Genomic DNA, 57,671 nt, shown 5'->3' with positions numbered 1-57,671 from the left:
AAAAAATGTTCGAGCGTTAACGTTAAATCATAATGATGAGGAAACTGCCGGATCAAAGCGATCAAACGCGACTTATTCAATATAGCCTGTTTAATATTAGTCAACACCATCGCTTGGGTACGTTTCGAGAGTTCGATTCGACACCCCAAAGGGGCGTGTGGGAAGCCTTGTTTAATTTCATCACTGATGGCGTGGTTGGTTTTTCCCACCAATGATCTAAATTTATGTGAAAAATCGTATTCAGGCCGTGAGTTACCGACAAAATCGAGCACAGTACAACATTGCTTTTCATCGGCTAAGCGTAAACCACGCCCAAGTTGCTGCAGAAAAATAGTCAGGCTTTCGGTTGGTCTTAAAAACAATAGCGTATCAACTTGTTTAATATCCACACCTTCATTGAAAATATCAACGACACACAAGATATTCACTTGGCCACTTTCTAGCATTTGTTTTTTCAACTGACGATCTTGCGAGTTATCACTCGTCAGTACATCGCTATTAATGCCTTTCAATAAAAATTGTTGGCACATGTAATTAGCATGTTCTTTACTCACACAAAAGGCTAACGCTTTGATATTGCTTATATCCGTGACAATTTCGTCCATGCTTTGAACAATTTTATCCACTCGCTGTTGATTGTGAGTATAAAGATTTGTTAACTGGGAAATATCATAACGACCGCGGCTCCAATTAATGCTTCTCAAGTCGGTATCATCATCAATGGCAAAGTATTGAAATGGACACAAATGTCGATGGTTTATCGCTTCTGGCAAACGAATTTCAGCCGCGATGACACCACCAAAATCCTGCACAATATCACTACCATCGAGCCTCTCAGGTGTTGCGGTTAACCCTAATAGAATATGAGGTTCAAAATAGTTAATAAACCCTCGATAACTGGTTGCGGAAATATGATGAGCTTCATCAATCACAATGTAGTCATAATAATCTTTCGCTAAACGTAAATCTTCCAATTGATTATTAAGGCTTTGTACTGATGCAAACAATTGACGATAGTGCGTAGGCTTTTCACCATTACCCAATAACTCACCAAAAGATGAGTTACGTAGCACCGCACGAAAAGAGGCTTGCGCCTGTCTTAATATTTCATCTCGGTGAGCGACAAATAAAAAAGTTGCATCAGGCTTTTGCTTGATAAAGCGTGCAAAGTCAAAAGCCGAAATTAACGTTTTCCCAGTCCCCGTTGCTGCGACCACAAGGTTTCGAAAGCGTTGATGTAACTCCCTCTCAACCGAGAGTTGTTCTAATATTTCTTTTTGGTGGGCATAAGGTTGTATATCAAAGAAATAAGCCGTTTGATTCGTTGAGCCCACTTTCGCTACATTTAATGCATTAACTAACTTTTGCTTACTTTCTACTTCACCATCAAAATACTCAAATTCATCCGATTGCCAATAGGTTTCAAATGTACTTAACGATTTATTAATGACATGCGGTATTTCTTGTGAAGTGATCTTTAAATTCCATTCCAAGCCACTAGTTAAGGCAGAAAAAGACAGGTTTGATGAACCGATATAACCGGTATGAAAACCAGTATCCCGCATAAACAAATAACTTTTGGCATGCAGCCTTTCACTGTTGGTGTTGTAACTCAGTTTAACTTCGGTATTCGGTAGGCTTGCTAAAAACTCAACCGCTTTCGCATCGGTCGCCCCCATATACGAGGTAGTAATAATTTTCAGCTCTCGACCACTACGCGTGAACTCTTCAAGCTCCTTACGAAAAACTCGGATACCGGTCCATTTAATAAAAGACACTAACCAATAAATTTTATCTGATGACAATATCTCTCGTTTTAATTCAGATTCAAGAGACAACCCGGCATTACTGCCACAAAATAATTCACTTTGGGTCAAGCCAGTCAAGGGGAATACATCTTGAGAATATTGCTTTAAATTGGCCGCAATTGGGTTATCTAATTCATAAAGAGAAGTGAGAATGCGACCTTGGCTATCAAGCAAGTTTTCATCAATGAACTCATCATCAGAAATTTTATCTTTTAACCACAGTAATAACTGGTTGGAAAATTCAATCTGCTGCTGAACTTGATTCTGACCAGAAGGAATCGTATTGATCGCGTATTGCAATATATGAGATAAAAAACGTGAAAGCCAAACAGACGCTTCACTGGCATCTAATTCTCGCTCCCCTACATAAAAACGATCACGATCTATTCTGCTTTCAATGAGCTGTGTAATTAACTGCTCATAAATTCCAACCTGTTGCATAACGATCCTTTTATTCTAGGTTAACGCGATCAATTTATTGGTGTGTGCTTATTCAGCAATTAGATTTTTTGCCAGTATCACCAAACATTAAGGTCTAGATATTATCATTCTATCGATAATGATATGTAGCCCGATAACTCTAAAACTAGACTGACACATTCACTCCTCCTTACAAAGATCCCCCTCACCAAAAACCAACTTCTGTTCAAAATTGAGAGCTATCTTTTATATCTTCATTTCTATTTGTACTACAATAGCACTATTGTTTTTAGTAAAATGACCAGTGCCTACATTTGTTACCGTTCATTCGCTAATAAAGCTAGGTATTATCAATCTATATTTGAGTAAGAGAGTAATTATGAGTAACCAAAAGTCTCTTGATGCGATCAGGAAAATAAAATTAGAGAACGATACCTCGGCAGGTAACTTAGTTGACATCATGCCAATTGAAGTACAAAAACGAGATTTTGACTTATCTTTTCTTGATAATTTGAGCGAAGCCCGCCCACGTCTTCTTATTCAAAGTAAAGATCTGGCTGCCTTTAAAGCCAAAGTAAAAGAAGATGAATCATTCTGTATGTTTGATGATTTCTTTAATAACTCAACCGCTAAATTCCTAGATACCGAACCTTACGATGAGCCTCAAGCTTACCCAGAAGAAACCGTCGGTAAAGCTTCTTTATGGCGTCCTTACTGGCGTCAGATGTATGTGGATTGCCAAATGGCGATGAACGCCACTCGTAACCTTTCGATTGCCGGTATCGTTAAAGAAGACGAAGAACTTATTGCCAAAGCGAAAGCATGGACATTAAAACTGGCCACTTATGATCCAGATGGTGTCACCTCTCGTGGTTATAACGATGAAGCGGCATTCCGTGTTATTGCGGCGATGGCTTGGGGTTATGACTGGCTACACGCCTACTTCACCGATGAAGAACGCCAAACGGTTCAAGATGCTTTAGTGGTACGTCTCGATGAGATCATGCACCACCTTAAAGTCACCGTTGATCTACTGAACAACCCACTAAACAGCCACGGGGTTCGTTCTATTTCTTCGGCGATCATCCCAACTTGTATCGCGCTCTACCATGATCACCCTAAAGCAGGTGAGTACATTGCCTACGCTCTAGAGTACTACGCGGTTCACTACCCACCATGGGGCGGTGAAGATGGTGGCTGGGCAGAAGGCCCAGATTACTGGAACACTCAAACGGCATTCCTAGGTGAAGCGTTTGATTTAATGAAGAGCTACACCGGCATTAATCTGTTTAACAAAACGTTTTACGAGAATACCGGCGACTTCCCGCTTTATTGCATGCCGGTTCACTCTAAGCGCGCAAGCTTCTGTGATCAGTCATCTATCGGTGATTTCCCGGGTTTAAAATTGGCTTACAACATTAAGCATTATGCTGGTGTGAACCAAAAGCCAGAATATGTTTGGTACTACAATCAATTAAAAGATCGTGATACAGAAGCGCATACTAAATTCTATAACTACGGTTGGTGGGATTTTGGTTATGACGATTTACGCTTCAATATTCTTTGGGATGCGCCACAAGAGCAAGCACCATCAAATGATCCTTTGCTGAAAGTCTTCCCTATTACTGGTTGGGCCGCGTTCCATAATAAAATGACGGAACGTGATGAGCATATTCATATGGTGTTCAAATGCAGCCCATTTGGCTCGATCAGTCATTCACATGCCGATCAAAATGCTTTCACCCTGCATGCCTTTGGTGAAACGCTGGCTTCGGTTACCGGTTACTACGGTGGCTTTGGTGTTGATATGCACACCAAATGGCGTCGTCATACTTTCTCTAAAAACCTGCCATTATTTGGTGGCAAAGGTCAGTATGGTGAAAACAAGAATACCGGCTTTGAAGCGCACCAAGATCGTTACTGTATTGAAGCCGGTGGAAACATCACCGATTACGATACCGAGTCTGATGTGAAATTTGTTGAAGGTGATGCCACTGCGTCGTATCAATACTTTGTGCCAGAGCTGGAGTCTTACAAACGTAAAATTTGGTTTGTGAGAGGCAAAGTGTTTGTGATGCAAGACAAAGCAAGCTTGAGCACAGAGCAAGATCTCACTTGGTTAATGCACACCACCTTCACCACTGAAGTAGCCGATAAAGGCTTTACGATTTTAGGTGAAAAGGCGCACCTTGATGTGTCATTCATTAATGACAGTGCAGACAATATTCTTTCCGTTAAGAATGTTGAAGGCTTTGGTGAAGTTGATCCGGCTGAGTTTGCCGATTTAGAAGTGCATCGCCATGTTGAAGTTGAATTCAAGTCAGCAAAAGAGCACAACATCCTAACCTTGCTGGTTCCCAATAAGAACAATGGCGAGCAAGTGACGGTTGCACATCAAATTAAAGGTAACACGTTAGAGCTAACGGTGGATGGCGAAGTCGTTACGATTTCACTGTAAACCAATCGCTTTCATTTGAGCATTGAGACCACTGCGCGATGCCGTGGTCTTTTTTTGTCTAAATCATGCTCCCCCAAATCAGCACCCAATACGCAAATAAGCATCCAGACATTTAGACGTCTAAATTTGACATTTATCGCTTTGCCCTTTACTCTGCGCGCCCTGTTGATTTTTTATATGGTGCAACATGTCAGAACCTTCTCACTCTTCTCAACACGCTTCGGCATTGGCTTTATTGCCGCTTGGTGTTTTTCTGGCTTTGTTCATTGGCGTTGGTGCCTACTTAACCTACCAAGGCGTCGATTTCGCTTTCTACCAATTACCAGCCCCCATTGCGACGTTACCCGCGATCATTGTGGCGATCATTTTAAGCAAAGAAAAACTCAACAAAGCGATTGAACAGTTTTTACGTGGCGTGGGGCATCCCGATATTATCGCCATGTGCATGATTTATTTATTAGCCGGCGCCTTTGCTGCGGTAGCCAAAGCCTCGGGTGGCGTTGATGCCACGGTTAATCTTGGCTTGTCGTTAATTCCAACCAGCATGATTTTGCCGGGTATTTTCTTAATTTCGGCATTCATTGCCACCGCAATGGGCACCTCAATGGGCACAATAGCCGCGGTAGCACCAGTTGCGATGGGCATTGCTCACTCAGCTGGAATGAGCCTGCCCTTAACCGCAGGCGTCGTTTTAAGTGGCGCAATGTTTGGCGATAACTTATCGATCATTTCCGACACCACCATTGCCGCCACGCGATCACAAGGCTGTGAGATGAAAGATAAGTTTCGCGAAAACATTAAAATTGCCTTACCTGCCGCTTTGATTGCTATGGTTATTTTTTCGTTCAGTAGTGCCGCAACTCAAACCCCAGAAACCGGCTCAATAGAGTGGTTAAAGGTATTGCCTTATATCACCATCTTAATTTTGGCCGTCTCCGGTTTGAATGTATTTGTGGTGTTGTCATTCGGGATTATTTTAGCCGGTATGGTTGGCATGTATTCATTGCCGGATTACTCCCTCACTCACTTGAGCAAAGATATTTATGCCGGTTTTGGCAACATGCAGGAAATCTTTTTACTCTCGATGCTGATTGGTGGCTTAAGTGAATTGATGCGCCAACAAGGCGGCTTAACCTTCTTAACGCAACAAGTGAGTAAAATCATTCATCGCTTTGGGAGTAAACACTCACCTCGCGCTAATTCCCGAGCCAGTGAATTGGGGGTTGCCGCATTGGTGACTCTCACCAACTTTTGTACCGCCAATAATACCGTTGCGATTATCGTTTCAGGCAGTGTCGCGCGTGAACTGTCACAAGAAAATGGTGTGAGCCCTCGACGTTCGGCGAGTATTTTAGATATTTTCTCGTGTGTGACTCAAGGCATCTTGCCGTATGGCGCTCAAGTGTTATTACTTGGTTCTGTGTTTGGCTTGTCCCCTTTAGCCATTGTCGCCAATTCTTACTATTGTTTTATTCTTGCAGTTTGCGCGGTGATCGCCGTGTTGGTCGGTAACCGTAAAGCGTCGCTTCACCAATAATCCATTCGCTAATCTGTTCTCTATTAGCACGTTTTTTCTAATTAAATGAATAATTAAATAAAACGTGCTGATTTCTCTGTTTTCAAATTTTTCTTTATTTATAGTTTTATCAGTTATTTGCATTCCGCTTGTTTTATCTTCCCTCAAAAATCCCGACCGTTCTCATTTGTTGCCTTGAATCAAACACAGTTTAGGGTGTATCTTTTAAAGCATAAAAGCCAATTACACTTTCAGAGTTCCCTTTCTTATCATCGAACTCGTTTACTTTTACCTCCACAGAGGATGCTTTCATGGCTATCAAAAAATATACTCACGCCGCAGGTGGTTGGGGGCCTTACTCAGTACCAGTAAACATTTATTAAAAAGTGAAAACGTCGCTAAAAACATTCGTAATTTACTGCGCACCAACCAAGATAAAGGCTTTGATTGCCCGGGTTGTGCATGGGGTGAAGACGGTGAAAAAGGGTTTTTCCATTTCTGTGAAAACGGAGCAAAAGCGGTTAATTGGGAAGGCACCAGCCGCCGAGTCGATGGCAAATTTTTCGCTGAACACCCTGTAAAATGGCTTCGCCAACAAAGTGATTATTATCTTGAGTATCAAGGTCGCCTTAATCAGCCGGTTCGCTATAACGCACACACTGATCACTATGAAGCCATTGAGTGGGATGACGCGTTCGCTTTGATCGCCAAGCACTTAAAGCAATTAGATTCCCCCAATCAAGCCGAATTTTACACATCAGGTCGAGCCAGTAATGAAGCGGCATTTTTGTATCAGTTATTTGCGCGCTCAGTCGGCACCAACAACTTTCCCGATTGCTCGAATATGTGCCATGAAGCAACCAGTGTCGCTTTAGCGCAATCTATTGGTATTGGTAAAGGCACCACGCGAATGGACGATTTTGCCAAGGCTGATGCCATCTTCTTATTTGGGCAAAACCCAGCTACTAATCACCCACGAATGATGGATACCTTGTACAAGGCCTCGCGTCGTGGTGCTTCGATTGTCTCTTTTAATAATCTAAAAGAACGTGGTCTAGAACGTTTCACCAATCCACAAAATAAAGTTGAGATGATCACCAATGGCTCAACGCCAATCAGCGGCCATTACTTCACTCCTAAATTAGGTGGTGATATGGCGGCCATCCGCGGCATGGTTAAAGCGCTATACGCAGTCGACAAGCAGCAGTTGGCTCAAGGTCAAGACTCTATTTTCGACCATGATTACATCGAAAAACACACTAACGGCATGCAAGCTTATTTAGAACAAGTCGATGCCACCAGCTGGGCCGAAATTGTCGAGCAATCAGGGCTTTCTCAACAACAATTAGAAACCGCAGCCGACACTTATCGCCAAGCTGAACGCGTCATTATTACTTGGGCGATGGGCATTACTCAGCACAAACATTCAGTTAAAACCATTCAAGAAATGGTGAACCTGCAATTATTGTTCGGTCAGATTGGTAAAGAAGGCGCTGGCGTGTGTCCGGTGCGTGGTCACAGTAATGTGCAAGGCGATCGCACCGTGGGGATTAACGAAAAACCATCTGCCGCTTTTATTGCCAAATTAGAAGAAGCCGTTGGATTTAAAGCCCCAACCGAGCCCGGCCATAATGTGGTGGAATCGATAAAATCCATGCTGGCCGGAGAAAGCAAAGTCTTCATTGGTTTAGGTGGTAACTTTGTCTCCGCAACCCCCGATACCAGACTCACCCAACAAGCTTTAGAAAGCTGCAATTTAACGGTCAGTATTGCTACGAAATTAAACCGCACTCATTTATCGCCGGGTAAAGATTCCTTGATTCTGCCCTGTCTTGGTCGCACTGATGTCGACTTACAAAAAGGCGGGCAACAATGCGTGACAGTTGAAGATTCATTTAGCATGGTACACGCCTCTTATGGCGCGGTTGAAAATGACAAGCACAATAACGATCAAGGCGAGATGCGATCTGAACCGGCGATCGTAGCAGGCATGGCTCAAGCAACCTTAGGATCCTCACCAGTTGATTGGTTATCCCTGATTGAAGATTACGATCGCATTCGATCATTAATCGAAAAAGTGATCCCAGGGTTTAGTGGCGTCAATGAGAAGATCAAGCAACCGGGCGGCTTCTACTTGGGCAACTCAGCGCGTGATAATAATTGGCAAACTCAAAGTGGCAAGGCGGAATTTAACGCTCATTCATTACCTGAACACTTACAACCGGCAACATTGCGTAAAATGAGCGACCAAGCCGTATTTGTGCTGCAAACCATGCGCTCTCATGATCAATACAACACCACAGTGTATGGTTTTGATGATCGTTATCGCGGCGTATTCGGTGAACGTAAAGTGCTATTTATGAATAAGAAAGACATTGAAGAGTCTGGCATGCAAGCCGGTGATCGTGTCGATATTCGTTCTTTGTATGCCGACCAGCATGAGCGTGAAATTTACGGTTTTAAGTTGGTGGAATACGACATTCCAGAAGGCAATATTGCAGCCTACTTCCCTGAAGCAAATCCTTTGGTCGCTTTGCATGACAGTGGAGATCTAAGCCATACGCCAGTATCCAAGGCAATTGTGGTGACGATAAAGCGCAGCGCAAAAACCACCGAAAATATTGATGTCGTCTCTTATTAGCGATTCATACATCGGTCAGTATTGCGTTAATAACAGCCAATAAATCAAGGCAGAGCGTACAGCGTTCTGCCTTTTTACTTTCCACGACTAGGCTTTATTACTCTTAGTTACTGATTCATATTACTGACGACTCAGGCTTCACAATCAATCGCTCAGGGTAAGTATACGCATCAGCGCGCCCGGGGCGGCAAAAACCCACCAAGGTTAAATTCGATTGTTGCGCCAATTCGACAGCCATACTGGTCGCCGCTGAAATCGCCAGTAGCACTTCAATTCCTGCACTCACCGTTTTTTGCACCATTTCAAAACTGGCTCGACTGGTCACTAAAATCGCGCCACCACTGAGCTTATTTCTCACTATGTGCCCAACCAGTTTATCCAAAGCAATATGACGGCCAATATCTTCACGTACTGCCAGCACCTCACCATGTGACGAAACGTACGCCGCAGCGTGAGTCGCCCCGGTGATTTGGTTCAACAATTGTCGCTGATTCAGCTGTTGTAAAATGCCATCTATTTTTTGCCAAGGAAGAATAGTGGTATGAGCAAGAGACGGTAAAGTGCGCACAACATGATCTAAACTTTCAGAGCCACAAATACCGCAGCCTGTTCGCCCAGCCATACTTCGACGCACTTGCTTTAAGCGCTCAATGCATCGATTTGAAAGCGTGATATGTAATTCCATGCCCTTAGCGGAGTTGACCAATGTAATGTCATGAATATCACGAGCATGATCAATAATGCCTTCCGATAAAGAAAAACCAATGGCTAAATCTTCTAAGTGCTTAGCTGTACACATTAATACCGTATGTGAAATACCGTTATACATCAAAGCAACCGCGGTTTCGGTAGCAAAGTTTTCTTGTTGTGGATCCGCACTTTCTGGTAATTCATCGTTATGACGAAACCGCATGACAGGAGACGTCACAATGACATCGTGCAGTGAAGAGGGAAAAATAGCGTTATTGGACGGTTCAGACATACGGTCATCTAACTTAGCGATACACGACATTAGTATACCCAAGTCACCTCAAGATGCGAGTTTCACTAACGCTGAAATAACACTCACAGGATTCAAATCAGGATCGGCTTATGCTACTCTTCGCTCCCCTTTTTTTATCCTTATGGTTTTAGTGCATATTGCAAATGTTCGCAATCCACTAAAATGCTAATGATGATACCCAACAAAAGTGAATAGATAATGGTCGGTAAAGGTACACTTTATATTGTTTCTGCTCCAAGCGGCGCAGGTAAATCGAGCTTGATTTCAGCAATGTTAGAAAAGAACCCTAACTACGCGATGAAAGTCTCTATCTCTCATACCACTCGAGATCAACGCCCTGGCGAAGAAGATGGAGTACATTATCACTTTGTTGAAAAACAACATTTTCTTGAACTCATGGATCAAAATGTATTTCTTGAGCATGCCGAAGTGTTTGGTAATTATTACGGGACTTCCCGCGTTTGGATTGAAGAAACGCTCAATAAAGGAATTGATGTTTTCCTCGATATTGATTGGCAAGGTGCACGCCAGATCCGCAAGCAAATGCCACAAGCGAAAGGCATCTTCATTTTACCGCCATCCAATGGTGAACTAGAGCGTCGTTTAAACACTCGAGGCCAAGACAGTGAAGAAGTCATTGCTGGCCGTATGAGCAAGGCAAAGTCGGAAATATCTCATTATGATGAATACGATTACCTCATTATCAATGATGACTTTGACGCTGCATTAATGGACTTCAAAGCCATTATTCGTGCTGAGCGCTTAAAACAAGATAAACAAGCGGTTAAATATAACGGCATGTTGAAAGCCTTACTGTCTGAATAGTCGACAGTTTTTCTTTCTTTTTACACAAATAATCGGGCAAGTGTCTTATTGCTAGAATCTCTAGCGTTAAGGCTGTATAATTTCCCGTCATTCTAAATAAAATTCACTAATTGGAGTCATCATGGCACGCGTAACTGTCCAAGACGCTGTTGAAAAAGTCGGTAACCGTTTCGACCTAGTCCTAATTGCGGCTCGCCGCGCTCGTCAAATGCAAACTGGCAACAAAGATGCATTGGTTCCTGAAGAAAATGATAAGCCAACGGTTATCGCTCTACGCGAAATCGAAGAAGGTTTAATCACTAAAGAAGTATTGGACGCACGTGAGCGCCAAGAACAACAAGAACAAGATGCGGCAGAACTAGCGGCAGTAAGCAGCATCGTTCACCACCGTTAATTTTTGATTCTGGGCGGATAACATTGTACTTATTTGAGAGTTTAAAGGCTGTAGCCCAAGAATATTTACCAGAGTCTCAACTTGAGACTCTGAGTGAAGCCTTTGTGGTTGCAAGAGATGCCCACGAAGGACAAAGCCGATCAAGTGGCGAACCTTATATCATTCACCCCGTTGCGGTTGCCCGTATTCTGGCGGAAATGCATTTAGATAACGAAACCTTAATGGCCGCGTTATTGCATGATGTAATTGAAGATACCGAGGTCACCAAAGAAGACCTAGCGAATCAATTTGGCGAAACCGTTGCTGAATTGGTCGATGGCGTGTCTAAACTTGATAAACTCAAATTCCGCGATCGTAAAGAAGCTCAAGCTGAAAACTTCCGCAAAATGATCTTAGCCATGGTGCAAGACATTCGCGTGATATTAATTAAGCTTGCCGACCGTACTCACAACATGCGCACTCTTGGCGCATTACGCCCAGACAAGCGTCGCCGTATCGCACGTGAGACGCTTGAGATTTTCTCCCCTCTTGCTCACCGCTTAGGTATACACAACATTAAAACTGAACTCGAAGAGCTTGGTTTTGAAGCCCTGTACCCGAATCGTTATCGTGTTCTCAAAGAAGTCGTGAAAGCGGCTCGTGGTAACCGTAAAGAAATGATTCAGCGAATTCACAGTGAAATTGAAGGCCGACTGCTCGATGTAGGTCTGAAAGTTCGAGTATTAGGTCGCGAGAAAAATCTTTATTCCATCTACAACAAGATGCGCTCTAAAGAGCAACGTTTCCATACCATTATGGATATCTATGCTTTTCGCGTAATCGTAGATACACCAGACACTTGTTACCGAGTGCTTGGTCAAGTACACAACTTGTATAAACCTCGCCCTAGCCGCATGAAAGATTATATTGCGGTACCGAAAGCGAACGGTTATCAATCATTACATACGTCAATGGTCGGCCCTCATGGCGTCCCCGTTGAAGTGCAGATCCGTACTGAAGATATGGATCAAATGGCAGACAAAGGTGTCGCGGCTCACTGGTCTTATAAAGCCCACGGTGAAAGCTCTGGCACAACGGCACAAATTAAAGCGCAACGCTGGATGCAAAGCCTACTTGAATTGCAGCAAAGTGCGGGTAACTCATTTGAGTTTATTGAAAACGTTAAATCGGATCTCTTCCCTGATGAGATTTTCGTCTTCACTCCGAAAGGCCGCATTATTGAATTGCCAGCTGGCGCAACCGCGGTTGATTTTGCTTATGCGGTGCATACCGACGTAGGCAATACCTGTGTCGGTTCGCGCGTTGATCGCAATCCATACCCATTAAGCAAGTCACTGAAAAATGGCCAAACCATTGAAATTATCAGTGCGCCGGGTGCTCGTCCAAACGCAGCATGGCTCAACTATGTGGTCACTTCGCGCGCTCGTACTAAGATCCGCCAAGTACTGAAAACAATGCGCCGTGAAGAATCTGTTGCCCTAGGCCGACGCTTGCTGAACCACGCTCTTGGTGAACAATCGATTAGTGATATTAGCCAAGAAAATATTCAACATGTGCTTTCTGATCTTAAACTGAAATCGATAGATGAACTGTTGGCCGCCATTGGATTAGGCGAGTTAATGAGTATTGTGATCGCTCGTCGATTACTTGGTGACGCTGATGAGTTAACTGAAATGGATTCGCCAGATGATCACTCTTCCTCTTCTAAGAAGAAACTACCGATTCGTGGCGCAGAAGGTATATTGCTGACTTACGCGAAATGTTGTCACCCAATTCCGGGTGATCACATTATTGCTCACGTTTCACCCGGCCGTGGCTTAGTGGTTCACCGTGAAACCTGTCCAAATATTCGTGGTTACCAAAAAGAACCTGAACGCTATATGGCGGTAGAATGGTCAAAAGATTTTGACCAAGAATTCATTACCGAATTGAAAGTGGATATGCAAAACCGTCAAGGTGCTCTGGCTGATTTAACCAACGTAGTCGCATCAACTGGATCGAATATTCATGGTATTGCCACTGAAGAGCGAGATGGCCGTTTATATACCATCTCCCTATTGCTCACTACGAAAGATCGTGTGCATTTGGCAAGTATTATGAAGCGCATTCGAGTCATGCCTCATACTCTAAAAGTACGTCGTTCTCGTAATTAAATACGGCTAATAAGCGACTCATTTCTCGTGACTTAAAATACACTTTTACAGTCACGAGAAGCAAACACCTAAATAACCTCTTCTAAATACCCCCTGTAAGTTCCACTATCTACATGTTCGTACTTTCAAAGATCTTATCCGCGGATGCGGTAACAAACCCTTGGTACAACTCGCCGCTGTCTTCCACAGCAAAACGTTTCGCAAACTCGTAGAACCCACCAGGAATGAATAGCTCACCATCGCTAAACTCAACCGGCACTTTATCAGCGAGTGTCGAAGATTGCTGTAAACCCACCTCTTCACTGCCTTTAACATCACCACCAGACTGATTCATTTCAAAGTTATGCCACACTAAGAAATCGTTCACCTGTTTCACATCCATAAAGCCTGCTAAGTGATTAACGCTCACGGTAAAGTGATTAGCACCAAAACCATGTGCTGCAACCCATGCTGCGTATTCACTTTCTTGCGCTAACGTTTGATATTGCTCTTTAGTAATACGCCAAGGACGACCTTGATATAAAAATGCCTGATTATCGGTGTATTGTTGGGGCAAATCATGCACCAAAGATTCGACGATTTGGTTTAATTCGTCAGAACATTTAGGCAAACATAACTCGCTAATAAATACTTTCGGGTAATTAGGATCAGGATGCTGATAATGATGTGCATAGAGCTTTTTCACTTCAAAATGATACTCACCAGCCTGTTCATAGCCCAGTGCTTGGAAATGTTTTGCCAATTGATTCAAACCTAATTTAGCGCCTGAAAAAGTACGCAGCGCAATATGGTCATTCATCAATTTATCGCTTTTTTGGCTCAACAACTTCTGCACTTTAATTGCAGATGGGCACAAACGCTCGGTGTAATCTTGCCAAAGGTGCTCAAAAAGATCTTCTACATTAGACATGATGTTCTCTCCAATTTGGCTTGCTTAGTTAACAAGCCTTTATAATCATTACTTTGACTATAGTTCAACCGCTATAATCAGCCTCAAACACACGATTTTTTAATAGAAAACTGACAAAGCGCGTCTCTCACTCATCCGCGTCAATTCAATAACAAACGTACTAAATCACCATTTTCTACCAATAAATGTTTGGCTACTTCAGGGTGAATAAAGGCGGTATTTTGTTCTGAGTCATAAGCGACTTTAGCCATTAATGCCCGAAACTCACTTAATTTAGTATTGGACATCAAATAGGTGTGTGAAGAGGAATGCTGGCGAATCTCAACCTTTGCCACAAAAGATTGCTGAATCGATTTAATATGGTCACGATCGCATTCAACCGTTGGCCCTGCATCAAAAATATCGACATAACCTCGACAAGCAAAGCCTTCTTTCTCAAGTAACCTCAGCGCAGGTGCGGTGTATTTATGAACTTTGCCAATCACCGCTTGAGCTTCAGGGCTTAATAAATTGACGTAAATTGGCAATTTAGGCATGAGATCGGCAATAAAACCTTTATTACCCGTACCAGTTAAGTAATCGGCTAAGGTGAAATCTATAGAGAAAAAATGTTGCTGTAGCCATTGCCAAAACGGTGAATTCCCATCGTCATCACTCACCCCTCGCATTTCTGCGATCACGGTTTGAGAAAAACGCTGCGGAAATTGCGCCATCATTAAAAAACGGCATTTAGACATCAAGCGACCATTGAGTCCAACACGATAATCAGGCAATAAAAATAACGTACAAATTTCACTGCAACCGGTGTAGTTATTGCCCAGTGTTAATACTTGAACTTCATTGCGAACGTTTAATTTATTGGAGCTGTGGACGACCTTACTGATGTGGTAACTGTAAGAAGGCACTTCCCAACCAATAGAAGATTCAATGGCGGTTGTCCCGACAACTTGATTGGTCTCGGTATCGACCGCCACCATTAAGTAGCTTTCATTATCAGGCTGTTCGGTGTGCTTTAAAAAACTGTCAACGGAAGCTTCAATACGTTTGGTTAACAGTTCTTGGTTGACCGGTAATGACGTAAAGCCATGGCCGGATGCTTCTGCGCATTGGTAAAGTGCATCGTAATCAGATCGTTGAATTGGACGAATTACTAACATGACGCCTCCCTCTTAATTGAGGAGTATGAGCAACATCGTGGTTGCTCTTATTTTTATAATAGAGTGAAGTCACCTAAGTAACATTAAAAGTAAATTACTTAGGTGTATAGCCAAGGCAAAACGGACTTGGCGCTTCAATTGTTTTTAATATAATGACCCACTATTGTCATTATAGAAGAGAGGCAATCGCTTGATCGAGCTTAGCTAAGCCCTGATCGATCTCATTTTTAGTAATCACTAGCGACGGTGTGAAACGCACCACATTGGCACCTGCCACTAACAGCAGTAAACCATTGTTGCCTGAAGCGACTAAAATATCACGAGCTCGGCCTTGCCATTCTTGGTTCAGTTCAGCCCCAATTAATAAACCTTTGCCGCGAATATCAGCAAAAATATTATATTTATCATTAAGTGCTGCTAACCCTTCTTTCAGCCAAGCTTCTCTTTCTTTTACGCCTGCAAGAATGGCCGGTTGGCTAATGTAATTCACCACCGCATCCGCCACTGCGCAAGCAAGTGGATTACCACCATAAGTTGAACCATGCACACCAACTTTCATGTGTTGTGCAAGCTCAGTGGTGGTTAGCATTGCGCCAATTGGAAAGCCACCACCTAAGGATTTTGCGGTTGAAAGAATATCAGGCGTAACACCCAAACCTTGGTAAGCATAAAACTCACCCGTACGACCATTACCAGTCTGCACTTCATCGAAGATCAATAGCGCGTTGTGTTGATCGCAAAGATCTCGCACTGCTTGAGCAAATTCATTGGTTGGTGATAAAACCCCGCCTTCACCTTGCAATGGCTCCATCATCACAGCACAGGTCTTATCTGAGATGTGCGCCTTTAAGGCTTCGATATCGTTATAAGGCAAATGGGTAATGTCTCCTGGTTTTGGTCCAAACCCATCAGAATAAGCGGGTTGTCCACCGACCGTCACAGTAAAGAAAGTACGACCATGGAAGCCTTGAATAAAGGCAATGATCTCGGTTTTTTCTTCACCATGAGTTTCTTTTGCCCAACGACGCGCAAGTTTCAATGCCGCTTCATTCGCTTCAGCACCAGAGTTCGCAAAAAAGACTTTTTCAGCAAAGCTCACTTCTGTCAGTTTTTTAGCAAGACGTAACGCTGGCTCATTGGTCATCACATTACTTAAATGCCAAATTTTATGAGCTTGTTCGGTTAACGCTTCTACCATCACAGGGTGACAATGACCTAAACAACTCACTGCGATACCACCAGCAAAATCGATATACTCTTTACCCTCTTGATCCCAAATAACAGAACCTTGACCGCGCACTGGAATCATCTCCATTGGGCTGTAGCAAGGCACCATGACTTCGTCAAACAAACTTCTTTGTACTTGCGTATTCACTGACATCCCTAATCCTTGTTTATTTTATAACCATGCACTTAATTTATATAAGTCACCACAGTTATTCAATGATTTTAAATTCACTAAAATTAAATATTTAGTCAAAATTGCACGTTAAATGAAAATAAAAATTCATTGACTTTGTGCTATGAGATAAGGATAGAGGATCTTTTACCAAGGGGAAAATGTAATTTTCAAGGTTGTGGATGAATTAACGTTTCCGTAACTTTTACCGTTAAACTTCACGTTTCAAAAAATTCTTTAAAATTTGGTGGCCTTGTTCCGTCTTGATCGATTCAGGATGAAATTGCACCGCATCAATCGCCAAAGATTTATGCTGATAACCCATAATTTCATCCATGTCACCATTGGGTAATGTTGTCCATGCAGTAAGCTCAAAGCAATCAGGTAGACTGTCAGTTTGCACCACTAATGAATGGTATCGAGTAACCGTAAGGGGATTATTCAAGCCTTGGAAAACGCTCTTTCCGGTGTGCATGATTGGCGAGGTTTTACCATGCATCACCTTTTTGGCTCGCACCACTTTCCCACCAAACACTTGAGCTATCGCTTGATGGCCAAGACACACGCCAAGAATCGGTAACTTGCCAGCAAAGTGCTCGATTGCGGCTAATGAAATACCCGCTTCATTTGGGGTGCATGGGCCGGGGGAAATCACTAAGTGAGAGGGATTTAATGTTTCAATACCCGCAATATCAATTTCATCATTACGCACCACTTTAACCTCACAACCTAACTCACAAAAGTATTGGTAGAGGTTATAAGTAAACGAGTCGTAATTGTCGATGATCAATAACATTCAGCTTATCTCTGGGCATATAAAAACCGCCAGATTTTAACGTCTGACGGTTTAAATAGATAGTCATTAAATATGAATGCTATGGGGTTATCGCTTCAATATGAACGTTATAACCAAGAAGCACGGCTAACAAAGCCTACCGCTTGATACGCTTGCTTTAGCATTACAGAGGCTTTCTCTGATGCTTTCTCTGCGCCCACTTTCATCACCTCATTCATATACGCTTGGTCAGCACGAATACGATGATATTCCGCTTGAATAGGTTCCAACATGGCAACCAAAGCTTCACCAACATCTTTCTTAAATGGACCATACATTTCAACGCCTTGGTATTTTGCTTCAATCTCTTCAAAGCTCATACCGGTCGCTGCCGAATACAGACCCATTAAGTTAGAAATACCGGCTTTGTTTGCCACATCGTGCGCAATACGCGGCGGCATCTCAGCATCGGTTTGCGCTTTGTTGATTTTTTTCAAAATCGATTTTGGATCTTCCAATAAGGTGATCACGTTTTTGCGGTTATCGTCTGACTTCGACATTTTCTTAGTCGCATCTTGCAAGCTCATGACACGCGCATTCACGGTTGGAATAAACGGTTCTGGAATTTGGAAGATTGGCGATTCAGGGCTGTAAACGTTATTAAAACGGTTAGCAATATCACGCGCTAATTCTAAATGCTGCTTTTGATCGTTACCTACCGGTACTTGATGTGCACCATAAAGCAAAATATCGGCAGCCATCAATACTGGGTAAGCAAATAAGCCCGCGTTGACATCATTAGCATAACGCTGCGATTTATCTTTAAATTGCGTCATACGATTTAATTCACCCATTTGGGTGTAACAGTTAAGAAGCCAACCAAGTTGAGCATGTTCCGGTACGTGTGACTGGACAAATAACGTGCTCTTCTTAGGGTCAACACCAACTGCAAGACAAATAGCTAAGGCATCTAACGTTGCTTCATGCAAAGCTTTTGGATCTTGACGTACAGTAATTGCGTGTAAATCTACCACACAATATTGGCAGTCGTAATCATCTTGCATTTGTTGCCATTGACGTAGAGCACCCAAGTAGTTACCAATACTCAGTTCACCTGATGGTTGAACACCACTTAATACGATGGGTTTGCTCATGCTTCTTTTCCTTATCATGCCCTTTATGGGTCAAATTAAAATTAATGCCTGCTCTCTTTGCTTAAAGTGCAAAAATAGCAGGCATTTCAGTTTACTGATCTAGACCGGTTTGACTAGCGTTTTATCCGGCTAATGTTTGCTTTCAATCGATTTATTGAGAAACGGCTAACACATCCAACATCTCAGCAATATTATCCGCGACAAAGTCCGGCGCTGAATCTGAAATTGGCTCGCCGTGGTTGTAGCCATAGGTTAATGCAAACGAATGACAGCCTGCATTTTTCGCCGCTAAAATATCATTTTTTGAATCGCCCACCATTAACATCTGCTCTGGCGTCACTTGGTGTTTGTTTAATAGCCAGTTTAATGCCATTGGATCCGGTTTCTTTTGTTCAAAAGTATCACCGCCAATCACATCAACAAATAAATCCGCAATACCATGCTGAGCTAAAACGTCTGGTACAAACTTGGATGGCTTATTCGTTACAAGAGCTAATTTGAAACCTGAACCATGCAAAGCCTTCAACGTATCTGTCACGTTAGCGTATAAATGGCTTAATTTATGGCCACCTTGCTGGTAAAAATCATCAAAACGAATTCGAGCTTCTTTCCAAACATCAGTATCTAACGCTTGATCGACAACAATATTACGGCTTAACGCACGGCCAATTAAAATATCAGCGCCATTCCCCACCCAGTCACGTACTTCTTCTTCACTGACTGAAGGAAAACCTAAACTTTGTACTGTTTGATCTGCCGCCACGGCTAAATCTGGAACGCTATCTAATAAGGTGCCATCTAAATCGAATGCAATTAATTGAATGTCTTGTAATGCCATAACCCAATCCATTTGTACTCGTCTTACTGCAAGATTGCTAATGCGGGTACGATTAATAAAAAAGAGGCTTGAGTGTATCTCAAGCCTCTCCTTCATGACAAATCAAATCCCAAAAGGCGATTAGCCCCTTTGATTAATTTTCTGATTATTTTACTTTTGCTAATTCTGCGCGCATTTGATCAACCACTTCTTTGTAATCGGGTTGATTGAAAATCGCTGAACCGGCCACAAACATGTCCGCGCCTGCTTCTGCAATTTCACGGATGTTTTCTACTTTTACGCCGCCATCAATTTCAAGACGGATATCATAACCACTTTCATCAATACGTTTACGTACTTCACGCAGTTTGTCTAAAGTAGCCGGAATGAACGATTGACCGCCAAAACCAGGGTTTACAGACATCAGTAAAATCATATCGATTTTGTCCATGATGTAATCAAGGTGATGAAGTGGCGTTGCAGGGTTAAAGACCACACCCGCTTGGCAGCCATTTTCTTTGATGAGCTGCAAAGTGCGATCTAAGTGCTCAGTGGCTTCCACATGGAAAGTGATCATAGTTGCGCCTGCTTTAGCAAACTCAGGCACAATCGCATCCACCGGTTTCACCATAAGATGCACATCGATTGGCGCAGTAATGCCGTAATCACGTAAGGCTTTACAAATTGGCGCACCAAAGGTCAGGTTAGGCACGTAATGGTTGTCCATGACATCAAAGTGAACCACGTCTGCACCAGCAGCGAGTACTTTTTCAACATCTTCGCCTAAACGAGCAAAATCAGCAGATAAAATCGATGGTGCAATCAAAAAGTCTTTCATGGCGAACTCCAAGTATGGCCTAAATCAATTGAGCGAAATTGGGCGCAAGTTTACCCAAGCAAACGATTATATACAAATAAGAATGGATAAAGAGGGGAAGTTCCTAGCCCTTAGTCACGCTTAGCATCAAACAGCGCAAGCAACTCATCGACTTTATTTCGACCCGCACCATTACGACTAATGGTACGTTTCACTTTTACTACATTTAACTGTGCGCCTTTATACAAGCGGCGAGTTAACGCGGTATCATGATTTGAGATGAGAACAGGGATATCTCGGTGCTGCGCTGCGTGCTCTGCGATGCTGGCTAGTTCAGCTTGATCATCAAGCGAAAAGCCATTTCCCGCATACGAGGTAAAATTACTGGCTTGTGCTAATGGTGCGTAAGGAGGATCGCAATACACGACACATCCTTTACGAGCCCGAGCAAAAGTTTGCGGGTAGCTTTCGCAGACAAACGTGGCTTTCTTGGCTTTGTCGGAGAAATTGAGCATTTCTTTTTCAGGAAAGTACGGTTTTTTATACGAACCAAATGGCACATTAAAACCACCTTTTTTGTTGTAACGGCATAAGCCATTAAAACCAAAGCGATTCATGTATAAAAATGCTAATGATCGGAAAAGAATATCATCGGTGGCATTAAAATCCGCACGAACGCCAAGATAAACTTCTTTACGATTATATTCAGGGGTAAAAAAACGTTCGGCCTCACTAATAAAGAGATCTGGTTTCTCTTTTAGTAAGTTATACAGGTTGATCAGATCGGGGTTGATATCTGCAAGTAGATATTGGTCATAATCGGTATTCAAAAAGACAGAGCCAGCGCCTACAAAAGGTTCCACTAACTTTCTACCTTCAGGTAGGTGACGTTGAATATCTTCAACTAAACCGTATTTACCGCCTGCCCATTTGAGGAAAGCTCGCTGCTTCTTCATGAATTCTACTACTCACCGACACAATTATTTTCACCAACCCATCTAACGATTCGATGGGCTGAGGAATGTAACATATTTCAGCTCTGGGTGTTTGTTCTTTTGTACTCAAAATCTATATTAAAACGACTTAAATAGAGGTTATTGAACACGCTCAATCTCTTGATGCACTTGTGCCATTGATTTCGGCCATGGCAGTTCTTTTTGCAACTCTAAAGGTAATTCTTGCCCGGCTTCACGGCTTTCCTTTATGGAGGAGAAATCTTGATATGTCACAATATACCAAGGTTTTTGGTTGCGGATCGTTTTATACACTCGTACTTTATCTTCTAACTTGTGAGTTTTGATAAAGTGTATTGTGCTTTGCTCATCTGTAAGCGCACCAAGTTGCAACGTATAACGTTGTTCTGAAATATCCATAAGCTCTTGATTAGCTAAAACTAAACCTGATGTCGAATTGATCGCTGATTTTAGTTTAGTTGCTGGTTCAGGTTTATCACCGGTTACTGGCTCTTTATTTGTAGTTGAAGGTACTGCCTTTTTCGCATCTTTAGGCGCATCGCCATCCATTAAAGCATCGATTACATTGGAAGGCACTACCACGCGTTTTTGATCAGAAGCTGATAAGTCTCCAACGGTTAAGGTATCCCCCGTGACCGACTGGGGTAAATTAGAAGCATCGTATGCATTCTTATCCTTTCCATCCGTTTCAGCTGAAACTGCAGATGACACAGCAGCACTCACTGTGTTTAAAGGGAGGTCACGATTGGCGTTTTCCGCTTGTACTTCAGATTGTTGTAAGGTTACATCATCGACTAATTGATCTTGCATACGAGCTTGATAACTGGCCCACCATGACCAAGCGCCCATGGTGATCAGTAAAACAATTAACGCAATTAACAGGTAACGAATCCAAGGTGAACCATGATATTTCTGATGGTTTTCTAGCGCCAGTAAATCGGATGGCCAATTTTCAATGCGACTAGCAGTTTGATAAATTTCATCACGCTTTTTAGCCGAACTAATATTCGGCATCACCAATTGCTCAAGAAAGCGGTTGGCTTCATCGTTAGTTAAAGGCTGAATAACCAAAGATTTAATATCTAGATTTGATGTTTCTTCAACTAAAACTTCATCAATAGTGTTTGGCTTAGCAAACACCATAACATTAATTTGCCAAAGTGGATGATGCTGAGCCGCCACGACTAATTCACACAGTTCGTGTAATAGGTTGGGTGCTAATAACTCTGCATCATCAACAATAATCGTAGCATTGCATTCTTGTTCTTTTCGGTAGGCTTCTAAGCTTTGTAGAAGTGTTTCTTCGCCGATACAAAAGCTGTCAGACAATAGTTGGCTCATCAACACGCTGCGTTGTTGATCGACAGATTGAGAGGGTAAACAAATAAGAAAAGAAAGAGTTTGGATTTCTTTGTCAGTATCTAAGAAACGTTGCGCGATCCATGATTTACCTGAACCGGGCTCCCCTTCAACCAAAATGACATTAGAGTGAAAACGAGTAAATAACTGCAAGCCTTCTAGTATTTCAGCTTGCGATTCTAATTGCACCAATCCTGCACCATGAATCACACTCATTTTCACCCCTATCCTAACAAAGAAAAACCATCATATTACGCTAAAAATATCATGCTAAACATTTACTTATGTCAGTAAATCCAAAGAAATAAGCCATTTATTGACGACAATCTTCAATCGCTTTAGCAATCATATCATCACTGGTATTCGCTAACACTTCCGCACTTCCAATACCGGTTGGTAAAATAAGGCGTAATTGACCAGCAAGGACTTTTTTATCTCGCATCATATGCTTAATAAAATCATCATAGCTCATGGTTTCAGGAGTATGAATCGGCAATTGAGCTCTCACTAACAAAGTTTGTATACGTTCAACTTGTTGTTGAGTAAGCAAACCTCGTAACAGTGATGTTTTGGCTGCCATCATTGTTCCAGCAGCAACCGCCTCACCATGTAACCAGTTGCCATAACCCATTTCAGCTTCAATAGCATGCCCGTAAGTGTGGCCTAAGTTAAGCAATGCACGAACACCCGACTCTTTTTCATCTGCGGCGACGACATCCGCTTTAATTTGGCAACAGCGCGCAATGGCATAGCATAAAGTTGCATTATCCAACTCAACCAACTTCTGCACATTCTCTTCTAACCAAGTAAAGAAATCAGCATCAATAATAATGCCGTATTTAATCACTTCAGCCATCCCTGCTGCGAATTCTCGATCGGGTAATGTATCAAGGCAATCGGTATCAATAATGACAGATTTAGGCTGATAAAAAGCCCCAATCATATTTTTACCTAAAGGATGATTTACCGCTGTTTTCCCCCCAACAGAAGAGTCAACTTGAGACAATAATGTGGTTGGTACTTGAATAAAATCGACACCACGCTGATAGCAAGCGGCAGCAAACCCAACTAAATCCCCAATAACACCGCCACCAAGAGCCACTAACACCACATCACGGCTATAATTACCTTCCAGTAAATAGCTCATAATAGTATTAAAGGTTTCTAGGCTCTTGTATTGCTCACCATCCGGTAGCGTTAGCAAATCCACTTGGCATTCAAGTGCTTGCAATGTAGTGATGAGGCGATCAGCATAAAGCGGTGCGACCGTTTCATTGCTAATCACAACCACTTTTTGTTTTGCTTTAAGATGTGAGAAAAGCGCTGGATTAGTTAATAATCCAGCGCCAATAGAGATAGGATAGCTGCGCTCACCGAGATCCACGTTTATCCGTTCCATGGTTTGGGTCTCCTAAGCTGTAGGCTAGTTTTCTTCTAGCATTTTAACAATAAGATTAGCGACAACTTTTGCACTTTGATCATCAGTACGTACCGTATAATCGGCAATTTCTTCATAAAGCGGATTACGTTCTTGTGCTAAAGCTTCTAACACTTCACGTGGTTGATCCGTTTGAAGTAATGGACGCTTTTTATCACGATTCGTACGTGCTAATTGCTTTTCAATCGTCGTTTCAAGATACACAACAACACCGCGAGCTGATAAACGATTGCGATTATCTTTGCTTTTTACTGAGCCACCACCGGTCGCCAGTACGATACCTTGTTCTTGGGTTAAATCATCAATTACAGCTTCTTCGCGAACGCGGAAGCCTTCTTCACCTTCAACATCAAATACCCAACTGATGTCAGCACCAGTTCTGTGCTCAATAACCGTATCAGAATCTAAAAACTCCATGTGCAGCTGCTGAGCTAGATGTCTACCAATTGTACTTTTGCCGGCGCCCATTGGGCCAACAAGAAAAATATTGCGTTTTTCGGCCATGTTTAGCAGTAATTCAACGTTAATTTAATGAAATTGCCATCCGATATCGCTCTCACACTCACACTTAAATTCAAGCGCAGGCTAAGTCAGACATCATTGTGGCACCAAATTCCTCACAGATAATTCGTGATCAGACCTGAAATTATCTAAGTATGGTGCCACTAATGCAACTTTAATTTCACTTAGAATGTATTTAATCTCAGAATCTGCATATTCAAGCACATTCAAAGCGACACTCTAAGCCCATTTTTTACTGTAAGATCACCTTAGGCGTTACGAAGATCAACAGCTCACTCTTACCATGATTCTCATAGCTACGACGGAACAAAGCGCCTAAATATGGAATATCGCCAAGTAATGGCACTTTATCCACACTGGTTTGTACCGAATGCTGATAAATACCACCTAAAACCACCGTTTCGCCATTATCCACAAGCACTTGAGTGCCGATGCGCTGAGTATCAATTGACACAGCTTCACCATCGCCGGTTTTCACCACGGCACCCGGTCTATCTTGAGTAACACTCAAATCCAATACCAAGCGGTTATCAGGCGTGATCTGTGGCGTTACCTTTAAACTTAGCACCGCTTTTTTAAAGCTAACCGATGTAGCGCCACTGGAAGAAGCTTCTAAATAAGGGATTTCACTACCTTGTTCAATGTAAGCCGGTTGTTTATTAGTGGTAATTAAACGAGGGCTAGAAATGATTTCTGCTTTCGACTCGGCTTGCAGCGCAGAAAGTTCTAAATCCAATAAGGTTCCTGAGCTTAATTTCGCCACTTGGAAAGCAATGCTAGAGGCATTCGCACTGGTCGCGGCTAAGTTCACGTTAAGGAAATCATCAATGCCGATAGTATCTCCAGTTGATGCCCCACCTTGCACCACGGTACTTTCAATACTACCTGCGGTGGAGAAAGATCCATTCGTTTCAGCAACTCCCCAACGAATACCAAGGTCTTGCATATTCCCTTCGTTAACGGTCACGATACGCGCTTCAATTTGCACTTGTTTAACCGGAATATCTAACGATTCAACAATGCCTTTGATGATCTCGATGTTTGTCGCTAAATCGCGAATTAATAATGAGTTCGTACGTTCATCAACGGTAATATTACCTCGACTGGTCAGCATGCTCACTTCACCTTCACCGCCAATCATCATGGCAATGTCTGAAGCTTTGGCAAAGTTAATTTGCAACAACTCTGAACTTAAATCGCCCAACTCTTCTTCCATTCGAGCTTGCTCTAAGCGCACTTTTTGTTGCTCATCCAATTCGGCTTTTGGCGCTACTAGCACAACGTTACCTTCAACGCGCTTATCAAGCCCCTTTGCTTGTAAAATAATATCAAGCACTTGTTGCCAAGGAACATCATCCAAACGCAAAGTTAAATTACCGGTTACCGAGTCAGATACGACCAAGTTAAAGCCATTATAATCAGCAATTAACTGCAAGACATTTCGAACTGGAATATCTTGGAAGTTAATTGAAATCAGCTTATTTTTAGCATCTAAAGCATTCTTTTGTTTAGGTGAGCTGCTGATTTCCTTGGGTTTAACTTCCGTAATCGTAATTTCTAATAATTTACCTTTTAAGCGGTAGTCATAAGTAAATTTGCCACTTATCGCTGCTTGAAGGCGAGTATTTTGATCGTCACGAAAAACTTCAACCGTACTCACCGAGGTAGAAAAATCCTTCACGTCGATCACATATAAGTTATCGTCACTCACCTTCGTTTTGATCAGCTCAATATTAAGGCCTTGGCTATTTTGTTTGATATCAACAGCTGAAGCCGACGAGGAGAGTTTAACGATGATCACCCCTTCTTTTTCTTTATTTAGTCGAAAATCCAACCCTAAGAATTCATTTGAAAAACTCTCATTTTTAGATGCATTTTGAGTTGTAGTTGGAACGGAATCAGTCGTTGTCGTGGCAGCAAACGCAGTCTGTCCAGTTAATAATAAACAAGCCATAATACCGCTTGATATCAAAGCAAGTGGGCGGCTCAAACCTGTACGCGTTAATCCTTTATGCATAATTTAATACTCAATTATTATATTCACGTTTGTGCTTTATTTCAGAGCTAACTTAACGTTTCGCTGCTGCCAACACCCCAAACCATCCGGTAAGGTTTCCTTTATCAAAATATATTGCGATGTCACTTCAGCTACCTTGCCATTGTTCAAGCCAACGTATTCACCTTGTTGAACTTTTAACACGGTACCTTGCGGTGTTTGAACTAAACCAGAAACCTTGCCTTTACTTCCCATAACCCCTCGCAAGTTCAATTGCTCGAGTGGGAATTTCTCAAGTGGCCCGGTTTTACTGCGCTGCCCTGGCTGCCAACAGTTTTGCTTTAACCTTGGCTGATTAGCAATTATGGCGACTTCAGGCAGCACAAATGGAGAACGGTCATGGTTTGCTGTGAAGATTGTGGCCACGAACGGTTGCTCCGGTTCTAATTGTGCAATGTCTTTACGGGATTGATTTTCAACCTGAGTGATAAAGGTTTTAATCGAGTCATCTGAGCTCTCACACCCTGCCAGTAAGCTAAGTGGTAGAAGAATCCAAGTGCGCTTTATCATTTGGTTTCCTCCGGCTTAAACTGATAGGTGTAAGCTCTTACACGAAAGTGCAGCGTGCTACTTTCCTGACTGACACGTTGAAAATCGACATCATGCAAACTAATAATTCGAGGCAACTTAGCAATCGCTTCTGAGAACTGTCCGATATTGTCATACGCCCCTGTGAGCTCAATATTAAGAGGTAATCGATATAAGAATTCTTGTACTTGTTTCTCACCCCAATCCACACGAGTAAAATTCAAATCACTTTTAATTCCCAAGTCATTTACAGACGACAACATGCTTGCCAATTCTTTTTGCACCGGCAATTGTTTCAATAAGTATTCATAACGAGTATTTAGCTCATCCAATTGCGCTTGCAGTTGCGGCAAGGCGGCAACTTTTGCGGCTTTAATACGGACAGAGCTTTTTAGCGTAACTTCTTGTTGGCGGATTTGCTCCAGCTCATCATGTTGCGGAACCAGATAAAACCACACCCCAACCACTTGAAGAACTAGAATTAGCGCACCAATTGCTAACAATTGAGGTAATAACGGCCACTCGGGCATGTCATCAAAATCTAAATCTCGAAAGTCGACCATTACTTAGCCCCCTTAGCCGCAGTTTCCACATCTAAATCCGTTTCAGCCGGAGCAAAACGAAACGATAATTTGAAGCTCTGGAATTTCTTACCAAATAAAACTTTGCCTGAAATAATGGAATGCATTTCCACTTCCGATAACCAATGCGAACTTTCAAAGTTATCCAACATGGTTGCTAAGCGTGAGGTGCTATCGCTCACCCCAGACATTTCAATATCTCGACCATTCATTTTAATTTTGTCGACATACACCCCTTCAGGTACTAAGTCCGGCATCAAATTCATAAAGTCAGTAGTCTTGTTACGCTCATTTTGCAGAGACTCTACCAACTGTAAGCGCGTTAAAATGGATTTATGTTTTGCTTCAATCTCTTTTAAATTAACCAATTGTTTATCAAGCTTAGTAATATAAGTTTTTAACTCTTGGTTGCGGCTTTGTTGCTTGGATTTCAAATGGTCTATGTACAAGCTCCCAAACCATTGCAACGCAACAGCAAGTAATACGCCTAAAACCACCATTCCATAGAAACGTTGTTTGTATTCTGCTCGCTTTTCTTCCCGCCACGGCAGCAGGTTAATATCATGCAACATGATCCCCCCTTTCCCACTGAAGGCCACGTATTGCCAAACCAGCGGCAACACTAAATGTGCACGCCTCCAAACCGTCTTTATTTTTTTTATACTTACCTTGAAGAAGTTGCAGTGGGTCAAGGATTTCAACCGGTAAAGCAAGTTGTTGCGACAACATTTCATCAATACCAAGCAAGCACGCCCCACCGCCAGTGATCCACAAGCCTTCAATTTTTTGTTGCTGATTAACCGAACCATACAAGCTAATTTGGCGCGTTAATCTTTCAGCAAGATCGGTCGCAAATTCATCGGATTGATCGTTAATGGTGTGGGTGACGTCTTGATCTGGATTTAACTGTGGCTCATTCACACCAGAAGAAGCCAGAGCATTGGCTTCCATCGACTGAGTACCAAAAGGCAGATCTTTATAATAAGCAGGACGACCTTGCGGCATGATACAAATCGAAGTTTGCGTTAAGCCGATATCAACCAATAGCCAATTTTTCTTAGGCTCATCCAATTTCGCCGCCAATTGCCATACTCGCAATAAGCCATGAGCTTGAATATCCATCACCAAAGGTTTAAATCCGGATTTTTTTACCGCATCGACACGGCTTTCAATCACTTCTTTTCGAGTGGCATAAACTTGATAGGTCGCCGTTGGAGAGCGTTTTAAGGTTTCTTGTTCAACCTTGACATAATCTAGGCTGAGATCTTCCACTGGAAATGGCGATTGCTGACCAAACACTTGATGAATGGCAAATTCTTTTTCTCTGTCATCAAGTTCGCTATCGATGTGCAATACTTTACTGATAACGGCATTATCCGGAACGGCAAGCACGACATTACGAGTCATCATGGGTAATTGTTTTTTCAACTCTTTGAGTTTTTTGACAATGCCTTGATGATCGAAGGTATGGTTTTCTGAAAAAATAGCCCCTGTTGCTGGTACTTCCGTGTAACTGACCAGTTCAAACAGTTCTCCTGCGGGTTTCATAACCACAGCTTTAATACTGTGGTGACCGATATCGATACCTGTGACTAAAGATTTACCCATATTACAAGGCTCCAGCTAGAGGAATAATCACTCTAAAAAGGTTGGATTAATAAACAAATTGATTTAAATAACTCAAAAGTTAAGAACGCAATTTTTTAGCTGTATGCTAATATATGCACCTACTGTACAGGTGTTTATATCGACACATCCTCATTCAATCAGGGAATATCCGGTGAAGTTCATAAAGCCATTGCTTATTTTTTCATTCATTTGCATGATTCTTGGAGTGACAACGATTTTTGGGTTCTATTACTACCTAAAACCGCAGCTCCCAGATGTCGCAACATTGAAAGACGTACAACTGCAAACCCCAATGCAGGTTTTCAGTCAAGATGGCAAATTAATTGCCCAGTTTGGTGAAAAACGACGCATCCCATTAAAGTTGGATGAGATCCCTCTAAAAATGCAGGAAGCTTTCATTGCAACCGAAGATAGCCGTTTTTATCAACACTATGGTATTGACCCTATTGGTATTGCACGTGCTGCGGTTGTGGTTGCGATTTCCGGATCGGCCAAACAAGGGGCGAGTACCATTACTCAGCAACTTGCACGTAACTTCTTCTTGTCGAATGACAAAAAGATCATGCGTAAAATTAAAGAAATCTTCATTGCGTTGCACATTGAACAAGTGCTGAACAAGCAGGAGATTTTAGAGTTATACCTTAATAAAATTTATCTTGGCTACCGTTCTTACGGTGTCGGGGCTGCCTCTTTAACCTACTTTGGTAAAGAGCCTAAAGATCTGACATTAGGGCAAATGGCGATCATTGCTGGTCTGCCAAAAGCGCCTTCCACCATGAACCCTATCTATTCAATTGATCGTGCGAAAACACGTCGTCATGTCGTGCTACTTCGCATGCTTGAAGAAAAGTACATTACTCAAGAAGAATTTGATGCGGCAGATGCTGAACCGATTGATGGCGAATATCATGGCGCGGTCATTGAAGTGAATGCACCTTATGTTGCTGAACTGGCGCGTTCATGGGCCGTAAAACGCTACGGTGAAGAAGCATATAGCTCTGGCATGCAGATTTACACTACCGTCAAATCAAACTTACAAGAAGCAGCTAATGAAGCAGCTATCGGCAATTTACTTCGTTATGATGAACGCCATGGCTACCGTGGACCTGAAGCTGTCGCTTGGAAAGCAACGGATACTGCCTTCACACAAGAGCAAATGGATGCCTACCTGAAGAAACAGCCAACGTTTGGTTTAATCCGCCCGGCATTAGTGACCAGTGTTTCTCAACGCTCAGCAACGGTTTATATTAAAAACCGTGGCACGCAAACCATTGAGTGGGATGGAATCAAATGGGCTCGTAAGTATATCAATGACCGACGCCAAGGTTTCGCCCCTAAGAAAGCGACCGACATATTAGAAGCAGGGCACCAGATTTGGGTTCGACCTATGGGTGTCTTAGAAGACAAACCCGCGGAAGAAGAAACTGAAAATTTACTAACCAAAGCAGGTACAGAAGCGGCAGATGCTGCGGATACACATGAAAACCTGACTTGGCAGTTAAGCCAAGTGCCCATTGTGAACACCGCTTTTGTCGCGTTAAACCCTGAAGATGGCGCAGTATTGTCGTTAGTCGGTGGCTTTAACTTTGTACACAGTAAATTTGACCGTGCAACGATGGCCAATCGACAAGTTGGCTCCAGTATTAAGCCTTTCATTTATTCAGCAGCATTGGATAAAGGTTTAACCTTAGCCACCTTAATAAACGATGCACCCATCAACCAGTGGGATAAAGGCCAAGGCACTGCATGGAGACCGAAAAACTCACCACCGACTTACCTAGGCCCAACCATGTTGCGTCAAGGCTTAGCACAATCTAAAAACGTCATGGCGGTACGTACTCTACGCCGTGTCGGTTTAGATGATATGTTAGATTATCTTCCTCGCTTTGGTTTTGACCGAGATAAATTGCCTCGCTCTGAAACGATTGCATTGGGCGCTGGCAGTTTAACGCCTATCAAAATGGCTCAAGGAATTTCGGTATTTGCTAACGGTGGTTACTATGTCGAACCTTTCTACATCGATCACGTCAATAACCCTTATGGCGATTTGGTGTTCCGTTCGAATCCAACTCGCGTTTGTACCAGCAATTGTTCTTCCGACCCAATCACCATTGATGATAAAGGGACACAAGAAGCGCCAAAATATGCAGAAAAAGTTATTTCTCCACAAACGGCATTCTTGGTTCGCCAAATGATGTACAGCAATGTTTGGGGTGGCGGTAATTGGAGTAATGGTACCGGCTGGAATGGTACCGGCTGGCGTGGCCAAGCACTTGATCGTCGTGATATCGGTGGTAAAACCGGTACAACGAACGATTCTGTCGATACTTGGTATAACGGTTATGGCCCAGGCATTGTGGCGAGTACATGGGTTGGGTTTGATGGTGCAAACCGACCTTTAGGGTATACTGCAGCTAACCCTAACTTTGACCGTAAAGATCAATACAATGGTGGTGAGTCTGGCGGTACGACCGCTCAACCAGCGTGGGTAGACTTTATGAAAGTAGCCTTAAAAGGCGTACCAGAGCAACCATTAGATCTGCCACCGGGAATCATCCGTGTGCGTATTGATGTCAACTCTGGCTTACTCACTAAGAAAAATGATAGTTCTTCAATGTGGGAATACTTTGATGCTGGCACCCAACCCACTGAGTATGTGTCAGATGACAGTGGAACCGATCTTTATACCGAAGATGCCGACGGCGACAGTCTGTTTTAAATCTTCTTAATAAAAAAACAAGGGCCATCAATAACGATGGCCCTTTTTTTATCTGGACTTTTTTTATCTGGAATAGATAAGTTTCATACAGTGTATAAGCAGAGTTATAGCACTACGGTTTCACCAATAAATTTAGTGAGCTGTTCGAATCGTTTTTTAAGTGGCGACCCCGGTCTATAGGTCAAGACGATTTGTCGACTTGGTGTTGGGTTTACGGCTTTAATATAGCTCACCCCATCTTTCATCTTCTCAGTAGGAACCGACAATTGCGGTAACAATGTGATACCGCCATCTGCCGCGACCATATTGCGCAATGTTTCTAAACTGGTCGCTTTAAATCTTTCATCATCACGCGCCCCAGCTGAAAAGCAAAAACCAAGCGCCTGATCTCGTAGGCAATGCCCATCTCCTAAAGATAAGACGGTTTTACCATCGAGTTTATCCATATCAATTTGTTCAAGTTCAGCCCACTCATGCGATTGTGGAACCGCTAAAACAAGTGGCTCATCAAATAAATTTAATTCAATAAAAGGTTCCGTTTCAGACACTGAAGCCAAAATAATGCAATCAAGACGGCCTTCTTCAAGCTGGCGCACTAATTGGCGAGTTTGCGCTTCATGTAAAAACAATTCAAGATCAGGAAAAGCTTTCTTCAAGGGTTGCACGATCATAGGCAAAAGGTAAGGTCCTACCGTTGGAATAAAACCAATATGCAGCGGCCCACTCATATCCTTTCCTTGCAAACTCGCCATTTCAGTGAACGTTTTCACTTCACTTAAAATGCGTTTTGCTTGTGCCACCAGCAGTAAACCTGAATCGGTAAACAACACTCGGCGACTGCTGCGCTCAAGCAAAGAGGTGCCTAATTCATCTTCTAATTTACGAATTTGCCCACTCAAGGTTGGCTGGCTAACAAAACACGCTTCCGCTGCTTTACGAAAGTGTTTATGTTCGGCCAAAGCAACAAGATATTCAAAATCACGAATATTCACAAAACTGCTCCATTGATAACGACTATCAATACAATAACACTGAACAATAATGTCTATCAAAAATAAATTTCTCATATCTTTGAATACTCAGAATAACCCTACACAACGTCTGCATTAAGATGAGATACACTCTGTGTAAGCAAATATAAATATCCTTATTAACAATATTAATATGTAATTAGGGTGAGTGAGCTTAGATAAGACAACTGTCGCTTGACGTTAAGCGGGGTATAAACAAAAACCCCGAATCCAATAAAGATTCGGGGTTATCTTATATTATCCAATAAGGATCAAATTAAGAAAAAGCAGCTATAACTTATCAGACGGTCGATTGCGGATTAAGTTCCACCACTTCTTCACTTATTTGATCAAATATATCTTGTTCAATTTGTTTCAGTGAACAATACAAACGCCAAACAATACCAGAAAACTCCCTCTCATTAAGGTGCTCCGATGTTGAAAAGGCATCGCTAATCCATAACAAGCATTGTAATGCTTGCTTAATTTTTTCAGCAGAATAGCAATATTGATGTTGCCATTCATGATTCATCAACCATGTTTGTTTTATCGATATTGAAAAAAATGCCTCGATAAAGACCGTTCTTATCAACTGCCTTGCCTGTTTTTCTCGTTCAGATATTTCCACTCTTTCTCGCAACTGCCACACAATATGATGGCAATTTAAAATGACGACACCTAAACGTAATAGCTCTAATTTACTGTCAATATCTTTACTTTGGCTGATCTGGTTCATTCGATGATAAACCAAAGATTCAAACTGCGAAGATTTTAATGGCGGCCTCTCACTCAATTGATCAATAAAATCTTCTTTTAGACTGCGAGCAAGCCGTAAATTTCGCCGTCTGTCCGAGCTGGGTTTTAATATTTGAAATGCTATGGCTGAAAACAACAAACCGACAATCTGAGCAATACCGCCATTCACAAAGCCTTGATAGTCGTATTCAGGCGGGTTAGTGACCGCCAATAATGAGCCCATAAATACGATTAAATATGCCCATAATACTGGATTGCGTACCGATTGGACTCTCAATAAATTCATGGTAAGCAACACCACAAACAGCAACACAGCAAACACTTCAAAACTATTAATTTGCACCAAGATGCCAAATTTTACGACAAAACAAGCCACAAACAGCATCACCAAGGCTCTTAGCATAATCAAAACATTGCTTACTGGTGATGGGGTAGATGCGTTTAACATTAAGCTCACCGCAGCTAACGTCACCGCAATTCCACCTTCATCCCATTGAGTTTGAATCCAAAATGCGCTGCATAGGAATAAACAAACGAAGGTTCTTAACCCGTTATATGCCGCTTCATAACTGTCGGTATGGGTTTTAACCCGAGCCGTTTTAGGCACCACGCCTAACGCACGTTGCCGAGAAGGGTCTGTTGATTCTAATCCTTGCAGCGTTTGTTCTGCACGTAAATATATCCAGCAGAATTGTTGTAACCTCTGCCAAAACGCATGGTAGCGGAAATCATCTCGTTGACTCGGTTTGAACGTCGCTAGAATTTTAGCAATATTGTATTGAGTGCTTGTCGGGCTTTTTAGCGCATGCAAAATATCTTCAAGTCTTTCTGATAAGCCTTCTGGAGGCGTATTCCAATTGACTAACATGCGTCGTAGACTGGATATTTGTGTTGTCATGCGCATTTGCTGATGCAGAAGATGATTCAAATATTGATCTTGGCTACGAAGTTGATGATGACTCCAATAAGCTTGAATTCGTAATAAATTCATCGATAGGATCTGACTGATCACTTGCTCATGCGATTCACGGATCGGATCTTTGAGATCTTTATTGGCAACATCAGAATGCCATGCTTGTGGTTGTAATAATCGTTCAAAATGATCGGTTAAGCTGGTCTGCATCCCTCTTAAACTCGACAACAAAGCCGTACCATCAGAGGTACTTGGCAAAACCATCATCATAAAACCACTACACAAAATACCGATGATCACCTCACCGACACGCGCTTGTGCAATTTCAAAAATAACCTCGCTGTCGGTCGAGTTCACCGCGCTATAAGCAATAATGGCAGCGGTATAGCCTGCTAATAAAAAAGCGTAAGACACATTATTTTGATAATGATTGGCAATATAAGTGCACACCCCCATCCAAGCTGACATGGTAATAATAAATAACCAAGGCTCATTCAAAGTTAGCCCTACGATTAAAAGCGCAGCAAATGCCCCGAATAAACTACCGACAATCCGCCCTAAACTTTTACTGATCACACCGCCAAAAGTCGGAAAGCTCACTACAGCTGCCGATGTCATCGCCCAATAGGGCTCACTCATTTGCAGTACGAATGCAATATATAACGCTAGAATTAATGCACAAGCATTACGAATAGCATAGCGCCATTGCACTCCGGTGGCCTTCCCCCAAGGTGTATTACGCCAATCTAACCAACTCAACATAGGCATTATTGTTGAATCGAAATGCTACAGGTGGTGCCTGCAATTAAACGGATACCTTTTGGAACATTATGCAGTTTTATTTTTACCGGTACGCGTTGCGCTAATCGAACCCACGGCACATTGGGTTTCACATTCGACACTAGTTCTGGATCAGACATTTCGTTGAGGTCTGTAATGGCTCGACCAATACTTTGAACTTCGCCAGTTAATTTTTGCTGAGAGGAATACAACACCACTTCGGCTTTACTGCCTTGTTGAATATGCTTTAATTTTGTCTCTTCAAAATAGCCTTGGACATAAAATGAATCACTATCTAAAACGCCAACCATGGGAATACCAACCAGTGCATATCGCCCCGCTCTTGCTTTCATTTTAGTGATGTAGCCATCGACTGGTGCGTAAATTTTGGTTTGTTGCAATCTCCATTTCGCTTTTTCTAATCCGGCTTGTGCTGCGGCGTGTTGAGCTTGCATCGCTTTAAATTCCATCTCAGACTCATCCAACTCTTCTTTTGAAATGGTACTACGTTGCATATTACGGCGGCGATCATATTCATTCTTAGCTTTGTCTGAATTGGCTTTGGCGGTTGCTACCGCAGCGGTTTCTTTATCCACTTCAATTTGAAAAGGTTTAGGATCAATCGTGAACAATAAGTCACCTTTTTTCACTGCTTGATTATCCACCAAATGCACTTCTATCACTTGTCCGGAAACTAAAGCGGCAACGTCCACAACTTCTGCGCGCACTTTACCGTCCCGAGTCCACGGCGATTGCATGTAATAATTCCACATCCACCAGCCTGCTAGAAACGCCAACACAACCACGAATAAGGTTGAGAAATATTTTATATTCTTCATTTTCATAACAGACCTACAATTAACAACAAAGCTGAAAAAACACAAAGTACGAACAAAGAAAGATCCATCAACGTCGGGTGCCACACCTCCCCCGAATACATCCAATCACGAACCAAATAATGGATCACCAACCACAGAACACTGCCGAGCAAAAAGGCTTTGAACATAGGTGGGAAATATACTGAAGCACCAAAAATCAAATCGGGTATGGGTACACCGGAAAAAAATAAATTTGCAGTCAAAACGTTACCTTTGATGAACTTGATGTCTCAATAATAAATGACATTAAGGGAGAGTAAGAATAAAAAACCCAAACAAATATCTCTGTTTGGGTTGATTATACGTCAAGCTTTTAAATTTATTTCAATTAATGCTCATCGCCATCATTTAGGCAACGTTCACCTTCATGATCACTTGCTCATTCAAGTTAATTTCTAACGCCACTTCATCACATGCGTGTTGACGAGGACACTGGTCGCAATCTTTTAGCACTTTCTCTGGCAATAAGGTTTTCGAGGTCGGTATGAAATCTTGCTTCATAAAGAATTCAGGTACACGCGTTAATACGAAGACTTTGTTGATCGCCATTTGGCGTGCTTTATCGACTAAGTGCTTAATGATCGCAGCGCCTTGACCTTGGCCTTGCCAACCGGCTTCAATACCGAGTGAACGAATTTCCGCCAGACCTGAATCATACACATACAACGACGCACAACCCGTGACTTCACCATGATGCTCGGATACCGCAAACGAGCCAATATCACGGATCAATTCGTTGCGGCTGCGTGGTAGGTTTTCACCTAAGCTTGCCCAGTAAGCCACCATGCCTTCTAACGAATCAATATCGGTTAAACGAGCGGAGCGAACCGTCACCCCTGAATTATCACGCTCATCCAAACGTTTCTGTGCTTGGTTGACCGCGTAGTTCACTTGTTTTGGTGACACGCCACCTAATGCTGAACGTTTTTCTAAACACGATTCAATGGTTAAAATGGCATAAACATCGGATTCAATCACCGGTGAAAATGCTTTCAATTCTTCAAGTGATAATTCTTCTAATGCGCAAGATTTAGCAATCGCACCGACCACTGCCACACCAACAATATGGTGCGCTTCACGGAAAGGTATCCCTTTAGCGACGAGGTAATCAGCCAATTCTGTTGAGTTTGCATAACCTTGTTTTGCGGCTTCTAGGGTGCGTTCACCATTGACTTTAATGCCATCAAAACATAACGCTGCCATTTCCATGCAGTCGTTCCAAGTGTCTAACGCATCAAACAAGCCTTCTTTGTCTTCTTGCATATCTTTGTTGTAAGCAAGAGGCAACGCTTTCACTGTCATCATCATGGCGGCAAGTGAACCATAAACACGGCCCGTCTTACCACGGATTAATTCAAGTGCATCTGGGTTTTTCTTTTGAGGCATTAATGAAGAACCAGACGTCACGGTATCGGCTAATTCAATAAAGCCAGATTCCCCTGAGTTGTAGAAAATCATATCTTCTGCAAGGCGAGAAAGATGCAACATTGAAATAGAAGCAATCGACATCAGTTCCATCACATGATCGCGATCGGACACCGAATCTAAGCTGTTACGTGTTGCACGTTGAAATCCTAAATTATGCGCTAATTGCTCACGATCCATTGGGTAAGCGGTACCCGCTAACGCTCCTGAACCGAGTGGACAAGTATCAAGACGTTTAATCGCATCGGACAGACGAGAGTAATCACGCTCTAACATTTCAACGTAAGCCAAGCACCAGTGCGCAAAGGTCACCGGTTGAGCACGTTGCAAATGGGTATAACCTGGCAATACTGTGCCTTGATGCTCGCGCGCCACGGATACCATTTGAGATTGAAGACGATCAAGCGCCATCAATAATTGATGACCTTGCTGGCGACACCATAATTTCAAGTCGGTCGCCACTTGGTCGTTACGAGAACGGCCTGTATGCAGTTTTTTACCTAAATCACCGACACGGCTGATCAGTTGTGTTTCAACCCAGCTGTGAATATCTTCCGCATCCGATTGCAAAATTTGCTCCGGATCTTCCATCACAGCCAGTTTTAATTCGTTTAACGCTAATTCGAGTTTCTGTTGTTCTTCCTCGGTGAGAACACCAACCGACAACAAAGATTTGGACCAAGCGATCGACCCCACAATATCTTGCTCAGCCAATCGGTAGTCAAAGCGCAGTGAATCATTAAACTGCTTAAACCGAGTGTCTGCTGCTTGGGTAAATCTTCCGCCCCATAATGCCATTGTGGATCTCCTGCTTAGTCCATTGCTCAATTAGGTAACTAGGTTCTGATCCCTAGTAAATTACCGATGTGGCGCTTGAAATCATCAAGACCACATTCATTTTATAATATACAACTCGTCATTCCGGATAACCCATTCCTCGTTTCCAGAATGACGATGCTGGTGTTTCTTTTACTTTTTCTTCGCTTCGTTCAACGCACGAATACGGCTTGCTAGCGAGTAAAGACGGATGAAGCCGCCTGCGTGGCTTTGATCGTACACCGTATCATCACCGAAGGTAGCAAACTCTTCAGAGTACAAGCTGTTGTCAGAACGTTTTTGTGTGACGGTTGCTTGTCCTTTGTACAGTTTAATCACCACTTCACCGTTAACATCTTGTGCTAACTCTTCTGTTGCGGCAAGCAGAGATTTACACAGTGGAGTGAACCAACGGCCATCGTACACAAGGTGCGAAGCTTTCACGCCTAATTCTTCACGGAATTCAAATGAAGCCTTATCTAGCACCAGTTGTTCAACGGCGCGCAGTGCTTCCATCATGATGGTGCCCCCTGGAGTTTCATAACAACCACGAGACTTCATGCCCACCAAACGGTTTTCAACGATATCAATACGACCTACACCGTGTTTGATGCCTTTTTCGTTCAAGTAGACTAGCGTTTGGTATGGCGATAATTCTTTACCATCAACCGCAACCACTGCGCCTTTTTCTACTTTTACAGAAACGTATTCTGCTTCATTTGGTGCTTGCTCTGGATCCACTGTCCATGCCCAGCAATCATCATTCGGTGCATTCCAAGTATTTTCTAGCACGCCACCTTCGGTTGAGATGTGCCATGCGTTTGCATCACGAGAGTAGATTTTTGTCAGTGACGCGGTACATGGGATATTACGCTCAGCTAGGTAATCTAGACACTCTTCACGGCTCACAAGATCCCACTCACGCCAAGGCGCAATCACATGTAGGTCTGGGGCTAACGCAGCAAAAGCGCCTTCAAAACGAACTTGGTCATTTCCTTTACCAGTACAACCATGACATAACGCATCTGCGCCCACTTTGCGTGCTACTTCAACTTGCGCTTTCGCAATGATAGGACGAGCCATTGAAGTACCTAGAAGGTATTTGCCTTCATAAAGCGCGCCAGTTTTTAACGTTGGGTAGATGTAATCTGCGACCATTTCTTCTTTAAGGTCTGCGATGTAACATTCAGAAGCACCAGAAGCGATGGCTTTTTCTTCAATGCCGACTAATTCTTCTTCACCTTGACCAACATCGGCCACAAACGCCACAACTTCACAATCGTAATTTTCTTTAAGCCATGGAATGATCACTGAAGTATCTAATCCACCAGAATACGCCACAACGACTTTGTTGATGCTTGCTTTATCGACGCTTAATTTAGCCATGTTACTTCTCCAAAAGTGTGTAATTTTCGTCCCTGAAATAGCTAGTATTTTATGCCCTATTCCATGGGTAATTTATTGTGCTTATTGCCTGTAATCCCAATTTATGAAACCGGATTAAGGTAAAAAGCGAGTTCCTATACTGTTACCTGCAAACAATTCTGCTAATTTTTCTGGGCTTTTCCAGCCAGCCACTTCAATCGCACGACCCAGCTCTTTTGCTGCATCGAGTGCCGCCTGTACTTTAACGATCATGCCATCGGTGATCACTTGTTGTTCAATTAAGCGATCCGCTTGCGCTTGATCAAGTGCCGGGATTAATTGCTTATTCGCATCAAGTACACCGCTGACATCAGATAACAGCGCCAACTCGGCATCAATGGCCGTTGCCACTGCGACGGCTGCTTGGTCGGCGTTAACATTCATTAACTGGCCTTGAGCGGTAATGCCAATCGAGCTAATGATTGGCAGAGCGCCCGTTTTTAAAATGGCACTTAATACCACGCCATCGCCCGCTTTCGCATCACCGACTGCGCCGAGATCGTCAGATAACTGAGTAATTTTACATAAACCGCCATCTGCTAAGCTCAGACCCACGGCATTTAAACCAAGCTTAATCGCTTGACCTTGTAGCAGTTTATTCGCAGTGCCTGCCAAGGCGCCAGTGATATAATTAATATGTTCAAACGGCGTCACACGCAGGCCATTTTTCTTTACCGTTTCCAGTTGCAGCTTGTCCATTAACTCATCGACTAAGTAACCGCCGCCATGAACAATCACGATTTCTCTCGAAGCTTGTTGTTGATAATCCGCAATGGTTTTAAACAACAATGCCAAGGTATCTAAATCCGATAATACCGCGCCACCTAATTTGATCACCAATGGCTTTATTGAATTCTGAGTCATCCACCTACCCTTATACTAGCGACGTTAAGATTGGGAAACCGTAACGAATATTCAAACATTGCATCGCTTGGCTGGATGCGCCTTTGAGTAGATTATCAATAGCTGAGACCACAATGATATGCTGACCTTGAACTTTCCAACCGATGTCGCAAAACGGTGTATTTTCAACATTTTGTAGACGAGGGATTGTCTCTAATACGCGCACAGCAGGTTTACCTTGATAAGCCTCACCAAACGCCTTTTCAATTTGTTGTTCATTAACGCCATCGGCCAGCTTCATCGTAATGGTGGCTAAAATGCCACGTTTGAAATTACCCAGATGAGGCGTGAAAATCACATCACAGCCTAAATGGCTCGCAATTTCAGGTTGATGACGATGCGCAAACACCCCATAAGGCTGCAAGCTAACTTCACAAAAGCTGTTGGTCATGGTGGCTTTACGACCCGCACCGGTCACACCACTGGTGGCATTAATGACCGGCCATTGGTTTAAGTCGAGAAGGTTTGATTCAACTAATGGTTTGATGGCTAATTGAGAAGCGGTTGGATAGCACCCAGGAACGGCAATCAATTGCGCTTGGGCGATTTGCTCTTCATTCCACTCAGCCAAGCCATAGATCGCTTGATCAAGCCATTGAGAGTTAGTGTGCTCAAAGCCATAATATTGAGGATAGAAACCTTCCGCTTGGACGCGATAAGCACCAGAAAGATCTAACACCACACAACCATTTTCTAAAAATGTTGGCGCTAAGTCGTGGCTCACTTCATGCGCAGTGGCAAGAAAAACCACATCACAATCTTGTGCAACCTGCTCTGGAGAGACTAACGCCTGTACTGGCTGATCAACCAAGCCCAGTAATTTGCCATGCAGCTGAGAGATAGGCTTACCTGCATCAACGCTGTTTTCGGAGACATATAGCCCTGATAAGGTGAGCTCCGGATGTTTTTCAACCATTAAGGCTAATTCTGCACCGGTATAACCACTTGCTCCAATAATTACTGTTTTTAACATACCCACCTATCCGTTTGTTTGAGCCGTTTGTTCATGTGTTAATTGAGGTTTTTCTGCTATCTTACTTTGACTACACACTCTCAATTTTTATCATTATTTGATTTTTTATTCACAAATAATGATTTAATATGTGTTTTATCGCTTTATTGCGTTATTGTCAATAGAAAGCGCATCAAAGACATTATCATGAAAAACGATGTACGATGCATTTGATTACCCTTCAACCCAAAAAAGTGGAGCCCTTATGACAACCCCAAATTTTTTAGAGGTCTATCGTGGCCTGATATCGACTTCTTCTATTAGCTCCACCGACCCTAAATGGGATGAAGGAAACGTGAATGTCATCGCCAAACTCGCGCAATGGTTTAAAGATCTCGGCTTCTCCGTTGAAGTAGTAGAAGTAGCACCTGGAAAGCACAATTTAATTGCTAAGAAAGGGCAAGGCGATGGTGGCTTACTGTTATCTGGCCACTCCGATACCGTCCCTTTTGATGAAGGACGCTGGAATTTCAATCCCCATGAACTCACCGAAGCCAATAACCGCTTTTATGGTTTAGGCACTGCCGACATGAAAGGCTTCTTTGCTTTCATCATCGAAGCAGTTAAAAAAATCGATTGGTCACAACAAACCAAGCCTTTATATATTTTGGCCACTTGTGATGAAGAAACCACCATGCTGGGCGCACGTCACTTTACCGAATCTTGCTTAGCCGACGATGCACCATATAAACCCGATTACTGCATCATTGGTGAACCAACCAGCTTAAAACCGATTCGAGGTCATAAAGGCCATGTAGCGAACGCAGTTCGTGTCACCGGTCAATCCGGTCACTCTTCTAATCCAGCGCTTGGCGTGAACGCAATTGAGATTATGCATGAAGTGTTATTTGCCTTAATGCAACTGCGTAATCAACTGATCAAAGAATACCACCACCCGGGTTTTGATATCCCAACGCCAACGTTAAACCTTGGGCATATTCATGGTGGCGACAGTGCTAACCGTATCTGTGGTTGCTGTGAACTGCATTATGATGTTCGTCCATTGCCCGGCATTAGCCTTGATGGTTTAGATAACATGCTGCGTTCAGCGTTAAAAGAAGTGCAAGCCAAATGGCCAGGCCGCATAGATATTCAACCGTTACACGAGGCCATTCCTGGTTACGAATGTCAGCACGATCACCCTTTCATTGCTGGTATGGAAAAACTTTGTGAAACGCCATCGGAAACCGTCAACTACTGCACCGAAGCACCGTTTTTACAAGAAATATGCCCAACCTTGGTGCTCGGGCCTGGCTCCATTGATCAAGCCCACCAGCCCGATGAATTTTTAGCGTTTGAGTTTATCGACCCAACGATTAATATTCTGTCTAAATCCATGCGCCAATACTGTTTTGGTTAATTTTGAAACAATGAATTATGCCGCATCAATCATGATAAAGACGGATTGATGTGGCAAAGCATGGTATAAATAAACACAGTTTCACGCTGCAAGGATGAAGTGTTCGATTACGGATGCATATCAATAATATTGGTATTATTTCATCTTAATCGCTCAAAAATTTGACTCAGAGCAAATATTTTAGCTAGATTGTGGTGTTAAAAAATTAAATGGAAGTAATAAAATTACAAGGTGAAACGACGATGAATGAAAAATACGCCGCTTTAAAGAGCAATGTTCGCATGCTCGGTGAATTACTCGGCTCAACCATTCAAGAAGCACATGGCGATGCTATTCTTGAGAAAGTCGAAACCATTCGTAAGCTTTCCAAATCTGCTCGCGCAGGGAATCAGGAAGACCGTGAAGGCTTAATCGAAGAAATCAAGAATCTCCCAAATGAGCAGCTCACTCCGGTGGCTCACGCATTTAGTCAGTTCCTTAACTTGACCAATATTGCCGAGCAATATCACACCATCTCACGTCATTGTGAAGAACACGTGTGTGAACCCGATGCTATCAATAGCTTGTTCAGCAAACTGTCTCAAAGCAATATCAGCAAAGAAGACACCGCTCAAGCCATCAAAGAGCTCAATATTGAATTGGTACTAACAGCGCACCCAACCGAAATTGCGCGTCGTACCATGATCAACAAACTGGTTAAAATTAATAAGTGCTTATCTCAACTTGAGCACAGCGATTTATCTTCTCGTGAGCGCCTTAAAACAGAGCGTCGCCTTGAAGGTTTAATTGCCCAGTCTTGGCACTCGGATGTAATTCGTCAGCAACGCCCAACCCCACTTGATGAAGCTAAATGGGGCTTTGCCGTAGTTGAAAACTCATTGTGGGCTGCTGTGCCTGAATTCTTACGTGAATTTGACGACCGCCTAAAAGGTCACATTGGTGAAGGCCTACCGATTGATGCTCGCCCAGTGCATTTCTCATCTTGGATGGGGGGCGACCGCGATGGCAACCCGAATGTAACTCATCCAATCACGAATGAAGCGCTACTATTATCTCGCTGGAAAGCGGCTGATTTATACTTAGCCGATATTCAAGAGTTGATATCTGAACTTTCGATGACCGCGTGTAACGACACCGTTCGTGACCTTTCAGGTGATCAACACGAACCGTATCGCGCCATTTTAAAGCGCTTACGTACATTACTGTCAAATACTTGTACTGTATTAGAAGCCAAGATTAACAATGAAGAAGTGCCTAATTTCCCAATTCTAGAGCGTGTTGAGCAATTGTGGGATCCGCTATTGGCGTGTTACCAATCACTGCGTGAATGTGGCATGAGCATCATTGCTGAAGGCTCACTACTGGACACATTACGCCGTGTTAAAGCGTTCGGCATTCACTTAGTACGCTTAGATATTCGCCAAGAAAGCACTCGCCATTCAGACGTGATCACTGAAATGACTCGCTTCCTTGAAATTGGTGAATATGACCAATGGACAGAAGAAGAAAAAATTGAGTTCTTAATTAAAGAATTAAGTTCAAAACGCCCACTGCTTCCTCGTAACTGGCAGCCATCGCCTGAAGTGCAAGAAGTGTTAGACACTTGCCGTGTGATGGCACAGCACCCTCGCGAAGCATTTGGCGCTTACGTTATTTCTATGGCGCGTACCGCCTCCGACGTATTAGCGGTCCATCTAATTCTGCAAGAATCCGGTTGCAAGTTCCGCATGGATGTTTGTCCATTATTCGAAACACTGGATGATTTGAATAACTCTGAAGCGGTGATGAAGCAGCTGTTCTCACTCGAATGGTACCGTGACTTTATCAATAATCATCAAATGGTGATGATTGGTTACTCTGACTCAGCCAAAGATGCGGGCGTAATGGCCGCAGGTTGGGCGCAATACGACGCTATGGATAAACTAGTTAAAGTATCTGATGCAGAAGGTATTGAGTTAACGCTATTCCACGGCCGTGGCGGTACTGTAGGTCGCGGTGGTGCGCCAGCACATGCAGCATTGCTTTCTCAGCCACCACGCAGCTTAAAAGGCGGCCTACGTGTCACTGAGCAAGGTGAAATGATCCGTTTTAAACTCGGCTTGCCTGATGTTGCGGTCAACAGTTTTAACTTGTACGCCAGCGCCATTTTAGAAGCTAACTTACTTCCACCACCAGAACCGAAGAAAGAATGGCGCGACTTAATGCACGTGCTATCTGAAGTGTCTTGTGAGGCTTATCGTAAAGTAGTTCGTGGTGAGCCTGATTTTGTGCCTTATTTCCGCGCGGCAACGCCAGAGTTAGAATTAGGTAAATTACCACTGGGTTCTCGTCCATCGAAACGTAACCCAAATGGTGGTGTAGAAAGCTTACGTGCGATCCCTTGGATTTTCTCTTGGAGCCAAAACCGCTTGGTACTACCAGCATGGTTAGGTGCCGGTGAAGCGATTCAATATTCGGTGGATAAAGGTCACCAAGCGCTGCTAGAAGAAATGTGCCGTGAATGGCCATTCTTCTCAACGCGCTTAGGCATGCTGGAAATGGTTTACTCTAAATGTAATATCGACATTTCTCGCTACTATGATCAACGCTTGACAGATGAATCACTATGGCCGCTAGGTGATCGCCTACGTTCACAATTGCAAAAAGATATCGTCACCGTTCTGAATGTAGAGAATAACGAGAACTTAATGCAAAGTGACCCTTGGGGCTTAGAGTCGATTCGCTTACGTAACATCTACGTTGAGCCATTGAACATGCTTCAAGCCGAGCTTTTATACCGTACTCGTCAAACAGACAATCCTTCTCCTGAGCTAGAAGAAGCATTGATGTTAACGATTGCTGGTATCGCAGCAGGTATGCGTAACACTGGTTAATCTCAAACGACATTAACCTTTATTTAAAGCCGCCATTTGCGCGGCTTTTTATTTGCCTGCTGAATACATCGAAACCAACCATTCACCTTGCCGACGAATTGCCCTATAAAGGTATGCGTTAAGTCTTCTTTTTATAAAATTGATATTGTCATCAGTACATAATCTTCTTCTTTTACGTTATGTTACTCATGGTTATCGTCTCGATAGCCCTCATTGTTTAACTGGAAGAACCTATGTCGTTACCGCACGTTATTTTAACTATTCTTAGTCGCCATGAAGCGACTGGCTATGATATTACCAAAGCCTTTTCGCAAAATATTGGGCATTTTTGGAAAGCTAGCCATCAACAGGTATACCGCGAATTAAATAAAATGTCGCAATTAGAATGGGTAACGAGTGAACTGATCATACAAGAAGGCAAGCCCGATAAAAAAATCTACACTATTACCGATCTCGGTCGAAAAGCCCTCCTCACTTGGTTTGAACAACCGACACCTTACACGGCCACTCGCGATGAATTCTCAGCGAAATTAATGGCATGTACGGTGCAATCGACAGCACTGATGATTGAGCAAATTAATGATCTCATCCCTCAAGCTGAAACCATGATCCAGCAATTTCAATTAATTGAAAAACAATGTTATGCCTACCCTGACAAGCTCAATATACAGGCACGATTGGAGCGATTGATTTTGAGGCGCAATATTTTAGAAAGGAAAATGTGGGTTGAATGGGCAACAGAAGTGAAAGAACAGCTAACTCTGACAGATTCATTAATTTAAACGCTTCATCCCTCGCAATAGCTCACAATAAAAAAGGCTTACCCATAAAAGTAAGCCTTTATTATTACTATCATTCTGCGTGATGATTAACGTGGACGCACGCCTAAGGTATGGCAAAGCGCATACGTCATTTCAGAACGGTTAAGAGTGTAGAAGTGAAAATCTTTTACGCCTTCACGGCTTAATGTTCTGACCATATCAATCGCTTGGCTTGCCCCTACCATTTGACGTGTCACTGGGTCTTCATCCAAGCCTTCATATTGTTTCGCCATCCAGCTTGGAATACGAACATTGGTCATGTCAGCAAAGCGTTTAGCTTGCTTGTAGTTTGAAACAGGAAGAATGCCTGGAATGATCTCTACATCAATACCTGCATTTACACAGCGGTCACGGAAACGAAGATAGCTTTCCACGTCAAAGAAAAACTGAGTAATAGCACGGTTAGCACCCGCATCCACTTTGCGTTTTAAATTAATTAAATCCGCTTGAGCATTTTTTGCTTCTGGGTGTACTTCTGGGTAAGCTGCAACTGAGATATCAAAATCCGCCACACCTTTCAATAATTCAACTAAATCTGATGCATACATATCTGGCTTGCCACCACCTGGTGGTAGATCACCACGTAGAGCGACAATATCGCGAATACCATTGTTCCAATAATCTTTTGCGATGTCTTTAAGCTCATCACGAGATGCGTCAATACAGGTTAAGTGGGGAGCCGCAATCAAGCCGGTTTGATCTTTAATTTCTTTAATAATAGAGTGTGTGCGATCACGTTCGCCAGAGTTAGCACCGTAAGTGACGGAAACAAACTTGGGTTGAAGGGTTTTAAGGCGATGAATTGAGCTCCACAGCGTTTCTTCCATTTTCTCACTGCTTGGCGGGAAAAATTCGAAAGAAACATTAATTTTACCGGCCAAATCGGCAACGTTATGGTTTAGTGCGTCAATATGACCTGCGTGTGAATAACTCATGTTCTGCTCCCTGTGGTATCACCACTTTAACGACTTAATGTGAAAACGATCCTTTTCACAAACGGGTTCTACCCAAAAAATTCACTCATCTAAGATGAAAACTCATTTAGACGTCTATATGTCCAAATAATGTCTTGAATGGAATGCGAAGTCAACGATCTAAACATGAATTTTTTTCATGTTGATAGTGAGGATATTTCAAATAAAAAAATACCGCCTCATCATTGAAACGGTATTTATTAATATCACGATTTTACTAATTTTTACAGCAAGTTAGATAATCGATTTAAATCGGACTGTAATGCCCCTGCGGTGACTGCGCGCCCAGCCCCCGGCCCACGAATAACCAATGGGTTGTCTTTATACCATTTACTTTCAATCGCAAAGATATTGTCACAAGGCAGTAAATTGGCTAACGCATGCTCTGGTGAAAGCGCCTCTACTCCTACTGTCGCTTCACCGTTACGGTTTAAGCGTGCAATATAACGCAGTACTTTGCCTTGCTTTTGCGCCTTCGCTAAACGCTCTGAAAGCAATTCATTGAGAATTTTTCCTTGCTCAAAGAAATCATCGGTTGATAGATTTTTTAACGCATCTGGAACCAATGACTCAACTTTCACGCTTTCAGGTTCAATATCAACGCCAGACTCACGCGCAACAATAACCAGCTTTCTCATTACATCTGAACCGTCTAAGTCGGAGCGTGGATCCGGTTCCGTTAGGCCTTGCTGCCAAGCCAAGTCGACTAAGTCGGTAAATGGGATAGAGCCATCAAATTGCTGGAACAACCACGAAAGCGTGCCAGAGAAAATACCGGATACTGCGGTAATTTCATCACCACTATTACGCAAATCACGAATAGCATAATTCACCGGTAAACCTGCGCCTACCGTGGCGTTATATAACCAATGACGGCCTGTTTTTTCAAATGCACTGACGACCCTTTGATAATCGTCGCTTGATGCTGAACCTGCCACTTTATTCGCGCAAATTAAATGCATGCCATGTTCAGCAATTTGCTCGTATTGAGCCGCCAGAACAGCGCTCGCAGTCACATCCATTACCACCACTTCATCGTAATCAGATTGATGCGCTAAAATATTGAGCCATTCTTGCCCATCGTTGGCGATAGCTTCATCGTTAAAACTCACTAATGCTTGCTTAGGATCAATGCCTTTTAAGTCTAACCAATACGTTTGGCTATCGACCACCGCGACTAGATCAAAGCTCATGCCACGACGTTTTTCTAATTCAACTTTTTGTTCGGCAAATAACGATAACCAGCTTGAGCCAATATTGCCTTTACCACATAAGGCAATCGCAACTCTTTTTTGTGCTTGGAACAACTGAGAGTGAATGTCTGTCACTAGCTTAGCTACATCGGTTTTACGTAATACCGCCACTAAGCTTAATCCTGAATCCGATTCAGAAATAAACTCAACAGGGGCATTTTTTAATTGTTGATAAAAGCCATAACAATGATTTGGGTTGATTGTCACCCCAGCGCCTACGGCCGCTACCATTGAATAGCCTTCTTTAAGCTTAATTTCAGCGCCAACCGCGGTATCTTGCAAATAAGATAAGGCACTGGTGGCAATTTCAACGGTATAAGCCAGTGAAACACAGCCTTGGTCAGGTTGAGATTGCATGGCTAAAGGTTGCAGTTGAGCTCGGGTAAGTGAACGAATCACTTCATCTTTTAGGCGAGTAAAATCATGCCCGGCACCAAAATGGATCTGCACCATCAAAATTTCATCTAACGAGGTTATGATTTTTGCACCACGACCTGATGCTAATACTCGTTCAATCCGCGTTGAGCCAGAATCAGGTTGGTAACTACAGCGTAAACTTAAATCCATGGCACTTTGTGCCACAGGTTGTAAGGTGCGGCTATGCAATACAGGGGCCGCAAGACGTGCCAATTCACTGGCCTCATCTAAGCGCAATAAAGGCAAAAGACAAGCATCGCTGACTTTACGCGGGTCCGCGCTGTAAACTCCAGCCACATCACTCCAAATCGTGACTCGAGTCGATTCAGATAAAGCGCCAATAACGGTTGCTGAATAATCGGAACCATTACGGCCAAGCAATACCGTTTCACCGGCATGATTGCGTGCCATGAAGCCAGTAATCACTAAACGACGCTTACCATGCTGAGCAAGAATTTCTTTCAATAATGGTAATGAGCGTGCACGTTCAACTTCCGGCTGTGCACCGCGCTCCGCTCGCAAGAAATCACGAGAATCCACTTGAGTTGCTTCCATATCTAAGTGAGATAAGAAAGCCGCTAATAAGCGTGATGACCATACCTCACCATGACCAAGTACGTCCGCATAAATGACATTAGTAATTGGGCCGGTTAAATCGCTTAAAGCTAAAAACTCTTGATTCAACTGTTCCAGTAATGGAGAGGCTTTCTCTTCTGGAAGAAGTTCTTCAACCAACCCCAGCTGAAATTGGCGTAACTGTTGTAATATTTCATGGGCAATACGGCCGTCTTTTTCCAGCGCTGCTAACCAGTCAATTAAACGGTTAGTTGTACTGCCTGCCGCCGACACCACAATTAAATCACTGCCGTTGGAATGTTCTTGTAAAATATTGGCGACTCGTTTGTAGCATTCTGGATCTGCCAAACTGCTACCACCAAATTTGTGTAACTGACGAGCGGATGTCATTTACGCTACCTCTTGTGCTTTTTTGAAGGCTTGCTCTAAATCAGCAACTAAATCCTGACTATCTTCTAATCCAACTGAAACACGAAGAAGTAAAGGTGAGATCCCTGCTTCTTGTTGCGCTTCATCTGACATGGCTCGGTGTGTCATCGACGAAGGATGACAAATCAAGCTCTCTACCCCACCTAATGACTCTGCGAGGGAGAATAATTCTAGTTGACCAACAAAAGCCTTCAATTGTTCCATACTGCCGTTAATTTCAAAGCTCAACATTGAACCAAAGCCACTTTGCTGCGCTTTTGCGATGTCATGGCCTGGATGAGTCGGCAGGCTTGGGTGGTAAATGGTTCCCACTAATTTTTCTGTTTGCAGGTAAGCAAGTAACGCTTGTGCGCTTTCTTCATGCATTTTCATACGCACGGCTAACGTTCTTAATCCACGTAAAGTCATGTAGCTATCAAACGGCGTACCGGTCGCACCAATGCAGTTACCCCACCACGATAATGTTTCGACATGCGTTTCATCTTTAGCAATGATAACCCCACCAATCACGTCCGAATGGCCATTGATGTACTTAGTGGTTGAGTGGATAACAAAATCTGCGCCAAGCAATAATGGCTTTTGGTACACTGGTGTCAAAAAAGTATTATCGACGGCAACCAGCGCACCGACTTCTTGTGCTTTTTGACAAGCTTTGGCGATATCCACCACACGAACTAGTGGGTTAGACGGTGTTTCTAATAAAATCAGTTTAGGATTTTTAGCAATCGCGGCATCAAATTCAGCTTGGTTTGATTGATCAACAAATTGGACCTTAAAATCACCTTTTTGCGCGCGAGTATTAAATAAGCGATAGGTTCCGCCATAACAGTCATGAGGTGCGATGATTAAATCATCAGGACCAAGGAAAGCAGAGATCCATAAATTTAATGCGGAAGTGCCACAGTTGGTGATCACCGCTCCTGCGCCAGATTCTAATTCAGATAATGCTTGCTCTAATAAGCCACGGTTAGGGTTGCCTGAACGTGTGTAATCGTACTGAGGGACTTCACCAAAAGCAGGAAAACCATAATTGGTCGAAAGATAAATCGGTGGGACAACCGCGTGATATTGGGTATCAGATTCAATACCAGTGCGAACCGCAACAGTAGCAGGCTTTCTAGAACTCATCGGCTTATTCCTTTCCATTTGCTGAAGCTCTTTCTTTGCAGAGATCGAAACACAGCAATCACTAATCATTAATACGAGAATACGAACGACAATCTTACCGCTTTTTTAGCGAGTATCGAAGTTTTCCGATACTTTATCTCTCGAAACGTAAGACGTCAAGAGCGCTAGCCATCTAAACGTCTTTACTTATGGCGGTGCATGCCGCTAAAATCGACTTTCAGCCACTAATATAAATAACAAACAACGAAGGTGCGTGATGGCAGATTGGAATGGTGAATACATTAGCCCATATGCAGAGCATGGAAAGAAAAACGAACAAGTTAAAAAAATCACGGTTTCAATTCCTCTCAAGGTACTGAAAATATTGACGGATGAGCGAACTCGTCGCCAAGTTAATAATTTACGCCACGCCACCAACAGTGAGTTGTTATGTGAAGCATTCTTGCATGCTTATACTGGCCAACCATTACCAACCGATGAAGATTTGCGAAAAGATCGCCCTGACGACATTCCAACAGAAGTGAAAAAACTGATGACGGAAATGGGCATTGAGTTTGAAGCATTTGATGATTAAAAGACGCTCCTAGGCACCAATGACCTGTCCCTAGAAAAAAGCGAATAGAAAAAACAAAAATAACAAATAGAAAAGCCCGATCGAATAACACGATCGGGCTTTTGCTTTTCTTAATTACAAGTAACCAGGGACTCGTTCCCTCATCATTTTTACTTATACTTTTCTGGCAACTCAATACGTGCCACACCCGATTCCATTGCTGCGCGCGCAACGGCGCCGGCAACACGTGGTAGCAAGCGAGGATCCATCGGCTTTGGAATAATGTAATCACAGCCAAATGATAAGCTATCCACACCCGCAGCTTTTAATACTTCAGCAGGCACTTCTTCTTTCGCTAATTGGCGAATTGCTTCCACCGCGGCCAGTTTCATTTCAGTGTTGATCTCGCTTGCACGCACATCCAATGCACCACGGAAAATAAACGGGAAACAAATGACGTTATTGACTTGGTTTGGATAATCGCTGCGGCCTGTCCCCATGATCAAATCATTACGGACTTTATGCGCCAATTCAGGCTGAATTTCAGGATCTGGATTTGAACATGCAAAAACCACCGGCTTTTCTGCCATTAATGCTAACGCTTCTGGTGGTAAAAGGTTTGGCCCCGAAACACCTAAGAATAAATCTGCATCTTCAATCACATCTTCCAATGTGCGCATGTCAGTGTTGTTGGCGAACAATTGCTTGTATTCATTCAAATCATCACGACGAGTGTGAATCACCCCTTTGCGATCCAGCATGTAAATCTTTTCACGCAATGCGCCACATTTAATCAACAATTCCATACATGCGACGGCTGCTGCGCCCGCGCCTAAACAAACAATTTTACATTCTGATAATTTCTTACCTTGCAGCTCAATAGCATTCAACATGCCTGCCGCAGTAACAATTGCAGTACCGTGCTGATCGTCGTGGAAAACAGGCACATCACAACGCTCAATCAATTGGCGTTCAATTTCAAAACAGTCTGGTGCTTTGATATCTTCTAAGTTAATGCCACCAAAGGTATCGGCAATGTTAGCCACTGTATCTACGAATTCATCAATCGTGCGGTGTTTCACTTGAATATCAATCGAATCTAAGTCAGCGAAGCGTTTAAACAGTAATGCTTTACCTTCCATAACTGGTTTTGATGCTAATGGACCTAAGTTACCTAAACCCAAAATAGCCGTACCATTTGAAATCACCGCAACCATGTTGCCTTTACCAGTGTACTTGTAGGCATTATCAGGATTCAGCGCGATTTCGCGAACAGGTTCAGCCACACCCGGGCTATAAGCTAATGCTAGGTCTTCTGCTGTATCTGCAGGTTTGGTTAAAGCGATAGCAATTTTACCTGCCGTTGGTACGGCGTGGTAATCCAGAGCTTGTTGGCGAAAATCATTTTTTTGCTGCTCATCTGACATAATTAGGTATTCCTGGAGTATCGGTAGGGATAAATGAATCTTAATAGATCGTTTACTAACTTCCTAGTCAAGAAAAGTAATTTTAAGACAATAAAAAAGGGATGCCCATGGCATCCCTTTATAATTCTGTCTAACGCTAAAATATAATTTTTTAGAGGAAGATTATTTTTTGCTGCTAAGAGCACCAAAACGCTTGTTGAAGCGATCAACACGGCCGCCTGTATCTACGATACGTTGCTTACCAGTGTAGAATGGGTGACATTTGTCACATACGTCTAGGTGAATTGATTCTTTAGCTAGAGTAGTGTTGAACTCAAATGCGTTACCGCAAGAACAAGTTGCTGCTACTGCTTTGTATTCTGGGTGGATACCAGTTTTCATAGGACAAACCTTATATTGGTCCGTATCGCTATCTAGTTCTTCCTCTTTATACTTCTACAAGAAGATAAAAAGTGGCCAGACACCATACGTAGTTTTTAATAATGATACAGAAATCTGCATCGTTCGAGGCGCAGTATAGTAATGAATCCGCCGCAATCGATCAACACATTTGGTCTATTTTCCAACAATATTTAAGTTTTATATCAGTAACGACTGCTTTATCATAGGCTTCGATTCACTTTTCATGCACGACAAGGAACCTTCCTCGCCCTATGCAACCCACTATCGCGCAAGTTGCCTTACCTATTCCATTAGATAAGTGCTTTGACTATTTAGTTCCCAACTATCTTTTTCCTGTGATTGGCGGACGCGTATCGGTTCCTTTTGGCCGCCAAACCTTAACCGGTATCGTGGTTGGGCTAGTTCATACCTCAGATTTCCCCATCGAGCAGCTCAAACCGCTTAAATCATGTTTAGACACTCAGCCGGTTTGGCCTCAACCTTTATATCAACTGTTACAATGGTGCAGCCAATTCTATCAATTTCCTTTAGGAGATACGTTAGCCATGGCTCTGCCGTCTTTACTTAAAAAAGGCAAACCTGCCGATTTTGCCAGTTTAAAGCAATGGCATATTACCGAAGCGGGCAAAAATCAGTTAGCTTCAGGATTTGGTCGCGCGCATTTACAAGCCAAAGTGGTACGCATGCTTGAAAATGGCTCACTCTCTCACCAAGCGATGATTGAGGAAGACATCAGCAGTAGCACGTTAAAAACACTGCAAGAGAAAGGGTGGATTGAAGCAAAGCACACCCAGCCTAAAAAAGCTCAATGGCCAACAGAACTAGAAAATAGCCATCTCAAACCGCAACTCAATGAAGAGCAAGCCATTGCGGTTGCCACCATCAATAACCACCAAGGGTTTGGTTGTTATTTAATTGATGGTGTTACCGGTTCAGGCAAAACTGAAGTTTATCTAAACTTAATCAAACCAGTTTTAGATAAAGGAAAGCAAGCCTTGGTGCTCGTCCCTGAAATTGGTTTAACACCGCAAACTATTAATCGTTTTAAGCGTCGTTTTAATGTGCCGGTCGAAGTCATGCACTCTGCTCTTAATGATACCGAGCGCCTTAACGCTTGGTTATCGGCTCGTGACAAAAACGCCGGTATTGTGATTGGTACTCGCTCCGCCCTTTTCACCCCTTTTGCCGATCTGGGGATCATTATCGTGGATGAAGAACACGATGCCTCTTACAAGCAACAAGACACGTTGCGCTATCACGCCAGAGATGTGGCGGTAATGAGGGGACATAAAGAAAACATTCCAGTCGTGTTAGGTTCGGCAACCCCTGCACTTGAAACGCTACATAATGCCCAAACAGGCAAGTATCATTATTTAAATTTAAGTAAACGCGCAGGTAATGCACAAGCCGCAACTCATCACGTACTTGATATTAAAGGCTTGTATTTAGAGGGCGGATTGTCCGCACCACTCATTGCGCAAATGCGTCGTCATTTAACCGCAGGCAATCAAGTGATGTTGTTTTTAAATCGACGTGGCTTTTCACCTGCATTAATGTGCCATGAATGTGGGTGGATTGCGGAATGTAAACGCTGCGATGCCTACTATACCTTCCATCAAGGTAGCCAAGAAATTCGTTGCCACCACTGCGGATCACAAAAGTCGGTTATCCACCAATGCCAAGGCTGTGGCTCCACGCAGCTTGTTTCTGTGGGTGTCGGTACCGAGCAACTTGAAAAACAACTTGAATTGCTCTTTCCTGAATACAAAACCATCCGAATTGATCGCGATAGCACTCGTCGTAAAGGCAGCTTAGAAAACGCTTTGGATGCTATTCGCAACGGTGAATATCAAATTTTGATTGGAACACAAATGCTCGCTAAAGGGCACCACTTCCCAAATGTGACTTTAGTGGGGTTATTAGATGTTGATGGATCATTATACAGCAGTGACTTCCGAGCTTCAGAGCGACTAGCACAACTGTTCATTCAAGTAGCTGGTCGGGCTGGGCGCGCCAGTAAACCGGGGGAAGTGTTATTGCAAACTCATCACCCCGAACATGCTTTGCTACAGTCCCTCTTGCATAAGGATTATCAGCATTTTGCTAAAACGGCTTTAACCGAAAGAAAAATGGCACAATTGCCACCTTTTACTTTTATCACCTTGATCCGCGCTGAAGGTAATGATAACGACACCGTTGAAGCCTTTTTAAGGCAAGTTCGCCACACATTAGAAGCGAATCCGCTCTATGATGAACATTGCTTAGTGCTCGGCCCTATGCCTGCACCTCTTGCCAAACGTGCAGGTAAATTTCGCTGGCAATTAATGTTACAAGTGTCAACAAGGCCTCTTATGCAAAGGCTTCTAGCCTCATCGAAGCCTGTCATTCAACTTCTACCATTAGCCAAAAAAGTCCGCTGGTCAGTGGATGTTGAGCCGCAAGATTTGCGCTGATCCCCCTCAAGCTTAAAACAAAACCATTCTATGTGATGCATATCACCATTATTATGTAAGAATTGTCATGCAAACGGTGTTAACTACTTAATTTAATGAATAAAATAACAACATAACAGTAAGAAGTCGTTAACAGATAGGATACTAAATCCTATATTTTGCTTATAGCGTGGTAATTTTTTTGCATATAAGCCTACTTTGCCTTTTTCGGCACAATAATGTGAAACATGGAGAGAAATTTTATGGCGACAATGAAGGAAGTTGCCCAATTAGCTGGGGTATCCACGGCCACTGTGTCGCGGGCCTTGATGAACCCTGAAAAAGTATCGGTCTCCACTCGAAAGCGAGTAGAAGATGCGGTCTTAGAATCAGGTTACTCCCCCAACTCATTGGCTCGTAATTTACGTCGTAATGAATCCAAAACCATCATTGTTATCGTCCCTGACATTTGTGATCCTTACTTTACTGAAATTATTCGTGGTATTGAAGACACCGCAGCAGAGCACAACTATCTTGTTTTACTGGGCGACAGTGGTCAACAACTCAAACGTGAAAGCACTTTTGTAAACCTCGTTTTTACTAAGCAAGCCGATGGCATGTTATTGCTTGGTACCGATATTCCGTTTGATGTCAGTAAACCTGAACAAAAAAATTTACCGCCGATGGTTATGGCGTGTGAATACGCCCCAGAGCTAGAATTGCCAACAGTACACATTGATAACTTAACCGCGGCGTTTGATGTAGTGAATTACCTAACTCAAATGGGTCACAAGCGTATCGCTCAAATGTCGGGGCCAATGGAAGCCACATTATGTCAATTCCGTCACCAAGGTTATCAGCAAGCGTTAAGACGTGCCGGCATTACCATGGATCCAAATTATCAAGTGCATGGCAACTTTACGTTTGAATCAGGTGTGCAAACCGCCAGCAAATTATTATCTTTGCCTGAGCCGCCCACAGCCATTTTTTGTCATAACGACAGCATGGCGATTGGTGCGATTCAACAAGCAAAAAAACAAGGTTTTCGAGTGCCA

At 42.9% G+C, this 57,671-nt stretch carries 43 protein-coding genes and 1 pseudogene (2 of these 44 cut by a window edge); 13 read left to right on the top strand and 31 right to left on the bottom strand.

All coding sequences use genetic code 11. The features are described 5' to 3' along the window. Window positions 1-2,249, bottom strand: partial view of a DUF3427 domain-containing protein gene (locus tag A1QC_RS01010; protein WP_017025411.1) — the 5' portion only. 895 nt of this gene lie to the left of the window's left edge; 2,249 of the gene's 3,144 nt are visible here — the first part of the coding sequence; the start codon lies at window positions 2,247-2,249; its stop codon lies beyond the left edge, outside the window. Between the two features lie 358 nt (window positions 2,250-2,607). Between A1QC_RS01010 and A1QC_RS01005 the strand changes: the two genes are divergently transcribed. The 3 genes and pseudogenes from A1QC_RS01005 to A1QC_RS00995 all read left to right on the top strand — a co-directional run bounded on the left by A1QC_RS01005 (window position 2,608) and on the right by A1QC_RS00995 (window position 8,843). Then, the gene (locus tag A1QC_RS01005; protein WP_017025410.1) at window positions 2,608-4,686 is read left to right on the top strand and encodes a DUF4962 domain-containing protein; all 2,079 of its coding nucleotides are present in this window, start codon (window positions 2,608-2,610) and stop codon (window positions 4,684-4,686) included. A gap of 187 nt (window positions 4,687-4,873) precedes the next feature. Further along, window positions 4,874-6,223, top strand: coding sequence for a Na+/H+ antiporter NhaC family protein (locus A1QC_RS01000; RefSeq protein ID WP_017025409.1), 1,350 nt, complete (start codon window positions 4,874-4,876; stop codon window positions 6,221-6,223). A gap of 290 nt (window positions 6,224-6,513) precedes the next feature. Further along, window positions 6,514-8,843, top strand: a pseudogene (locus A1QC_RS00995) (FdhF/YdeP family oxidoreductase). 115 nt (window positions 8,844-8,958) lie between these two features. On the opposite strand, the gene fdhD reads toward A1QC_RS00995, so the two are convergent. Further along, window positions 8,959-9,855, bottom strand: coding sequence for a formate dehydrogenase accessory sulfurtransferase FdhD (gene fdhD, locus A1QC_RS00990; protein WP_017025407.1), 897 nt, complete (start codon window positions 9,853-9,855; stop codon window positions 8,959-8,961). A gap of 189 nt (window positions 9,856-10,044) precedes the next feature. On the opposite strand from fdhD, the gene gmk reads away from it, so the two are divergent. The 3 genes from gmk to spoT all read left to right on the top strand — a co-directional run bounded on the left by gmk (window position 10,045) and on the right by spoT (window position 13,218). After that, window positions 10,045-10,671 carry a guanylate kinase gene (gene gmk, locus A1QC_RS00985; RefSeq protein WP_017025406.1) on the top strand — a complete coding sequence of 209 codons (627 nt, stop codon included), beginning with the start codon at window positions 10,045-10,047 and terminating at the stop codon, window positions 10,669-10,671. A gap of 121 nt (window positions 10,672-10,792) precedes the next feature. Further along, the gene (rpoZ, locus tag A1QC_RS00980; protein WP_017025405.1) at window positions 10,793-11,065 is read left to right on the top strand and encodes a DNA-directed RNA polymerase subunit omega; all 273 of its coding nucleotides are present in this window, start codon (window positions 10,793-10,795) and stop codon (window positions 11,063-11,065) included. A gap of 23 nt (window positions 11,066-11,088) precedes the next feature. Continuing rightward, window positions 11,089-13,218: a bifunctional GTP diphosphokinase/guanosine-3',5'-bis pyrophosphate 3'-pyrophosphohydrolase gene (gene spoT / locus A1QC_RS00975; protein WP_017025404.1), complete on the top strand. Its 2,130-nt coding sequence runs from the start codon at window positions 11,089-11,091 to the stop codon at window positions 13,216-13,218. 109 nt (window positions 13,219-13,327) lie between these two features. Here the strand turns inward: spoT and A1QC_RS00970 are convergent, their stop codons facing one another. The 16 genes from A1QC_RS00970 to pilM all read right to left on the bottom strand — a co-directional run bounded on the left by A1QC_RS00970 (window position 13,328) and on the right by pilM (window position 29,313). Beyond that, window positions 13,328-14,128, bottom strand: a complete 801-nt coding sequence (locus A1QC_RS00970) for a DUF1338 domain-containing protein (RefSeq protein ID WP_017025403.1) — start codon at window positions 14,126-14,128, stop codon at window positions 13,328-13,330. A gap of 140 nt (window positions 14,129-14,268) precedes the next feature. Then, window positions 14,269-15,285 carry an arginine N-succinyltransferase gene (gene astA / locus A1QC_RS00965; protein WP_017025402.1) on the bottom strand — a complete coding sequence of 339 codons (1,017 nt, stop codon included), beginning with the start codon at window positions 15,283-15,285 and terminating at the stop codon, window positions 14,269-14,271. A 169-nt stretch (window positions 15,286-15,454) separates the two neighbouring features. Continuing rightward, window positions 15,455-16,666 carry an aspartate aminotransferase family protein gene (locus tag A1QC_RS00960; RefSeq protein WP_017025401.1) on the bottom strand — a complete coding sequence of 404 codons (1,212 nt, stop codon included), beginning with the start codon at window positions 16,664-16,666 and terminating at the stop codon, window positions 15,455-15,457. A gap of 229 nt (window positions 16,667-16,895) precedes the next feature. Then, window positions 16,896-17,480 (bottom strand): aminodeoxychorismate/anthranilate synthase component II, encoded by a 585-nt coding sequence (locus A1QC_RS00955; RefSeq protein ID WP_017025400.1) that lies wholly within the window; start codon window positions 17,478-17,480, stop codon window positions 16,896-16,898. 107 nt (window positions 17,481-17,587) lie between these two features. Next, a complete protein-coding gene (trpS, locus tag A1QC_RS00950; RefSeq protein WP_017025399.1) occupies window positions 17,588-18,613 on the bottom strand; it encodes a tryptophan--tRNA ligase in 1,026 nt (341 codons plus the stop codon). Window positions 18,614-18,764: 151 nt separating this feature from the next. Next, the gene (locus A1QC_RS00945) at window positions 18,765-19,451 is read right to left on the bottom strand and encodes a phosphoglycolate phosphatase (RefSeq protein WP_017025398.1); all 687 of its coding nucleotides are present in this window, start codon (window positions 19,449-19,451) and stop codon (window positions 18,765-18,767) included. 145 nt (window positions 19,452-19,596) lie between these two features. Continuing rightward, on the bottom strand, window positions 19,597-20,268 hold the full coding sequence (gene rpe, locus A1QC_RS00940; RefSeq protein ID WP_017025397.1) for a ribulose-phosphate 3-epimerase: 672 nt from the start codon (window positions 20,266-20,268) through the stop codon (window positions 19,597-19,599). Between the two features lie 110 nt (window positions 20,269-20,378). Next, complete coding sequence (locus A1QC_RS00935; protein WP_017025395.1) at window positions 20,379-21,203, bottom strand: Dam family site-specific DNA-(adenine-N6)-methyltransferase; 825 nt, start codon at window positions 21,201-21,203, stop codon at window positions 20,379-20,381. A gap of 138 nt (window positions 21,204-21,341) precedes the next feature. Then, a complete protein-coding gene (locus A1QC_RS00930; RefSeq protein WP_017025394.1) occupies window positions 21,342-22,796 on the bottom strand; it encodes an AAA family ATPase in 1,455 nt (484 codons plus the stop codon). Between the two features lie 97 nt (window positions 22,797-22,893). After that, a complete protein-coding gene (gene aroB / locus A1QC_RS00925) occupies window positions 22,894-23,979 on the bottom strand; it encodes a 3-dehydroquinate synthase (protein ID WP_017025393.1) in 1,086 nt (361 codons plus the stop codon). Between the two features lie 24 nt (window positions 23,980-24,003). Next, window positions 24,004-24,522, bottom strand: a complete 519-nt coding sequence (aroK, locus tag A1QC_RS00920; protein ID WP_017025392.1) for a shikimate kinase AroK — start codon at window positions 24,520-24,522, stop codon at window positions 24,004-24,006. A gap of 250 nt (window positions 24,523-24,772) precedes the next feature. Continuing rightward, the gene (locus tag A1QC_RS00915) at window positions 24,773-26,557 is read right to left on the bottom strand and encodes a type IV pilus secretin PilQ (protein WP_017025391.1); all 1,785 of its coding nucleotides are present in this window, start codon (window positions 26,555-26,557) and stop codon (window positions 24,773-24,775) included. A 36-nt stretch (window positions 26,558-26,593) separates the two neighbouring features. Further along, a complete protein-coding gene (locus A1QC_RS00910) occupies window positions 26,594-27,106 on the bottom strand; it encodes a pilus assembly protein PilP (protein WP_017025390.1) in 513 nt (170 codons plus the stop codon). Continuing rightward, window positions 27,103-27,687, bottom strand: coding sequence for a type 4a pilus biogenesis protein PilO (locus A1QC_RS00905; protein ID WP_017025389.1), 585 nt, complete (start codon window positions 27,685-27,687; stop codon window positions 27,103-27,105). The genes A1QC_RS00910 and A1QC_RS00905 overlap by 4 nt, the downstream gene beginning before the upstream one ends. Beyond that, window positions 27,687-28,277, bottom strand: coding sequence for a PilN domain-containing protein (locus A1QC_RS00900; protein ID WP_017025388.1), 591 nt, complete (start codon window positions 28,275-28,277; stop codon window positions 27,687-27,689). Before A1QC_RS00900 ends, A1QC_RS00905 begins: the two co-directional genes overlap by 1 nt. Next, window positions 28,267-29,313 carry a type IV pilus assembly protein PilM gene (gene pilM, locus A1QC_RS00895; RefSeq protein WP_017025387.1) on the bottom strand — a complete coding sequence of 349 codons (1,047 nt, stop codon included), beginning with the start codon at window positions 29,311-29,313 and terminating at the stop codon, window positions 28,267-28,269. Before pilM ends, A1QC_RS00900 begins: the two co-directional genes overlap by 11 nt. Window positions 29,314-29,485: 172 nt before the next feature. Between pilM and A1QC_RS00890 the strand changes: the two genes are divergently transcribed. Then, complete coding sequence (locus tag A1QC_RS00890; RefSeq protein ID WP_017025386.1) at window positions 29,486-32,053, top strand: penicillin-binding protein 1A; 2,568 nt, start codon at window positions 29,486-29,488, stop codon at window positions 32,051-32,053. Window positions 32,054-32,157: 104 nt separating this feature from the next. On the opposite strand, the gene oxyR is transcribed toward A1QC_RS00890, so the two are convergent. From oxyR to argC, 8 genes are all read right to left on the bottom strand, one after another. Next, the gene (gene oxyR / locus A1QC_RS00885) at window positions 32,158-33,045 is read right to left on the bottom strand and encodes a DNA-binding transcriptional regulator OxyR (protein ID WP_017025385.1); all 888 of its coding nucleotides are present in this window, start codon (window positions 33,043-33,045) and stop codon (window positions 32,158-32,160) included. A 319-nt stretch (window positions 33,046-33,364) separates the two neighbouring features. Then, window positions 33,365-35,494, bottom strand: coding sequence for an FUSC family protein (locus tag A1QC_RS00880; protein WP_050990327.1), 2,130 nt, complete (start codon window positions 35,492-35,494; stop codon window positions 33,365-33,367). A 5-nt stretch (window positions 35,495-35,499) separates the two neighbouring features. Beyond that, entirely contained in the window at window positions 35,500-36,357 is an 858-nt protein-coding gene (locus A1QC_RS00875; protein ID WP_017025383.1) for an efflux RND transporter periplasmic adaptor subunit, read from the bottom strand. Beyond that, window positions 36,354-36,593 carry a DUF1656 domain-containing protein gene (locus A1QC_RS00870; protein ID WP_017025382.1) on the bottom strand — a complete coding sequence of 80 codons (240 nt, stop codon included), beginning with the start codon at window positions 36,591-36,593 and terminating at the stop codon, window positions 36,354-36,356. The genes A1QC_RS00875 and A1QC_RS00870 overlap by 4 nt, the downstream gene beginning before the upstream one ends. Window positions 36,594-36,738: 145 nt before the next feature. Further along, the gene (gene argH, locus A1QC_RS00865) at window positions 36,739-38,613 is read right to left on the bottom strand and encodes an argininosuccinate lyase (RefSeq protein ID WP_017025381.1); all 1,875 of its coding nucleotides are present in this window, start codon (window positions 38,611-38,613) and stop codon (window positions 36,739-36,741) included. A gap of 171 nt (window positions 38,614-38,784) precedes the next feature. Beyond that, window positions 38,785-40,017 (bottom strand): argininosuccinate synthase, encoded by a 1,233-nt coding sequence (locus A1QC_RS00860; RefSeq protein WP_017025380.1) that lies wholly within the window; start codon window positions 40,015-40,017, stop codon window positions 38,785-38,787. Between the two features lie 114 nt (window positions 40,018-40,131). After that, window positions 40,132-40,920, bottom strand: a complete 789-nt coding sequence (gene argB, locus A1QC_RS00855; RefSeq protein WP_017025379.1) for an acetylglutamate kinase — start codon at window positions 40,918-40,920, stop codon at window positions 40,132-40,134. A 10-nt stretch (window positions 40,921-40,930) separates the two neighbouring features. After that, window positions 40,931-41,932: an N-acetyl-gamma-glutamyl-phosphate reductase gene (gene argC / locus A1QC_RS00850; protein WP_017025378.1), complete on the bottom strand. Its 1,002-nt coding sequence runs from the start codon at window positions 41,930-41,932 to the stop codon at window positions 40,931-40,933. Window positions 41,933-42,176: 244 nt separating this feature from the next. Here argC and argE point away from each other — a divergent pair, with 244 nt between their 5' ends. The 3 genes from argE to A1QC_RS00835 all read left to right on the top strand — a co-directional run bounded on the left by argE (window position 42,177) and on the right by A1QC_RS00835 (window position 46,986). Beyond that, a complete protein-coding gene (argE, locus tag A1QC_RS00845) occupies window positions 42,177-43,331 on the top strand; it encodes an acetylornithine deacetylase (RefSeq protein WP_026025854.1) in 1,155 nt (384 codons plus the stop codon). 242 nt (window positions 43,332-43,573) lie between these two features. Then, window positions 43,574-46,204 (top strand): phosphoenolpyruvate carboxylase, encoded by a 2,631-nt coding sequence (ppc, locus tag A1QC_RS00840; RefSeq protein WP_017025376.1) that lies wholly within the window; start codon window positions 43,574-43,576, stop codon window positions 46,202-46,204. Between the two features lie 233 nt (window positions 46,205-46,437). Then, on the top strand, window positions 46,438-46,986 hold the full coding sequence (locus A1QC_RS00835) for a PadR family transcriptional regulator (RefSeq protein ID WP_017025375.1): 549 nt from the start codon (window positions 46,438-46,440) through the stop codon (window positions 46,984-46,986). Between the two features lie 86 nt (window positions 46,987-47,072). Here A1QC_RS00835 and metF read toward each other — a convergent pair whose 3' ends face one another. The 3 genes from metF to A1QC_RS00820 all read right to left on the bottom strand — a co-directional run bounded on the left by metF (window position 47,073) and on the right by A1QC_RS00820 (window position 51,802). Next, complete coding sequence (gene metF, locus A1QC_RS00830) at window positions 47,073-47,960, bottom strand: methylenetetrahydrofolate reductase (protein WP_017025374.1); 888 nt, start codon at window positions 47,958-47,960, stop codon at window positions 47,073-47,075. A gap of 263 nt (window positions 47,961-48,223) precedes the next feature. Next, window positions 48,224-50,635, bottom strand: a complete 2,412-nt coding sequence (locus A1QC_RS00825) for a bifunctional aspartate kinase/homoserine dehydrogenase II (RefSeq protein ID WP_017025373.1) — start codon at window positions 50,633-50,635, stop codon at window positions 48,224-48,226. Next, window positions 50,636-51,802 (bottom strand): O-succinylhomoserine (thiol)-lyase, encoded by a 1,167-nt coding sequence (locus A1QC_RS00820; RefSeq protein WP_017025372.1) that lies wholly within the window; start codon window positions 51,800-51,802, stop codon window positions 50,636-50,638. Between the two features lie 256 nt (window positions 51,803-52,058). On the opposite strand from A1QC_RS00820, the gene metJ reads away from it, so the two are divergent. Further along, window positions 52,059-52,376, top strand: coding sequence for a met regulon transcriptional regulator MetJ (gene metJ, locus A1QC_RS00815; protein WP_017025371.1), 318 nt, complete (start codon window positions 52,059-52,061; stop codon window positions 52,374-52,376). A 149-nt stretch (window positions 52,377-52,525) separates the two neighbouring features. Here metJ and A1QC_RS00810 read toward each other — a convergent pair whose 3' ends face one another. Then, window positions 52,526-53,782 carry a malic enzyme-like NAD(P)-binding protein gene (locus A1QC_RS00810; RefSeq protein WP_017025370.1) on the bottom strand — a complete coding sequence of 419 codons (1,257 nt, stop codon included), beginning with the start codon at window positions 53,780-53,782 and terminating at the stop codon, window positions 52,526-52,528. Between the two features lie 162 nt (window positions 53,783-53,944). Then, window positions 53,945-54,163 carry a 50S ribosomal protein L31 gene (gene rpmE, locus A1QC_RS00805; RefSeq protein WP_017025369.1) on the bottom strand — a complete coding sequence of 73 codons (219 nt, stop codon included), beginning with the start codon at window positions 54,161-54,163 and terminating at the stop codon, window positions 53,945-53,947. A 272-nt stretch (window positions 54,164-54,435) separates the two neighbouring features. On the opposite strand from rpmE, the gene priA reads away from it, so the two are divergent. Both priA and cytR read left to right on the top strand, forming a co-directional pair. Beyond that, entirely contained in the window at window positions 54,436-56,637 is a 2,202-nt protein-coding gene (gene priA / locus A1QC_RS00800) for a primosomal protein N' (RefSeq protein ID WP_017025368.1), read from the top strand. 242 nt (window positions 56,638-56,879) lie between these two features. Next, on the top strand, window positions 56,880-57,671 hold the 5' portion of the coding sequence (gene cytR / locus A1QC_RS00795) for a DNA-binding transcriptional regulator CytR (RefSeq protein WP_017025367.1). It continues 213 nt past the right edge of the window; 792 of the gene's 1,005 nt are visible here — the first part of the coding sequence; the start codon lies at window positions 56,880-56,882; its stop codon lies off the right edge, out of view.

The organism is Vibrio rumoiensis 1S-45 (genome assembly GCF_000286955.2).
GTDB classification, from domain to species: domain Bacteria; phylum Pseudomonadota; class Gammaproteobacteria; order Enterobacterales; family Vibrionaceae; genus Vibrio; species Vibrio rumoiensis_A.
Note: the sequence above shows the minus strand (reverse complement) of the source record. Positions and strands in the feature narration are given on the sequence as shown.

Bases quoted from the DNA above. Each gene is read 5' to 3' on its own strand.
- A1QC_RS00915 (WP_017025391.1), bottom strand. From the start codon at position 26,557: ATGCATAAAGGATTAACGCGTACAGGTTTGAGCCGCCCACTTGCTTTG.
- argB (WP_017025379.1), bottom strand. From the start codon at position 40,920: ATGACTCAGAATTCAATAAAGCCATTGGTGATCAAATTAGGTGGCGCG.
- pilM (WP_017025387.1), bottom strand. From the start codon at position 29,313: ATGGGTAAATCTTTAGTCACAGGTATCGATATCGGTCACCACAGTATT.
- fdhD (WP_017025407.1), bottom strand. From the start codon at position 9,855: ATGTCGTGTATCGCTAAGTTAGATGACCGTATGTCTGAACCGTCCAAT.
- rpe (WP_017025397.1), bottom strand. From the start codon at position 20,268: ATGAAAGACTTTTTGATTGCACCATCGATTTTATCTGCTGATTTTGCT.
- astA (WP_017025402.1), bottom strand. From the start codon at position 15,285: ATGTTAGTAATTCGTCCAATTCAACGATCTGATTACGATGCACTTTAC.
- A1QC_RS00835 (WP_017025375.1), top strand. From the start codon at position 46,438: ATGTCGTTACCGCACGTTATTTTAACTATTCTTAGTCGCCATGAAGCG.
- A1QC_RS00955 (WP_017025400.1), bottom strand. From the start codon at position 17,480: ATGTTATTGATCATCGACAATTACGACTCGTTTACTTATAACCTCTAC.
- A1QC_RS01000 (WP_017025409.1), top strand. From the start codon at position 4,874: ATGTCAGAACCTTCTCACTCTTCTCAACACGCTTCGGCATTGGCTTTA.
- ppc (WP_017025376.1), top strand. From the start codon at position 43,574: ATGAATGAAAAATACGCCGCTTTAAAGAGCAATGTTCGCATGCTCGGT.
- A1QC_RS00820 (WP_017025372.1), bottom strand. From the start codon at position 51,802: ATGAGTTCTAGAAAGCCTGCTACTGTTGCGGTTCGCACTGGTATTGAA.
- A1QC_RS00810 (WP_017025370.1), bottom strand. From the start codon at position 53,782: ATGTCAGATGAGCAGCAAAAAAATGATTTTCGCCAACAAGCTCTGGAT.
- rpmE (WP_017025369.1), bottom strand. From the start codon at position 54,163: ATGAAAACTGGTATCCACCCAGAATACAAAGCAGTAGCAGCAACTTGT.
- A1QC_RS00960 (WP_017025401.1), bottom strand. From the start codon at position 16,666: ATGTCAGTGAATACGCAAGTACAAAGAAGTTTGTTTGACGAAGTCATG.
- A1QC_RS00860 (WP_017025380.1), bottom strand. From the start codon at position 40,017: ATGGCTAAATTAAGCGTCGATAAAGCAAGCATCAACAAAGTCGTTGTG.
- aroB (WP_017025393.1), bottom strand. From the start codon at position 23,979: ATGGAACGGATAAACGTGGATCTCGGTGAGCGCAGCTATCCTATCTCT.
- argC (WP_017025378.1), bottom strand. From the start codon at position 41,932: ATGTTAAAAACAGTAATTATTGGAGCAAGTGGTTATACCGGTGCAGAA.
- A1QC_RS00930 (WP_017025394.1), bottom strand. From the start codon at position 22,796: ATGAGTGTGATTCATGGTGCAGGATTGGTGCAATTAGAATCGCAAGCT.
- trpS (WP_017025399.1), bottom strand. From the start codon at position 18,613: ATGAGCAAACCCATCGTATTAAGTGGTGTTCAACCATCAGGTGAACTG.
- priA (WP_017025368.1), top strand. From the start codon at position 54,436: ATGCAACCCACTATCGCGCAAGTTGCCTTACCTATTCCATTAGATAAG.
- gmk (WP_017025406.1), top strand. From the start codon at position 10,045: ATGGTCGGTAAAGGTACACTTTATATTGTTTCTGCTCCAAGCGGCGCA.
- aroK (WP_017025392.1), bottom strand. From the start codon at position 24,522: ATGGCCGAAAAACGCAATATTTTTCTTGTTGGCCCAATGGGCGCCGGC.
- A1QC_RS01005 (WP_017025410.1), top strand. From the start codon at position 2,608: ATGAGTAACCAAAAGTCTCTTGATGCGATCAGGAAAATAAAATTAGAG.
- rpoZ (WP_017025405.1), top strand. From the start codon at position 10,793: ATGGCACGCGTAACTGTCCAAGACGCTGTTGAAAAAGTCGGTAACCGT.
- A1QC_RS00910 (WP_017025390.1), bottom strand. From the start codon at position 27,106: ATGATAAAGCGCACTTGGATTCTTCTACCACTTAGCTTACTGGCAGGG.
- argE (WP_026025854.1), top strand. From the start codon at position 42,177: ATGACAACCCCAAATTTTTTAGAGGTCTATCGTGGCCTGATATCGACT.
- A1QC_RS00970 (WP_017025403.1), bottom strand. From the start codon at position 14,128: ATGTCTAATGTAGAAGATCTTTTTGAGCACCTTTGGCAAGATTACACC.
- A1QC_RS00880 (WP_050990327.1), bottom strand. From the start codon at position 35,494: ATGTTGAGTTGGTTAGATTGGCGTAATACACCTTGGGGGAAGGCCACC.
- A1QC_RS00935 (WP_017025395.1), bottom strand. From the start codon at position 21,203: ATGAAGAAGCAGCGAGCTTTCCTCAAATGGGCAGGCGGTAAATACGGT.
- A1QC_RS00900 (WP_017025388.1), bottom strand. From the start codon at position 28,277: ATGTTGCATGATATTAACCTGCTGCCGTGGCGGGAAGAAAAGCGAGCA.
- metJ (WP_017025371.1), top strand. From the start codon at position 52,059: ATGGCAGATTGGAATGGTGAATACATTAGCCCATATGCAGAGCATGGA.
- A1QC_RS00825 (WP_017025373.1), bottom strand. From the start codon at position 50,635: ATGACATCCGCTCGTCAGTTACACAAATTTGGTGGTAGCAGTTTGGCA.
- argH (WP_017025381.1), bottom strand. From the start codon at position 38,613: ATGGCATTATGGGGCGGAAGATTTACCCAAGCAGCAGACACTCGGTTT.
- A1QC_RS00945 (WP_017025398.1), bottom strand. From the start codon at position 19,451: ATGGCATTACAAGACATTCAATTAATTGCATTCGATTTAGATGGCACC.
- A1QC_RS00905 (WP_017025389.1), bottom strand. From the start codon at position 27,687: ATGGTCGACTTTCGAGATTTAGATTTTGATGACATGCCCGAGTGGCCG.
- A1QC_RS00875 (WP_017025383.1), bottom strand. From the start codon at position 36,357: ATGAAAATGAAGAATATAAAATATTTCTCAACCTTATTCGTGGTTGTG.
- metF (WP_017025374.1), bottom strand. From the start codon at position 47,960: ATGAGTTATTCACACGCAGGTCATATTGACGCACTAAACCATAACGTT.